General features: G+C 34.0%; 56 protein-coding genes and 1 pseudogene (1 of these 57 running past the window's edge). 27 read left to right on the forward strand and 30 right to left on the reverse strand.

Features of this window, described 5'->3' with window-relative positions; genetic code table 11:
• The first annotated feature begins 74 nt into the window (after positions 1–74).
• Entirely contained in the window at positions 75–1,406 is a 1,332-nt protein-coding gene (dnaA, locus tag DTUR_RS00005; protein WP_012582428.1) for a chromosomal replication initiator protein DnaA, read from the forward strand.
• Between the two features lie 2 nt (positions 1,407–1,408).
• Here dnaA and hflC read toward each other — a convergent pair whose 3' ends face one another.
• The 5 genes from hflC to DTUR_RS00030 form a co-directional block, all read right to left on the reverse strand.
• Entirely contained in the window at positions 1,409–2,254 is an 846-nt protein-coding gene (gene hflC, locus DTUR_RS00010; protein WP_012582429.1) for a protease modulator HflC, read from the reverse strand.
• Positions 2,251–3,240, reverse strand: coding sequence for an FtsH protease activity modulator HflK (hflK, locus tag DTUR_RS00015; protein WP_012582430.1), 990 nt, complete (start codon positions 3,238–3,240; stop codon positions 2,251–2,253). Before hflK ends, hflC begins: the two co-directional genes overlap by 4 nt.
• A gap of 10 nt (positions 3,241–3,250) precedes the next feature.
• Entirely contained in the window at positions 3,251–3,655 is a 405-nt protein-coding gene (locus DTUR_RS00020; RefSeq protein WP_012582431.1) for a TFIIB-type zinc ribbon-containing protein, read from the reverse strand.
• Between the two features lie 176 nt (positions 3,656–3,831).
• Positions 3,832–5,886, reverse strand: coding sequence for a PEGA domain-containing protein (locus DTUR_RS00025; protein WP_012582432.1), 2,055 nt, complete (start codon positions 5,884–5,886; stop codon positions 3,832–3,834).
• A 90-nt stretch (positions 5,887–5,976) separates the two neighbouring features.
• Entirely contained in the window at positions 5,977–7,650 is a 1,674-nt protein-coding gene (locus DTUR_RS00030; RefSeq protein ID WP_012582433.1) for a diguanylate cyclase, read from the reverse strand.
• Positions 7,651–7,816: 166 nt separating this feature from the next.
• On the opposite strand from DTUR_RS00030, the gene DTUR_RS00035 reads away from it, so the two are divergent.
• Positions 7,817–9,076 (forward strand): BPG-independent phosphoglycerate mutase family protein, encoded by a 1,260-nt coding sequence (locus DTUR_RS00035; protein ID WP_012582434.1) that lies wholly within the window; start codon positions 7,817–7,819, stop codon positions 9,074–9,076.
• Positions 9,077–9,103: 27 nt separating this feature from the next.
• Here the strand turns inward: DTUR_RS00035 and DTUR_RS00040 are convergent, their stop codons facing one another.
• The 3 genes from DTUR_RS00040 to DTUR_RS00050 are packed head-to-tail and all read right to left on the reverse strand — an operon-like array spanning position 9,104 to position 11,585.
• On the reverse strand, positions 9,104–9,880 hold the full coding sequence (locus DTUR_RS00040; RefSeq protein WP_012582435.1) for a hypothetical protein: 777 nt from the start codon (positions 9,878–9,880) through the stop codon (positions 9,104–9,106).
• Positions 9,871–10,569, reverse strand: coding sequence for an ABC transporter permease (locus DTUR_RS00045; RefSeq protein ID WP_012582436.1), 699 nt, complete (start codon positions 10,567–10,569; stop codon positions 9,871–9,873). The genes DTUR_RS00040 and DTUR_RS00045 overlap by 10 nt, the downstream gene beginning before the upstream one ends.
• Entirely contained in the window at positions 10,566–11,585 is a 1,020-nt protein-coding gene (locus DTUR_RS00050) for an ABC transporter ATP-binding protein (protein ID WP_012582437.1), read from the reverse strand. Before DTUR_RS00050 ends, DTUR_RS00045 begins: the two co-directional genes overlap by 4 nt.
• 24 nt (positions 11,586–11,609) lie before the next feature.
• Between DTUR_RS00050 and DTUR_RS00055 the strand changes: the two genes are divergently transcribed.
• The gene (locus DTUR_RS00055) at positions 11,610–12,026 is read left to right on the forward strand and encodes a ferritin-like domain-containing protein (RefSeq protein WP_012582438.1); all 417 of its coding nucleotides are present in this window, start codon (positions 11,610–11,612) and stop codon (positions 12,024–12,026) included.
• Positions 12,027–12,033: 7 nt separating this feature from the next.
• On the opposite strand, the gene DTUR_RS00060 is transcribed toward DTUR_RS00055, so the two are convergent.
• The 4 genes from DTUR_RS00060 to recF are packed head-to-tail and all read right to left on the reverse strand — an operon-like array spanning position 12,034 to position 18,486.
• On the reverse strand, positions 12,034–12,789 hold the full coding sequence (locus tag DTUR_RS00060) for a type 1 glutamine amidotransferase (RefSeq protein WP_012582439.1): 756 nt from the start codon (positions 12,787–12,789) through the stop codon (positions 12,034–12,036).
• Positions 12,779–14,113 carry a Mur ligase family protein gene (locus tag DTUR_RS00065; protein WP_012582440.1) on the reverse strand — a complete coding sequence of 445 codons (1,335 nt, stop codon included), beginning with the start codon at positions 14,111–14,113 and terminating at the stop codon, positions 12,779–12,781. Before DTUR_RS00065 ends, DTUR_RS00060 begins: the two co-directional genes overlap by 11 nt.
• Complete coding sequence (gene rgy, locus DTUR_RS00070; RefSeq protein WP_012582441.1) at positions 14,094–17,462, reverse strand: reverse gyrase; 3,369 nt, start codon at positions 17,460–17,462, stop codon at positions 14,094–14,096. The genes DTUR_RS00065 and rgy overlap by 20 nt, the downstream gene beginning before the upstream one ends.
• A 1-nt stretch (position 17,463) precedes the next feature.
• Positions 17,464–18,486, reverse strand: a complete 1,023-nt coding sequence (recF, locus tag DTUR_RS00075; protein WP_012582442.1) for a DNA replication/repair protein RecF — start codon at positions 18,484–18,486, stop codon at positions 17,464–17,466.
• Between the two features lie 196 nt (positions 18,487–18,682).
• On the opposite strand from recF, the gene DTUR_RS00080 reads away from it, so the two are divergent.
• From DTUR_RS00080 to dnaJ, 3 genes are read left to right on the forward strand one after another with little or no spacing between them, the layout of a single operon-like run.
• A complete protein-coding gene (locus DTUR_RS00080; protein ID WP_012582443.1) occupies positions 18,683–19,207 on the forward strand; it encodes a nucleotide exchange factor GrpE in 525 nt (174 codons plus the stop codon).
• Complete coding sequence (gene dnaK, locus DTUR_RS00085; RefSeq protein WP_012582444.1) at positions 19,185–21,008, forward strand: molecular chaperone DnaK; 1,824 nt, start codon at positions 19,185–19,187, stop codon at positions 21,006–21,008. Before DTUR_RS00080 ends, dnaK begins: the two co-directional genes overlap by 23 nt.
• 2 nt (positions 21,009–21,010) lie before the next feature.
• A complete protein-coding gene (dnaJ, locus tag DTUR_RS00090; protein ID WP_012582445.1) occupies positions 21,011–22,177 on the forward strand; it encodes a molecular chaperone DnaJ in 1,167 nt (388 codons plus the stop codon).
• 84 nt (positions 22,178–22,261) lie between these two features.
• Here the strand turns inward: dnaJ and DTUR_RS00095 are convergent, their stop codons facing one another.
• The gene (locus DTUR_RS00095; protein WP_012582446.1) at positions 22,262–23,353 is read right to left on the reverse strand and encodes a hypothetical protein; all 1,092 of its coding nucleotides are present in this window, start codon (positions 23,351–23,353) and stop codon (positions 22,262–22,264) included.
• Between the two features lie 239 nt (positions 23,354–23,592).
• Between DTUR_RS00095 and lexA the strand changes: the two genes are divergently transcribed.
• The 4 genes from lexA to DTUR_RS00115 all read left to right on the forward strand — a co-directional run bounded on the left by lexA (position 23,593) and on the right by DTUR_RS00115 (position 27,404).
• Positions 23,593–24,192: a transcriptional repressor LexA gene (gene lexA, locus DTUR_RS00100; RefSeq protein ID WP_012582447.1), complete on the forward strand. Its 600-nt coding sequence runs from the start codon at positions 23,593–23,595 to the stop codon at positions 24,190–24,192.
• A gap of 116 nt (positions 24,193–24,308) precedes the next feature.
• Positions 24,309–25,763 (forward strand): NAD(P)/FAD-dependent oxidoreductase, encoded by a 1,455-nt coding sequence (locus tag DTUR_RS00105; protein ID WP_012582448.1) that lies wholly within the window; start codon positions 24,309–24,311, stop codon positions 25,761–25,763.
• Positions 25,747–26,994 carry an NAD(P)/FAD-dependent oxidoreductase gene (locus tag DTUR_RS00110; RefSeq protein ID WP_012582449.1) on the forward strand — a complete coding sequence of 416 codons (1,248 nt, stop codon included), beginning with the start codon at positions 25,747–25,749 and terminating at the stop codon, positions 26,992–26,994. Before DTUR_RS00105 ends, DTUR_RS00110 begins: the two co-directional genes overlap by 17 nt.
• Positions 26,995–26,996: 2 nt before the next feature.
• Positions 26,997–27,404, forward strand: a complete 408-nt coding sequence (locus DTUR_RS00115) for a DUF1667 domain-containing protein (protein WP_012582450.1) — start codon at positions 26,997–26,999, stop codon at positions 27,402–27,404.
• Here the strand turns inward: DTUR_RS00115 and DTUR_RS00120 are convergent.
• Positions 27,308–28,528 carry an MFS transporter gene (locus tag DTUR_RS00120; protein ID WP_012582451.1) on the reverse strand — a complete coding sequence of 407 codons (1,221 nt, stop codon included), beginning with the start codon at positions 28,526–28,528 and terminating at the stop codon, positions 27,308–27,310. The genes DTUR_RS00115 and DTUR_RS00120 overlap by 97 nt on opposite strands.
• Positions 28,529–28,743: 215 nt before the next feature.
• Between DTUR_RS00120 and DTUR_RS00125 the strand changes: the two genes are divergently transcribed.
• The 6 genes and pseudogenes from DTUR_RS00125 (at position 28,744) to cysK (ending at position 33,566) form a co-directional block, all read left to right on the forward strand.
• Positions 28,744–29,841 carry a class II glutamine amidotransferase gene (locus DTUR_RS00125; RefSeq protein WP_012582452.1) on the forward strand — a complete coding sequence of 366 codons (1,098 nt, stop codon included), beginning with the start codon at positions 28,744–28,746 and terminating at the stop codon, positions 29,839–29,841.
• Positions 29,838–31,345 (forward strand): annotated as a pseudogene (locus tag DTUR_RS09465) (glutamate synthase-related protein). The gene DTUR_RS00125 and the pseudogene DTUR_RS09465 overlap by 4 nt, the downstream one beginning before the upstream one ends.
• The gene (locus DTUR_RS00135) at positions 31,346–31,564 is read left to right on the forward strand and encodes a 4Fe-4S dicluster domain-containing protein (RefSeq protein WP_207285064.1); all 219 of its coding nucleotides are present in this window, start codon (positions 31,346–31,348) and stop codon (positions 31,562–31,564) included.
• A 3-nt stretch (positions 31,565–31,567) separates the two neighbouring features.
• Entirely contained in the window at positions 31,568–31,786 is a 219-nt protein-coding gene (locus DTUR_RS00140) for a hypothetical protein (RefSeq protein WP_207285066.1), read from the forward strand.
• Positions 31,787–31,788: 2 nt separating this feature from the next.
• On the forward strand, positions 31,789–32,547 hold the full coding sequence (locus DTUR_RS00145; protein WP_012582453.1) for a GltB/FmdC/FwdC-like GXGXG domain-containing protein: 759 nt from the start codon (positions 31,789–31,791) through the stop codon (positions 32,545–32,547).
• Positions 32,548–32,630: 83 nt separating this feature from the next.
• Positions 32,631–33,566: a cysteine synthase A gene (gene cysK, locus DTUR_RS00150; RefSeq protein WP_012582454.1), complete on the forward strand. Its 936-nt coding sequence runs from the start codon at positions 32,631–32,633 to the stop codon at positions 33,564–33,566.
• Here cysK and DTUR_RS00155 read toward each other — a convergent pair.
• Positions 33,563–35,230 carry a nucleoside kinase gene (locus DTUR_RS00155; RefSeq protein WP_012582455.1) on the reverse strand — a complete coding sequence of 556 codons (1,668 nt, stop codon included), beginning with the start codon at positions 35,228–35,230 and terminating at the stop codon, positions 33,563–33,565. The genes cysK and DTUR_RS00155 overlap by 4 nt on opposite strands.
• Positions 35,231–35,318: 88 nt before the next feature.
• On the opposite strand from DTUR_RS00155, the gene DTUR_RS00160 reads away from it, so the two are divergent.
• Entirely contained in the window at positions 35,319–36,158 is an 840-nt protein-coding gene (locus tag DTUR_RS00160; RefSeq protein WP_012582456.1) for a DUF6941 family protein, read from the forward strand.
• A 43-nt stretch (positions 36,159–36,201) separates the two neighbouring features.
• On the opposite strand, the gene DTUR_RS00165 is transcribed toward DTUR_RS00160, so the two are convergent.
• Together DTUR_RS00165 and DTUR_RS00170 are read right to left on the reverse strand one after the other, a co-directional pair.
• Positions 36,202–36,471 (reverse strand): co-chaperone GroES, encoded by a 270-nt coding sequence (locus DTUR_RS00165; RefSeq protein ID WP_012582457.1) that lies wholly within the window; start codon positions 36,469–36,471, stop codon positions 36,202–36,204.
• A 23-nt stretch (positions 36,472–36,494) separates the two neighbouring features.
• A complete protein-coding gene (locus DTUR_RS00170; RefSeq protein ID WP_012582458.1) occupies positions 36,495–36,740 on the reverse strand; it encodes a glutaredoxin family protein in 246 nt (81 codons plus the stop codon).
• Between the two features lie 148 nt (positions 36,741–36,888).
• Here DTUR_RS00170 and fba point away from each other — a divergent pair, with 148 nt between their 5' ends.
• Positions 36,889–37,818 carry a class II fructose-1,6-bisphosphate aldolase gene (gene fba / locus DTUR_RS00175; RefSeq protein WP_012582459.1) on the forward strand — a complete coding sequence of 310 codons (930 nt, stop codon included), beginning with the start codon at positions 36,889–36,891 and terminating at the stop codon, positions 37,816–37,818.
• A gap of 16 nt (positions 37,819–37,834) precedes the next feature.
• Here the strand turns inward: fba and DTUR_RS00180 are convergent, their stop codons facing one another.
• Positions 37,835–38,629, reverse strand: coding sequence for a sugar phosphate isomerase/epimerase family protein (locus tag DTUR_RS00180; protein ID WP_012582460.1), 795 nt, complete (start codon positions 38,627–38,629; stop codon positions 37,835–37,837).
• 32 nt (positions 38,630–38,661) lie between these two features.
• Here DTUR_RS00180 and DTUR_RS00185 point away from each other — a divergent pair, with 32 nt between their 5' ends.
• Positions 38,662–39,522 (forward strand): hypothetical protein, encoded by an 861-nt coding sequence (locus DTUR_RS00185; RefSeq protein ID WP_012582461.1) that lies wholly within the window; start codon positions 38,662–38,664, stop codon positions 39,520–39,522.
• On the opposite strand, the gene DTUR_RS00190 is transcribed toward DTUR_RS00185, so the two are convergent.
• The 6 genes from DTUR_RS00190 to DTUR_RS00215 all read right to left on the reverse strand — a co-directional run bounded on the left by DTUR_RS00190 (position 39,519) and on the right by DTUR_RS00215 (position 44,830).
• Positions 39,519–40,106: a cob(I)yrinic acid a,c-diamide adenosyltransferase gene (locus DTUR_RS00190; RefSeq protein WP_012582462.1), complete on the reverse strand. Its 588-nt coding sequence runs from the start codon at positions 40,104–40,106 to the stop codon at positions 39,519–39,521. The genes DTUR_RS00185 and DTUR_RS00190 overlap by 4 nt on opposite strands.
• The gene (serA, locus tag DTUR_RS00195) at positions 40,097–41,674 is read right to left on the reverse strand and encodes a phosphoglycerate dehydrogenase (RefSeq protein WP_012582463.1); all 1,578 of its coding nucleotides are present in this window, start codon (positions 41,672–41,674) and stop codon (positions 40,097–40,099) included. Before serA ends, DTUR_RS00190 begins: the two co-directional genes overlap by 10 nt.
• Before the next feature lie 23 nt (positions 41,675–41,697).
• Positions 41,698–42,855, reverse strand: coding sequence for a pyridoxal-phosphate-dependent aminotransferase family protein (locus tag DTUR_RS00200; protein WP_012582464.1), 1,158 nt, complete (start codon positions 42,853–42,855; stop codon positions 41,698–41,700).
• A gap of 7 nt (positions 42,856–42,862) precedes the next feature.
• Entirely contained in the window at positions 42,863–43,366 is a 504-nt protein-coding gene (locus tag DTUR_RS00205) for a gamma carbonic anhydrase family protein (RefSeq protein ID WP_012582465.1), read from the reverse strand.
• A 141-nt stretch (positions 43,367–43,507) separates the two neighbouring features.
• Entirely contained in the window at positions 43,508–43,894 is a 387-nt protein-coding gene (locus DTUR_RS00210) for a bactofilin family protein (protein ID WP_012582466.1), read from the reverse strand.
• Positions 43,895–43,912: 18 nt separating this feature from the next.
• A complete protein-coding gene (locus DTUR_RS00215; protein ID WP_012582467.1) occupies positions 43,913–44,830 on the reverse strand; it encodes a M23 family metallopeptidase in 918 nt (305 codons plus the stop codon).
• Positions 44,831–45,022: 192 nt separating this feature from the next.
• Between DTUR_RS00215 and DTUR_RS00220 the strand changes: the two genes are divergently transcribed.
• Genes DTUR_RS00220 through DTUR_RS00230 form a run of 3 tightly spaced genes read left to right on the forward strand, consistent with a single transcriptional unit; the run spans position 45,023 to position 46,532 of the window.
• Positions 45,023–45,547 (forward strand): CDP-alcohol phosphatidyltransferase family protein, encoded by a 525-nt coding sequence (locus tag DTUR_RS00220; RefSeq protein WP_012582468.1) that lies wholly within the window; start codon positions 45,023–45,025, stop codon positions 45,545–45,547.
• Positions 45,544–46,143: a DUF6062 family protein gene (locus DTUR_RS00225; protein ID WP_012582469.1), complete on the forward strand. Its 600-nt coding sequence runs from the start codon at positions 45,544–45,546 to the stop codon at positions 46,141–46,143. The genes DTUR_RS00220 and DTUR_RS00225 overlap by 4 nt, the downstream gene beginning before the upstream one ends.
• Positions 46,140–46,532, forward strand: a complete 393-nt coding sequence (locus tag DTUR_RS00230; RefSeq protein WP_012582470.1) for a hypothetical protein — start codon at positions 46,140–46,142, stop codon at positions 46,530–46,532. The genes DTUR_RS00225 and DTUR_RS00230 overlap by 4 nt, the downstream gene beginning before the upstream one ends.
• Here the strand turns inward: DTUR_RS00230 and DTUR_RS00235 are convergent.
• Genes DTUR_RS00235 through DTUR_RS00255 form a run of 5 tightly spaced genes read right to left on the reverse strand, consistent with a single transcriptional unit; the run spans position 46,485 to position 51,300 of the window.
• Positions 46,485–48,530, reverse strand: a complete 2,046-nt coding sequence (locus DTUR_RS00235; RefSeq protein ID WP_012582471.1) for a transglutaminase TgpA family protein — start codon at positions 48,528–48,530, stop codon at positions 46,485–46,487. The two genes, DTUR_RS00230 and DTUR_RS00235, sit on opposite strands and share 48 nt — an antisense overlap.
• 36 nt (positions 48,531–48,566) lie before the next feature.
• Positions 48,567–49,658 (reverse strand): DUF58 domain-containing protein, encoded by a 1,092-nt coding sequence (locus DTUR_RS00240; RefSeq protein WP_012582472.1) that lies wholly within the window; start codon positions 49,656–49,658, stop codon positions 48,567–48,569.
• Positions 49,655–50,614 (reverse strand): AAA family ATPase, encoded by a 960-nt coding sequence (locus DTUR_RS00245; RefSeq protein ID WP_012582473.1) that lies wholly within the window; start codon positions 50,612–50,614, stop codon positions 49,655–49,657. The genes DTUR_RS00240 and DTUR_RS00245 overlap by 4 nt, the downstream gene beginning before the upstream one ends.
• Before the next feature lie 8 nt (positions 50,615–50,622).
• The gene (locus tag DTUR_RS00250; RefSeq protein ID WP_012582474.1) at positions 50,623–50,814 is read right to left on the reverse strand and encodes a hypothetical protein; all 192 of its coding nucleotides are present in this window, start codon (positions 50,812–50,814) and stop codon (positions 50,623–50,625) included.
• Between the two features lie 39 nt (positions 50,815–50,853).
• On the reverse strand, positions 50,854–51,300 hold the full coding sequence (locus DTUR_RS00255; protein ID WP_012582475.1) for a sigma-70 family RNA polymerase sigma factor: 447 nt from the start codon (positions 51,298–51,300) through the stop codon (positions 50,854–50,856).
• A gap of 155 nt (positions 51,301–51,455) precedes the next feature.
• On the opposite strand from DTUR_RS00255, the gene dcd reads away from it, so the two are divergent.
• Genes dcd through DTUR_RS00280 form a run of 5 tightly spaced genes read left to right on the forward strand, consistent with a single transcriptional unit; the run spans position 51,456 to position 56,768 of the window.
• Positions 51,456–52,040 (forward strand): dCTP deaminase, encoded by a 585-nt coding sequence (gene dcd, locus DTUR_RS00260; RefSeq protein WP_012582476.1) that lies wholly within the window; start codon positions 51,456–51,458, stop codon positions 52,038–52,040.
• A gap of 1 nt (position 52,041) precedes the next feature.
• A complete protein-coding gene (locus DTUR_RS00265) occupies positions 52,042–52,908 on the forward strand; it encodes a hypothetical protein (RefSeq protein WP_012582477.1) in 867 nt (288 codons plus the stop codon).
• Positions 52,905–54,293 (forward strand): glucose-6-phosphate dehydrogenase, encoded by a 1,389-nt coding sequence (gene zwf / locus DTUR_RS00270; protein ID WP_012582478.1) that lies wholly within the window; start codon positions 52,905–52,907, stop codon positions 54,291–54,293. Before DTUR_RS00265 ends, zwf begins: the two co-directional genes overlap by 4 nt.
• Positions 54,286–55,317 carry an L-Ala-D/L-Glu epimerase gene (locus DTUR_RS00275; RefSeq protein WP_012582479.1) on the forward strand — a complete coding sequence of 344 codons (1,032 nt, stop codon included), beginning with the start codon at positions 54,286–54,288 and terminating at the stop codon, positions 55,315–55,317. The genes zwf and DTUR_RS00275 overlap by 8 nt, the downstream gene beginning before the upstream one ends.
• 47 nt (positions 55,318–55,364) lie before the next feature.
• A complete protein-coding gene (locus DTUR_RS00280) occupies positions 55,365–56,768 on the forward strand; it encodes a mannose-1-phosphate guanylyltransferase/mannose-6-phosphate isomerase (RefSeq protein WP_012582480.1) in 1,404 nt (467 codons plus the stop codon).
• An 11-nt stretch (positions 56,769–56,779) separates the two neighbouring features.
• On the opposite strand, the gene DTUR_RS00285 is transcribed toward DTUR_RS00280, so the two are convergent.
• Positions 56,780–57,671, reverse strand: partial view of a Na/Pi cotransporter family protein gene (locus DTUR_RS00285; protein WP_012582481.1) — the 3' portion only. It continues 758 nt past the right edge of the window; 892 of the gene's 1,650 nt are visible here — the last part of the coding sequence; its start codon lies off the right edge, out of view; the stop codon is at positions 56,780–56,782.

Consider the following 57,671-nt stretch of genomic DNA (forward strand, 5'->3'; position numbering starts at 1 on the left):
TTTAATTGTAATAAAAAATCTCATTTGATAAAATTATTTTTGTCTCAAATTAAAAACTTTTGGAGATTTGTATTATGGATGACATAAAAAGCATTTGGGAAGAGGCTCTTTCTTATCTTTCCTTAGAGATTAGCAGACCTGGGTTTGAAACATGGATAAAAACCCTCAAACCTCTCACCCTTGAGGGTAGCAAAATAGTTCTACAAACTCCAAATAAATTTTCAAAAGACTGGTTAGAAGAATATTACCTTCCTCTTATAGAAGAGGTAATAAGAAAGGTAACCCAGAAGGATTTTAAAGTAGAGATCCTTGCCGAAGAAAAAGAAGAGAATATTCCTGAGGATAAGAAAGTAGAATATCTTTCTACCTCTTATAACAATTTAAATCCTAAATATACCTTTGATACTTTTGTAGTAGGAGATAGCAATAGATTCGCTCACGCAGCTGCATTAGCGGTGAGCCAAAACCCTGGTAAAGCCTACAATCCCCTCCTTATATATGGAGGAGTAGGATTAGGTAAAACCCACCTTATTCATGCTATTGGTCACTCTATTCAAGAAAAATACCCGAAGGCAAGAGTAGTTTACGCCTCTATGGAAAAATTTACTGTGGAACTTATTGACGCCATAAAAGAAGATGGTATGACAAAATTTAGAAATAGATATAGAAATATTGATGTACTCTTAATAGATGATATCCAATTTTTGGCAGGAAAAGAAAGAACACAAGAAGAATTCTTCTATACTTTTAATGCTCTCTATGAAGCTGGAAAACAAATTGTACTCACCAGTGATAGGGTTCCAAAGGAAATTCCAACCTTAGAAGATAGATTAAGATCTCGCTTTGAGTGGGGATTAATTGCAGATATTCAACCTCCAGATCTTGAAACCCGAATAGCCATACTAAAGAAGAAAGCCGAAGCTGAAAAAGCAAAAGTACCTGATGAGGTTATTGAGTTTATAGCCTCTCAAATCCAATCTAATATTCGTGAATTAGAGGGAGCTTTAATAAGAACCATAGCCTTTGCCTCTTTAAACAATATGCCTATAAATCTTGAACTTGCAAAAACCGTTCTTAAAGATATAATTCAACCTCAGATAAAGAATATAACTATCCAAAATATACTTCAAGCTGTGGCTGAATACTTTAATATTACTGTTGAACAGTTAAAAGGTAAGGGAAGATCTCAAGAAATAGCTGTTCCAAGACAAATAGCCATGTACCTTGCAAGAACTTTAACTGACCTCTCCCTCCCTAAAATTGGAGAAGAATTAGGAGGAAGAGATCACACCACAGTACTTCACGCCTATGAGAAGATCCAGGAACTTTATCAAACAGATCTTTCCATTAAAAAGGCTATACAAGATATACAAAATCGATTAAGAAACTCTAACTCTAATTCTTAAGTTTATTTTTTCCTTAAATATTTGAAAAGCTCAGAGTCAGGAGTAATTATCAACACATTACCAGGAAGAGTGCTCTTGTAAAGCTCTAAGGTTTTAAGAAACTGATAAAATTCGGGATCTGAAGATAGAGCAGTTTGAAGTATTTTGCTTGCTTCTGCTTCACCCTTCCCCTTTAACTCCTGAGCCTTTCTATATGCCTCTGAAAGAATAATTACTCTCTTCTTTTCTGCCTCCGACTTTATTCTCTGAGCCTCCCTTTGCCCCTCTGCTCTATAAAGAGCAGCCTGTCTTTGTCTTTCTGCTGTCATGGAATCATATATCTTTTTGAGATTTTCCGCAGGAACACTCACCCTTTTCATTCTAACGGTACTTATTTCAATACCAAGTTCCTTTGCTTTTTCCCTTGATGATATTGTTATCTCTTCAAATACCTCTTCCCTTTTCTTAGAAACTATATCATCAAAGTCATACTGCCCTACCACTCTTCTCATCTCACTATAGATAATATCATCAAGCCTCGCCTGAGCTCCCAGTTCATTTCTTACTGTCTTTAAAAACAATATGGGATCATAAATTTTAAAAAGAGCAAAAGAATCCAAAATCATAGACTTTTTATCCTTCGTAACCACTATGGTAGGCTCTGAATCATATTGCAGAATTCTTTTCTCAAAAAATATTACTTCCTGTACAAAGGGCTTTTTAAAATAAAGACCAGGCTCTTTTACCACCCTTACTGGCTTTCCAAATTCAAGGACCACAGCCTGATTTGTTATATCAACTATAAAGATGGAAAAAATCAAGATAAATAAAATAATAAAGAGAATTACACCTAAATAAACATACTTCATTTTTTATCCCCCTCTTGAAGAGTTATGGTACTTGTGAAAAGCTCTGATGGAAAACTATATATTTTCATAGATCCCTTGGGATCATCAATTATAATAATCTTAGTTTTTGGAAGCACCATCTCCATAGCCTCTAAATAAAGCTTTGTCCTTATAAGAGATGGAGAGTTTTTATATCTTTCAAGTAGTGCTTTAAATCTTTGAGCATCGCCTTTTGCTCTCTCTATTTGTTGGTCCATATAAGCCTCTGCTTCGGCAATAATTTTTGCCGCTTGACCTTCTGCTTCGGGAACAATCTGGTTGTAATATGCCTGAGCTTCAAGAATAAGTTTATCCTTTTCTGATTTTGCATTTATTACATCTTGAAATGCTGGTTGGACAGGCTCTGGGGGAACTACGTCTTGAAGTTGAACATTCACAATCTTAACACCAAAATTGTTATTATTCAATAAATTTTGCAAAAGAGTTTTTACATTATTCTGAATTTCTTCCTTAGAAACTGTTAAAATCTCGTCAAATTCATACCCTCCAACGATTTGCCTCATAGAAGCCTGAGCAAGGTCACGAAGAAGTTTCTCTTCTCCCTTCACATTACTAAGATAAGATACAGCATCAGTTATCTGGTATTGAACCACAAAATCTAAATCCACAATTTTACCATCCTTGGTCAAAAGAAGAGATTCCTCTTTCACATCTCTATATTGAGGAGGAGGTCCCAAGGTTATAGTGCGAAAACCAATTTCAAGTCTCCTTATTGCTGAAACATCTATTTTAATAACCTGATCTATCAAGGGAATCTTCCAATGAATACCGGGATCATACATACCAATAATCTTCCCAAATCTCTTTACTATTCCTACCTCCGCAGGTCCCACAAAATAAAAGCTTGAAAAAACCAAAACCAATAAGATAACTACAATAATGATAGTAAAAATTGTTTTTATGGATAAATTATTTTTGGGAAATTGGAAATCAGGAAAATTTTGCATAAAATCCCTCCTATCTTTTAATGAAATAGGATAAAATCTTTAAAATCAAAAGTACTACAGAAACAAACTGAGACATTTTATAATCAAGCTCAAATTCATTTTGTTTCTTTAAATCTTCTTCTCCCTTTTTTAAAAGAAGATCAATCTTTTCTTCAAGCTCCTTAGGAAGATTTTCTCTACTTTCTTTGTTAAAACTCTCTTTTCTACTCCTTTGATATGCCTTATACTTTCTCAAGGAATCTAAGGGAAGCCACATCCCAAAACATTGCTCACAGTAATAAATAACTATATCCTTAGGTATAAGAGGATCTTTTAATAACATTAGTGGACTTTTGTCGTTAGGGCATATAGAGGGTTGGCATAAAGACTTTATACTTTTTTCAATGGAAAATTTTTCCACCTCTTCAGGTTTCATAGAATAGAGTTCATACTTATCAAACCATATTCTACCACAATGTTCGCATTGATCTACTTCTATGTATCTTACATAGTGGGCAAGAACTTTTTTTAGGAATTAATATGTTTCCGCAACAAGGACAAATCTTCATTTTTAATTTATAAAGGGGAGAGAAAATTCTCTCCCCTAATTTTCTATTTTCCTTCCACAACTATTTCCTTTAATCTAACATTATTTAATGCATCTTGCAATATTCTGAGAGTAATGATGTTTTCTTTACTTGGGTCAAAATAATCTTTTATATTCCATTTAACAATAACATAATCCTTATCTTCAAATCCCATAGGAAGGGTTATAGGTTTTCCATTTACAAGCACTATAAGAATGGGATCTAAAATGGATTTTTTCTTTTCATCTTTTTCAAAGAATAGGTTTATACTCAGTATTATATCCTTAAAATTGAAAGGAGCAGGAACTTTCACTTCAAAAACTCCAGAAGGTCTCATTACAAGGGCATATTCTTTGCCTTCTTTGTCCATAAATACATTTTCAGCTCTTAAAACTATTAAATTACCATCATATCCACCCTTTGTAAAGTTGAGGTAATAAGTCTTAGTCACCACAACGGGAACAAGAGTAAACATATAACTTACCTTGTCCCTTGGTTTTACTACAATTTCCGTATTAAGATCATTATACCCCTCTAAGGAGAGAGTTAATGTATATCTACCTTCTCTTAAATATAAAGTGATGGGAGTTGTACCTTGATATTTTCCATCAACATAAACTCTTGCTCCCCTTGGCTGAGAGTCTACATTGACTTCAGAAGATATAGGCTTAAGGGTAACATTTAATTGTTTTACATCTCCAGGATTAAGATAAACCGTCTCTGAGTAATCTTCATAGCCCGAAAGAGTAACCCTTACAGAGTAGGAGCCAGAAGAAAGATCCGTTATGGATAAGGGAGTTTTACCTTTATATACTCCATTAATATATACATCCGCGAAGGATGGTGTTGAGAAGATATTTAAGGTAGCAGAAAGAGGTACTAAAGTAAAATTATAGTTTGAAACTTGCCCAGAATAGACATCTACAAATCCTATATAATCTTTATACCCACTTAGTCTTAGCTGTAGTTGATATCTACCTGGATTAAGGTTATTGATTACAATAGGGGTTTTCCCTCTATAGACTCCATTAAGATAGACATCAGCACCTTGAGGCACTGAATTCACACTTAAAGAGCCATAGAGCGGAACTAAAGAGTAGGAGAGATATGTAGTTCTATTTGGCTCTACTTTTATAGTTTCTATTCTCTCTTGATAACCTGAATATACAATTCTCAGCTGATAGGTCTTTGCAGGAATATTATATAAAATTAAAGGAGTTAATCCTCTATAAGTTCCATCAAGATATACCGATGCACCTCTTGGTTCTGTCTCTATTCTCAAATTTCCATAAGCAGGTTGCAAATTAAAAGTATATTCTCTATCTCTTCCCTCTTGAACTACTATATTGGTGGAATAATCTAAATATCCTTCTTTCTTTAAAGTTACCCTGTAATTCCCTGGAAGTAACATTAAGGTTAACGGAGTTGTACCTTGATACTCATCATTTAAGTATACCTGTGCTCCCGAAGGATTAGAGTAAATATTAATCTTTGATCTTACTTGAGCTTCCTGAACATAAAAATAGGTTACACTCTGGGCCCAGGTTTTACCCTCTTCTTTCCTCAAGGTTTTCTGCAAATTTTCAAGGGCCGTTTCTACTTTTTTTTCTATAACACTTCCTGGAGCCATACTTTCAAATCTTTTACCAGGAAATATTTCAAGTGGTTTCTTAGTAATTATCCCTACTACATACTCTTTTCCAAAAGGTGGAGTTACTTTAAAGCTGTAAGTGGGTTTATCTGGAAAAGTATAAGTTTTATCCTTTTTGATGAAATTATCCTTAGAATAAGAATTTGGGAATATTAACTTAAATTGACCATCAGGAGTTATGTCAAATAGATATAAATAAACATCATCGTTTGCCTTTACATAAATTATTAAATTCTCTCCCACTTTATATACGCTTCCCTCGGGTTTATTCAACCAAAGATCTAAATTTAAAACAGGTTGAGGATTAGGAACTATAATTATTTTCTCCCATTCTCTCTCGGGTTGAATCTGTATCTTTTCTTGTGCAGCCCCCCCACTTAACATTATTAAAACAAAAACAAGGACAAACAAAGAAAGCAATCTTCTCATAAAAAATCCCTCCCTTAATATGTTCTCACTACAGGAAATTATAGCAGTAAAAGGAATATAAAAAAGTGATAAAAGTTACATAAATAAAGACTAATAATTATTTATCCCTGCCTCTTTTTTTCTCTTTTTCTCTTCATACATCATTTTATCTGCCATCTGCAAGAGCTCCTCTATACTACAAGGAGACTCAGGATTATAAAAAACTGTACCAATGCTCAAAGAAAGTTTATAAGCTTTATCCTTCCTTTGATTCGATATTTCAACCTTATGTCTTAACCTATTTAAAATCTCATCTTTATCCTCTTCCTTCTCTACGACTCCAAGAATAACAAATTCATCTCCTCCAATTCTTGCTATCAAATCATTCTCTCTAAAAGTTTTTTTCAGTATATCTGCAGTCTCTTTCAGAGCCAAATCCCCAATATTATGACCTAAATTATCATTTATCCATTTCATGTTATCAAGATCTATAAAGATTAGAATTAAGTTCTTTTTTAATCTTCTTGCAAGGCCCATGGTATGTTCAGCAAGAGTAATAAAACCACGCCTATTATAGAGTCCTGTTAAAGGATCAGTATTAGAGATCTTCTTCAATTCTTCTTCTAACTGCTTTCTATAAGTAATATCTAAAACGGTACCAAGAATAGCAGGCTTTCCTCTATAAGTAGTATTCACAGCACAAAGTTCAAAATATACTGTATTACCATCTATCTTTCTTATGCCTTTAAACTCATCAATCACATAATCAAGTTTTCTCTCTCTAAGTACACGTATTCGGTGTAAAAACTTTCCTTTATCCTCTTCTGCAATGATCTTTAAAAAGTCCGTAATGTCATTTAACTCAAAGGGATATCCAAGAATTTCTACAAGTTGAGGGTTTATATAGACCATCTTGTTTTCTTGAGAAATAAAAACTCCTATTAAAGATTGCTCAGCAAGTAATCTATAGCGGTCTTCTAATTCTTTATAATTTTCCCATAATATGTTCTCAAAAATTATTCCCGATAGATAACTGGAAAATCCCTCAAGATAAGATATTAGTCTATCGTCAAGAGGATCTCTTTCCTTAAATTCCAAAAGCAGTACTCCAAATAAGGAATTACTTTTCTTAAGAGGAATAGCAATAGCAGAAAGAGTCCTAAGGGTTACACTTCTTACTGTAGTTTTACGCATATCTGGGTAATATAGGATCTTTCCCTTATTTATCACATGATAAAAGGGATATCTTTCATCGTCCTTTTTTAATTCTGCTTCTATAGGTTCTGAATAGTGTCTTATTTTTAGATCTCCATTATCCACAAGAGCAATACATCCAAATTTTGCCTTAAAAACCTTTAAAATAGTATTAAATATTTCCTTTTCTAATTCCTTAGTATCCTTTTTATTAAAACCCTTTATTAAATTAAAGATATCTTGAAAAACAACCTCTTCTGTTTTATCAAGAATCTCTGTTATTATTCCTACTACTTTATCATTCATTTTTATAGGAGTAATTTTTACTTCCTCAAAATTCTCATCAAGGACAATCCTCTCTCCGCTCAAAGCTCTTGAATAATAAATAGCCTTATCGTTGAATTGTGGAAGTACCTCAAGTAATGGCTTATTCATAATTTTTTGATCTTTGATTTCAAAAAACTTTTCAAAGCTTTTGTTGTAAAAGATCAACCTTAATTTATCATCAGTGAAAAACACAGGATAATTTACTTCGTTAGAAAACCAAGATAAAAATAAATCCTTTGATTTAATCCATTGAAAAACTTCCATCCCTTCTTTCCCCCTACTACTTTTGCTCTTAAAGCATTAACTTTAATTTACCACAAATATGAAATAAATTTCAAGAACTCTTTTAACTTATTTTTAATATGTTTCCATGATAAAATTTACTTATAATGATAAAAATATGGATGCTTAAAAAGAAAGGAGGATTTTGATGAAGAAAATTTTATACGTGGTGCTTGACGGCTTAGGAGGAACTTCTGATCCGAAGCTCAATGGTAAAACCGAATTAGAAGTCGCAAAAACTCCTAACATGGACCGTTTAGCCCAAAAAGCAAAACTCGGTCTCATGTATCCTATAGGTCCCAATATTGCTCCTGAGTCTGACGCAGCAGTTTTAAGCATTCTTGGTTATGATGTGGATAAATATTACACTGGAAGAGGTCCCTTAGAAGCCCATGGAGCAGATATTGAAGTTAGAGATGGAGATCTTGCTTGGAGGGCCAATTTTGCAACAGTAGACGAAGAAACCTTAAAGATCCTTGATCGAAGAGCAGGAAGAAATTTATCTACAGAAGAGGCAAAAGCCCTTGCAGAGGAGGTAAATCAAAAAGTAAAGCTGGAAGATGCAGAATTTATCTTTAAAGCCACCGTAGGACATAGAGGAGTTCTGGTTATAAGGAGCAAAAAAGGAAAACTTTCTGCCAATGTGGAAAATATAGATCCCGGGTATAAGAGACATGGACCTTATAGTATTGCCATTTCCAATCCTCCATCAGAAGTACAAAAATGTATCCCCCTTGATGATTCTGAAGAAGCAAAAGAGGCTGCAAAACTTACCAATGAGTTCGTAATTAAAGCCTTTGAAGTACTAAAAAATTCTGAAATTAACAAAAAGAGAAAGGCAGAGGGTAAAAAACCTGCAAATATAATTCTATTAAGAGATGCAGGAGATTCTCTTCCTAAGGTCCCAACTCTACAAGAGCTTTATGGGCTTACCTTTGGAAGTATTGTAGAGATGCCTGTAGAAAGAGGAATTGCACTCCTTACTGGAATGAAAGAAGTACCTATAGAAGACGCTACCAATTACAAGCTTTGGGCAGATAAGGTAATCTATGCTTTAGAGCACTATGATGGAGTATATGCCCATTTAAAAGGTCCTGATGTACCTGGACATGATGGGGATTATGATAAAAAGATCAAAAGTATAGAAGATATTGATTCTATTTTCTTTGAAAGTCTCTTACCTAAGCTTGACTTTTCAAAAGTGGTTATAGCTGTAACTGCAGATCATGCTACCCCTTGTATGTTAAAGTCCCACTCCGAAGATCCAGTACCACTAATGATTATTACCAATGGAATTACTCCTGATGGTCTTACCTACTTTGGAGAAAGTGCTTGTAGTAAAGGTAGCATTGGGAAAATTAAAGGAACAGAACTTTTGCCTCTTCTTGTAAAAATAGCAAAAGAATAGATCTAGGGAGGACACTGTCCTCCCTTTTTAATAATTGACCTTCCTTGTCAAGGTTCCTCTTCTTTTTGAAATTTTTTCTGCTAAATTAAAAGAACCTATCCCCAGAATTAAACTCAAAAAAGTAGTGAGCAGGCTATAAACTAGAAGTTGTTGAGAAGAGATATGATTCAAAAAGAGAGATTTTAGTCCCATAGATCTTCTTCCCCCCTCTATAAGGTAGAGAAAAGGGTTTATAAAGGAGAGAAATCTTAAGAGAAGTTGAAGAGCAGAAACTGTTCCCTCTATCAAATAATTAGCACCCTCTCCCATAAAAAGAGAAAAAGATGCTAAAAATAGACCAAAACCTATGCCTGCTAATAGGAACAAAAAGACATACAAGAAAAAGCTGTGAGATAACTGATAAGATGAACCTAATAATATGAAGAGAAAAAGAATCACAAAAGCACTAAACATCTCAGAAAAACCTACCCCAAAAGACCTAGCGATTATCTTAAACAAAAAACTTCCTGGCGCAATATAGATAGGAATTAAAGTCTCATAGAAATTTCTATCATCAAAAATTGTCCAAACCATTCCCGAACTGGTACCACTTAAAATGTAAAACAAAAGATTCCCTGCAAGAATAAAATAAAAGTAATCCATAGCCTCTTTGCCCCTTGCGAAATAAACCACTAAGAATAAAATCTCCACCATAAAAAGAGGTCTTACAAAACTATATAGTAAAAACCAGTACCACTCAGTCCAATTAGTCCATATCTTCCACCCAAGAACCAAAAGAGAATAAAACCTTCTTACTATTGCCATCTTACGATTAATCTTCCCTCTCTTCTCGCTATGGTCTCAATTCTTTTAGCAAGGTAAAAGGAACCTCCTATGTAAATGCCAGATAAGAAAAGAAGTATAACTGTTTCTAACTCCACTGTTAAAAAAGCAAAAGGTTTACTTCCTAAAATCAAAGTTTGTCTTAAAGCATCAAGTCCTAAAGTGGTGGGAAGCAAAGAAGATAAAAAGGATATAATAAAAGGAAAAACTTTTACAGGAAAGAAAAACCCAGAAAAAAGATAGATAGGCTCTTGGAGAAGACTTGCAAGATGCCAAGCCTCTCTTCCCGAAAGAAGAAAAACACTAGAAAGCATCATACCAAGACCATAAAGAGCTATCAATGTTATTGAAAAGATAAAAAGAGCTGAAGAAAGATTACTAAAATCTACAGGAATTTTAAAAATCAAAATACCAAGGATGAGAATAGAAATAGCTCTTACTGAAGCGGCTACCATACCGCCAAGGGCCATGCCTATAAGGATACTATTTATGGAACAAGGTGCAATAAAAAAGATAGGAAGATTTCCTGTCATCCTTTCCCAATAAAGTTGAGATGCCATAGACCACAAAATATTAAGCCAATAAGCAATCATGGCTCCACCAAGAATAACAAAGGCATAAGCAAAATCAGGCACATTAAGAGATTTATATATAAATACAAAGGTGCTCACTCCAAGAAGGGGAAGAAGGACATCAAAAGGGATCCAGAAAAGATCCCTTTTGATGTCCTTCTTCCTACAATCTTTATAAAAGCCTCCTCTAAGGATGGTTCTTTCCTCCTCAAAAATAGAATTTTTTCTCCTTTTTCATTAATATAAGAAAGAACATTGCTTATTAAATTTTCCTCCCTCAAAGAAAACTTTATATAAATTTTTCCATCGAGAAATCTTTTCTCAATAAGTCTAACTCCTCTTATCTCATTAAGATCTAAATCACCGCTATATGAGACTTCAATCTCATAAACTATATCCTCTTGTACCATAGCCTTTAATCCCATGGGCGTATCTAAGGCAAGGATTTTACCCTTATCAATAATAGCTATGTATTTACAAAGCTCTTCTACTTCTGAAAGGTAATGGGTCGTAAGAATTACTGTCCTATTCCCTTCTTTCACCCATTCTTTCACGTAGTTTCTTATAAATCTTGCGGATTCCACATCAAGCCCTACTGTAGGTTCATCAAGGAAAAGTACCTCAGGATCATTTATTAATCCTCTCATAAGTTGCAATCTCTGTTTCTCGCCTGTAGAAAGAGTATTAAGAAGGCTCTCTGCTCTTTCTTTAAGTCCAAATTCCTTTATATAAAAATCAATTTTTCTTTTTGCTTCCCTTAGATTAAGCCCATAAAGTTGAGAAAAGAAAAAAAGATTCTCTCTTACGGTGAGTATTCCATACCCTGGATTTTCGCCTCCTGAGACGAGATTTATCTTAGACCTTATCTTATTAAATTCCTTTTCTACATCAAAACCAAGAACAAAAGCCTTTCCACTTGTAGGAAGTAAAAGAGTAGTAAGAATCCTTATCAAAGTGGTTTTTCCTGCACCATTCCTACCTAAAATGCCCAATATTTGTCCCTTTGTTATCTGTAAGTTTACATCCTTTAAAGCTTCTATTATCTTTTTCTCTCTCTTATTAAAAAAGCTTCTTGAAAGATCAATAGTTTGTGATATATTATTAAAAGTTGTAATTTATCCTTAGGGAGGTGAAATAAAATGGCTTCTAAAGAACTCTTAGATCTTTTAAATGATGCCATTGCAAGAGAGCTTCAAGTTTCCATTCAATACATGTGGCAACATGTTCAATGGAAAGGGGCTGAACATTTCGCAGTAAAAGATGAGCTTAAAAAAATTGCTATTCAAGAAATGAAACATGCAGAAAGTATTGCTGAAAGATTATTTTACCTCGGTGGTATACCTACTACAAAACCCTCTCCTATATTTATAGGAGAAACCTTAAAAGAAATGTTAGAACAAGATGTAAAGGATGAGCAAAATGCTATTGAGCTTTATAAGAAGATTATTCAAAAGGCAAGAGAAGAAGGAGATATTACTACAGCAAAGCTCTTTGAAGATATATTAAAGGACGAAGAGGAGCATCACGACACCTTTACAAGCCTTCTTGAAAAGTAGTCCCTAATTAGAGGGAAAGCCTAAAATAAAGCTTTCCCTCTCTTAAAATTTTTTTCTTTACCCTTTCATGAGCAAGCATTTCTTCACAATCGTTTAATTCAGGTAAATTAATCTCTTTTTTATATTTTCTTTCAAGGGCTTTTTTAATGATATAATCCGCAAGGTGAGGATTTTTTGAAAGAATGGGACCATGTAGATAAGTTCCAATAAGGTTTTTATAAACTAATCCCTCTTTTTCATCTTTTCCATTATTTCCAAATCCTTTCATAACCCTTCCTAAGGGCTCATAATCATGATAAGTTCTTCCCCCATGATTTTCAAAACCCACAATAGTCTTTGTTTTCAAAGGCAAATTGCTCTCTATTAAAATATTGCCTATTAATCTTCCTTTTTCTGCCCTCGTATAAAAATCTAATATGGAAAGCCCCTCAATCTTATTTCCATAGGCATCAAGATAATATCTACCCAAAAGCTGATATCCTCCGCATACTGCAAGGATACAAGCTCCATCTTCAACCATATCTTTTAAAAGACTTCTAAATTTAAAAAGATGAGAATAAAGTATTTCTTGCTCCCTATCGGATCCTCCTCCAAGAAAAATTATATCTGCATCCTCTAAATCTTTCTCATCATCCCTAGTAAAATTTACAATATCTGCTTTTATACCTCTCCACTTTAATCTCCTTTCAAAAACAATAATATTCCCCCTATCCCCATATAAATTCAAAAGATCAGGATACATATGGTATATTTTAAGCTCCATCTTTAACCTTTCCTATTAGAATTTTTCTACTTTTAAAAAGAGCAGTATAAGTAGGAAGTATATAAGTTTTACAAGGAAAAGAGATAGAATAATCTATAGCCTTTTTCAAATTTTCTTCAAGTTGAAGTTTCTCACGAGGAATCTCCGCATACTTTAATCTCACCAGAAGATCCTCTCCTCTAGTACCCGAAACAATAATCTTTTGTATTCCCTTTAGATCATTTATCTTCTCAAAATCCACATCCCATATCCAAGAAACATCTCTTCCATCGGCAATATTATCATTCAGAATAAGAAGAAGAACTTTTTCCTCTTTATCGTCCTTAATAGTATCTAAAACCTGATTATATCCAGCAGGATTTTTAACAAGAACTATTATTCTATCAAATCCCCTATAAATAAATCTTTCAAGCCTTCCCAATTTAAATTCGAATTTAGAAATTATATTAGAAGTCTCTAAAGGATCAAAATTAAGAAATCTCAAGATAGAATAAGCAGACAAGACATTATAAAGGTTATATACTCCGGGATACTTAAAGGTAAGATCATATTTTTTACTTTTTTCCGATATCTCTATAGTCCATATTCCATTTAAATGGGCAGAAGAGATATAAAAATCATATTCAGGATTTTTAAAACCACACTCGCAACTATACTTTCCCAATTGAGAATAGTTAAAAAACTCATAATTTAACTTCCTACCACAAAAGGGACAATATATACTCTCCTTTATTCCTTCTACCCCTTCCCTTATCTTTACTCCAATCCCATAAAAAATCTTTCTATTAGAAAGCCTTGAAAACCTTGCTACAAAAGGATCATCCGCATTTAGAATAAGGGTGGTATTTTCTTTTATGGAATTTAATATTTTATTTACTGTAATATCAATCTCTCCATAACGATCGAGTTGATCTCTGAAAAAATTAGTTATTACCACATATTGGGGCAACAAATCCTTATATACATAAGGGAAAACACCTTCGTCTACTTCAAAGGTTCCAAAATCAAAAACCCCTGAATTCTTAATATAGGATGTAGCAATACCACTTTTTAAATTTGCTCCTTCCAAATTCCCTATTACTTTGTATCCTTTGCTTCTTATCACATAATTTAAAAGATTATTCGTAGTAGTCTTCCCATTGGTCCCAGTGATTAGAATTCTTATTCCTATTCTTTTTGAAATTTCTTTTAAAAAATCAGGATATATCTTTAAGGCAACCTTTCCAGGAAAGGTAGTAGCATCCAGGTTAAGAATTTTCATAGAATAGTATATTAACTTACCTACAAATAAAGCAAAATAAAATCTAAACTTTTTCAAGCTCATTTCTTAAACTTTTAAGAATTTCTTGATAATCCCTCTCTCCATTTTCAACCTTATCCATCAGCTCTTCTAATTCTCGAGTAAAATCCTCCCTCACAAAACGAAACTTCTCTTGGTCCGAATTAAGATATTGATAGACCTTCTCCCCTAAGGGTGTAGGTATGAGATATCCATTTTTCTCTATTACATATCCTCTCTCAAGGAGCCTACTTACAATAGTAGCATAAGTAGACGGTCTTCCAAGACCACGCTTTTTCATCTCTTCTACAAGAGAGCCTTGGGTAAACAATGGCACCTTAGGAATACTATAGAAGAACTTGTTATTAACTACATCTATCTCTCCCTCAGGTATTTTAGCAAGTTTAATAGGGAAGATTTTATCAAAACCATTTTGAACAACTTCTTCATAAACATCCAACTTTTGCTCTTTATCAATGGCTTTCACTAAAACCTCATATCCCCTTAATATCACATTTCTCATCTGAGAGGCAATAAACCGCTTAAAGACAAGATCATAAATCTTTAAGTGATCAGGAGTAAATCCTTCAAGCTCTCCCGAATATATCATGGCTTTAATATCTTCCACATCAAGAACCCTGGTAGGTCTAATACACTCATGGGCTCCACCTTCTCCCCAAGTTCTTCCCCTAAAATATTCCTCTCCAAATTGCTCATTTATATATTCTCTTGCCACATTTATTCCTGTATCCGATACCCTTGTAGAATCAGTACGATGATAAGTAATAAACCCTCTTTCAAAAAGTTCTTGAAGCACCTCCATAGTTCTTGAGACCGAAAGCTTAAACCTATCAGAAGCATCTTTTAATACGGCATCAGTAGTGTAGGGGGGAAGAGGACTCTTTTCTTCAACTTTCTCAGTCTCTTTTGTCACCTCTATATACTTAAGCTCATTGTAAAATTTTTGAGCTTCATCCTTATTTTCAAATTCAAATCTCAAATCAAGTCCATCTTTCTTTATTAATACTAAATATACTCTCTTCTTATTTTCCTTTGCCCTCTCAATTACCCATCCTAAAACAGGAGTTTGCACCCTTCCAGCAGAAAGATAGTTTTTGTAGAATATCCTCTGAATAAGTTGAGATAATTCAAAACCCACCCATCTATCAGATATCCTTCTTACCACTTGTGCCTTAACAAGATTTTCATCCACATCTCTATATTCTTTTAAAGAGTTAAGTATTGCCTTCTTAGTTACCTCATGAAATTCCATTCTTCTTATCTCTTTTGTAAAGGGAGAACATAAATTTTTAAGATCCCATGAGATCTTTTCTCCCTCTGTATCGGGATCAGTTGCCACAAGAATCATTTCAAATTCCTTGCTGGCATCCCTAATGCCAGAGATAATTTTTTCTTTTCCCTCTATAGGTTCGTAAACAGGTATAAATTTACCATTTTCAATAACCCCATAATAACCAATTTCTTTATTTAAATCCAAAATATGCCCAAAAGAAGCAGTAATAACTAAATATTTATCCTCAGTGATTACCTCAAAGAGTTCTTGTCCATTTACATTTCTTGAAATGGGTCTTCCAAAGAAATTTGCAATAGTCCATGCTTTATGAGGAGACTCCACAATAACCAATACAGGCTTCAGAAAGTCATCTCTTCTTCCTTCTTTTTTTCTAATTTTTTCTCTGTCTTCATCAATCTGTTTTAAAATTTCGTCAAGATTAACAGTATTTGACTCTTTAAAAATAATATCTGTGCTAAACCACCATCTACTCTTTCTTACTAAGTTATTAAAGACCTTTTTATCCTCTACAAGAATATAACTTAAACCCTTAGATATTCCTCCCACGTAGAGCCTTGAGGTCCTACCCGACGCCTGAAGATATCCAGTAATATCAGAAACCACAAGGACCCACTTCCCATTTTCCTCTCTTATGGCAATATCATCGGCACTTTTTATCTTTTCATAAACCTCAGGAGAAAGGATAAAAGCTTTTATAATATTTCTTAATTCCTCAACTTTATCCCTCGGAGGATTTAGCATAGATGAATATCTTTTTAAAGTCTTCATCCATCGGTCCAAATTAGCTACATGTTTTTCTAAATTCTTATCCCTAGCAACCAGAGGTCTTATAGAGGCAAGGGCTATAAGTAGATGCCTTACATTTCCTTCAAGATCAAGATTTACTACAATTTTGGGAACTCCATAAAAAATAGCATATCTTATAACCTCTGGAAGATCTAAGCCCCTAGCAAGAGGATTTCTATAAGAGGATATACCTATGAGAACAAAAATCTCACCTTTTTGATATTTTTCAAGAACCTCAGGAGTTAAATTGTCATAACTTTCTGCACTTATTCCTTCATTTATTAGTAAATTTTTAACTTCGTCTACATATTCCTTTCCGAAATCTGAAGAAAGGAACACAAGTCCACCTTTTCCTAATCTTTTTACCCTTTCCACAAGGGTTTTATTAAGATCTTCTACTTCCTCATATATATCTTCCACATTTCTTAAATAAAATACTGGCCTTCCCACATCAAAGGCAAGAAGTTCTTTAAATAACCTTATCCTCTCCGATTTTGGATTACTAGTGGCGGAGGAAACCACCATAACTCCTTTTGCCTTCTTAGCTATTTTTCTTACCTCTTCTTGCATTCTTTTAACTTCTTCTTCTCCATTTTTCCTCATACGTATATAACTCATGGTAAGGTTTATATCTTCTTCGCTAAAGCCAAGAAGATATAAAGCTTTATCAATATTCTTTGCAGTTTTTAAGAAAGAGTCCACATCATCCACAAATACAAAGCCAAAATCTTTAGGAATAATATCCACGTTTTTATAGAGAAACATAGAGGAGGTAATTAAAACTTTAAAATCACCCTTTTCTAATCTTTCTCTTTTTTCTTCCTTTTCTTTTTTAGTATCATCAAGACCAAATACAAGAAGATCTTCTTCCCTTATTTTGTCTTTTAACTTTTCATAGCTTTGAAGGATAAGAAGTTTTGTGGGAAGTATTATGTAAGATTTTTTATTTTTCTTAGCAAAATATAATGAAGTAGCAAGACCCCATGAAGTTTTACCTATTCCTGTAGGAGCAAGGAGAGCAAAAGATCTTCCAAGAAGAAGTTTTTTAGCCCAAAATTTTTGAAGTTCCCAAGGTTCAAAACCAACAAAGCTCTTAAATACTCTTTCCCATTCACCATATTTTTTCTTTAAAGAGCAAAGATCATAATCCTCTTCTTTAATATGATTACATAAGACTTCTTGCGGAACTTCTTTAGGAAGACATTTTTCACAGAGAAGCCCCGCAAGAAGTCTCTCTGAAGCTATATCTCCACCACAGTTAGGACAAAGATTCTTAAAAATCGCTTCTATCAAGCTATCCCTCCAAAGTTAGACCTATATTATAGGCACCAAGAAGTGGAGATAAACTTGCAATTATAACTTGCCCAGACAAATGGGATATAAATTTCTCAAGTAAGTGTGGATCTAACACATTAACGGGATCATCAAAGAGAAATACAGGCTCATATAATTTTGTTTCCTCTATAAGCTTCCTAAAGGCAAGGACCAAGGAGAGATAAAGTAATCTTTTTTGCCCTTCGGAGGCAAAGTACTTGGCAGGATTTCCTTTGTAATAGAAGGTATAGTCATCGTGTACATGAGGACCTACTGTAGTTATACCTCTTGCTATATCCTCCTCAATATAATCCACTATATTTTTACCCTTGAATTCAGAGATATATTCCACTTTAAACATGGGATCAAGATATTTAGATAACTCTTTTATCATAGTCTCTCTTTTCTCAACTATTTTTTCAGCCAAGGGCTGCATCTCTTTTGCTAAGTATATCACATAATCTCTATCTATGTTCTCTTCTTTTAAAAGATCATTTCTCTCATCAAGAAGTTTCTCATAGTTTCTCAATATCTCATAATACTCAAGATCTAAAAGGGAGAAAATATCATCAAAGAAGTCTCTTCTTTGAGTTGCATAGCCATCTATCATAGCATAATCTTTAAAACTAAAAGGAATAGCTATAAATATCTCTTGTATATCCCTAAATCTCTTTACTTTAAATCCATCAAGATATGCTATCTTTTCCTTTTTTATTTCATCATGATGATAGCTAATAGTAATCTCATGAGACTCATTTCCACTTAAAATTTTACCATTTATTTCAAAAAACTTTTCTCCAAGTTTTATAAGTTGATGATCTCTTGCCCCCCTAAAAGATCTTGGATTAGATAAATAAGCAACTGCCTCAAGAATAGAAGTCTTTCCTGAACCATTAGGACCATATATTACATTAATTCCATCCTTAAAATTAGTTTTAAAATCGGAGAAATTTCTAAAATTCCTCAAATAGATACTCTCTATGACCATTCTCTTTTTCTCCATTTTTTCACCCCCTAATAGTAATTTTAAGATATATATATTTTGTCTATATATATTTTATAAAAATGAGTAAAAAAGTCAATGAGAACTATTATAAAACAACTTAACTTGACATTTTAAATATAAATTATAAACTTATAAATGGTTTAGCACTCTTATTGTTAGACTGCTAAATATAACTTGAAGAGGTGAAATAAAAATGGAAGAAAAGGATCTAATAGAGAATGAAGAAAAGGAAAAAACCGAAGAATATGTCCCTAATGAATGGGAGATAAAGTATGTAAGGCTTCAAGCAGAATTTGAAAACTTTCGTCAAAGACTAAGAAGGGAAAAAGAAGAATGGCAAGAAATTGCTAATGCAAGACTTTTGAAAGAGATTGTAGAAATAATGGACAACTTTCAACTTGCTTTAGAATCTATAAAGCATACAAGAAAGAAAGATGCCATAATAGAAGGTGTACAGATGATATATAAACAATTTGAGAATCTTCTGGAAAAAGAGGGTGTAGTAAAAATGGAAACAATAGGTAAAAATTTTGATCCTAATTTGCATGAGGCAGTAGGAATAGAAGAAGTTTCTGATGGAGAGGACAATGTCATTTTAAAAGAAATCTCTCCTGGTTATTTATTCAAAAACAGATTACTAAGACCTGCAAGGGTTATAGTCTCAAAAAAGATACAAAAAAAGGAGGTAGATGAACATGGCGAAGATAGTAGGAATTGATTTAGGAACTACAAACTCTCTAATTGCATATCTTGAAGGTGGAAGGCCTGTGATAATACCAAACGCAGAGGGAAGTAGACTAACCCCCTCCATTGTTGCCTTTACCAAAGATGGACAACTTCTTGTAGGAGAGCCTGCCAAAAGACAAGCAATTGTTAATGCAGAAAGAACTATAAGATCTATTAAAAGACATATGGGAACAAACTATAAGGTAAAAATTGATGATAAAGAATATACTCCTCAGGAAATCTCTGCAATGATTTTAAGAAAACTTAAGAGAGATGCGGAAGCATATTTAGGAGAGAAGATTGAAAAGGCAGTAATAACTGTACCTGCATACTTCTCTGATGCTCAGAGGCAAGCTACAAAGGATGCAGGAGCTATCGCAGGGCTTGAGGTAGTAAGAATAATTAATGAACCTACAGCTGCAGCTCTTGCTTATGGGCTTGATAAAGAGGGACATCAAAAGATTTTGGTCTTTGACCTTGGTGGCGGTACCTTTGATGTATCCATCTTAGAAATTGGAGAAGGAGTATTTGAAGTAATAGCTACTGCAGGAAATAATAGACTTGGCGGAGATGACTTTGATGAAAGGATTGTAAACTGGCTGATTGAAAACTTCATGGAAGAACATGGAATTAATTTAAGAGAGGATAAAACTGCCCTACAGAGACTATATGAGGCAGCTGAAAAAGCAAAGATTGAGCTTTCCTCAAAATTACAAACAGAAATCAATCTTCCTTTCATTGCAATGAAAGGAAATACTCCATTACATCTTTCCTATACACTCACAAGAGCAAAATTTGAAGAATTAACCTATGACTTGGTAGAAAAAACCAAAGAGCCTACCGAAAGAGCCTTGAAAGATGCAGGTCTTTCTCCATCTCAAATTGACAAGATAATCCTTGTGGGTGGAGCAACAAGAATGCCATGTATACAGGAATGGATAAAGAAACACTTTGGAAAAGAACCTCAAAGAAATGTTAACCCTGATGAGGCAGTAGCTCTTGGTGCAGCTATTCAGGCAGGAGTAATTGGTGGAGAAATAAGAGATATTGTGCTTGTGGATGTAACTCCTCTTTCCCTCGGTATTGAAACCCTTGGTGGTGTGTTTACAAAAATAATTGAAAGAAATACTCCTATTCCCGTTTCCAAGAGCCAGATCTTTACTACTGCAGCAGATTATCAAACCAGTGTAGAAATCCATGTATTACAAGGTGAAAGAGCCCTCGCAAAAGATAATATCAGCCTTGGAAGATTTATCTTAGATGGAATTCCACCTGCTCCTCGTGGAGTGCCCCAAATTGAAGTAACCTTTGATATTGATGTAAACGGGATTGTTCATGTCTCTGCAAAGGATAAAGCAACAGGAAGAGAGCAAAGAATAACCATTTCTAACGCCATAAGACTTTCTGAAGCTGAAATTAAGAGAATGACAGAAGAAGCAAAGAGATTTGAAGAGGAAGATAGAAAGAGAAGAGAAGAGATTGAAACCAAAAACCAAGCAGAACATCTTATATATACTGCAAGAAAAACTCTAAAAGATTACGGAGATAAGGTGAGTAAAGACATAGTACAGAAGGTAGAAGATAAAATAAAGAACTTAGAAGAATTAATTAAACCCGAAAGAATAAACGTAGAACAGGTTAGAAAAGGCATGGAAGAACTTACTCAAACCCTTGGAGAGATAGGACAATTTATGTATCAATCAGCAGGAAGTACTGCAGGAAATCCGGGACAAGGACAAAGCACTGAAAATCCCGGAGGAAAAACCATAGACGGAGACTATAAGGTGAACTAATTATGCCTGGAAAAAAAGATTATTATGAAATCCTGGGTGTGCCAAGAAATGCCACCCAGGATGAAATAAAACAGGCATATAGAAGATTAGTAAGACAATACCACCCAGATCTAAATAAAGATCCGGGTGCCCAGGAAAAATTCAAAGAAATTAACGAAGCTTATGAGGTACTCTCTGACCCTCAAAAAAGAGCTCAATATGACCAATTTGGAAGTGTAGGGGATTTTTCAGGATATGGAGATTTCCAAGGAAATTGGCAACCGGGAGGTTTTGATTTTGAAGATTTAGGAAGAAATTTTGAAGATATCTTTGAAAGCTTCTTTGGAGACAGTATATTTGGAGATCTATTTGGAAGAAGAAGAGAAAGAGAGAAAGCCCCGAGAAAAGGGCAAGATCTAAGGTATGATATAAACATTACCTTGGAAGAAGCAGCCTTTGGAGGAAATAAAGAAATATATATAACAAGGCTTGAAACCTGTCCTACCTGTAAAGGAACAGGGGTAGAACCAGGAACAAGCCCCATAAAATGTGATATGTGTAATGGAACAGGACAGGTAAGAAATATGAGACAAACCCCCTTTGGCCAATTTGTTCAAATAACCACATGCCCTAAATGCCATGGTACAGGACAAATAATAACCAACCCATGCCATGAATGCCATGGTACAGGAAAAGTAAGGAAAAAAAGAAAAATTGAATTTAAGATACCAGCAGGAGTTGATGAAGGATACGTGATAAGGCTTCCAGGAGAGGGAGAGCCAGGTGAAAATGGAGGCCCAAATGGAGATATATACATTCATGTCCATATAATTCCCCACAAAATATTTAAAAGAGAGAATGAAAATATTTGGATGGAACTTCCTTTAGATTACCTTATTGCCCTCCTTGGAGGAGAGGTAGAAGTACCCACCTTGGAAGGTAAGGAGAAAATCTACATAAAGCCTGGAACTCAAACAGGCGAAATAATCACCCTAAAGGGCAAAGGAATACCATATCTTAGGAACAAAAATCAAAGAGGGGATCAAAAAATTGTTGTAAAAATTACTGTACCCCAAAGCTTATCCCAAAAGGAAAAGGAACTCCTTCTCGAGATAGCAAAAATCAGAGGAATAAATGTGGAAAATAATAAAGGGTTTTTTGAGCAAATAAAGGAATCTTTCAAGAAGTGATCTGTTTCATTTTCCAATATAAAGGAAAAAGTAGTAAAAAATAAAAAGCCCTCCCCACATGGGGAGGGCTTACGGTTTCAGTAATTAGAATCCAATCATTAACTTGCTCTCTGCGTAGAATTTACCTCTTACATCTACGCCCCAGAGATTATCTGCACCTGTGAGATTTCCTCTATTGAAGCCGTTAGCGCTATAATCATCATAATCAAAGCCATAGCCTAAGAGTAAGTCATGGGATACTCCACCACCAAGACTTACAGACCATTTTGCAAATCCACCGACGAGAGTATCTGGACCATTTGCTAAGGCTGCACCAAGAGATAAGGATCCAACTGGTACAGGAGCAGAAGCAGAAACATAACCAAATATTGTATAAGTTTCAGCTGTATTGTATTCTGCATATACGGTTGTATTGGGTACTACTTTGTCAGCAGTAACAGAAACCTTGAAAGTCTTTGCCTGAAGTTTATAATTTCCATTTACAGTCACTTTTCCTTCAACAGCTTTAACTGTTACTCCGATAAGTTGCTCAGGATTACTTGCAGCCTCACCACATACTGTTAAGGATACAGGAGCTGTAACTGGAGTTACAGATCCACCTACTGCCCAAGCACTTATTGTAGTATATGTAGCAGCCTTATTAATTAAGCCGTAGAGGGATACGCTTACTGGTGTAGATAAAGAGGCCTCAGCTTTTACAGCAAGAGCCGCATCAGCCCATAAATTAGATTTCCACCAGGTATCCGCTGGAGCGTATGCTACAGTCACTTTAACAGGTGCCATATCGGCAACCACACTTATAGCAGTGGAAGATACAACATTACCAACCAACCTTGTAGAAAGGCCACCAAAGGTTCCTTTATAGAAGCTCAAAGTTAATGGATTATTGAATAATTTTGCAAAAGTGATTGTTCCAGTTGGAGATGCACTCCCACTAAGATCATAAGGTAGATTTACCTTAAAGGTTGCATTCACGCTACCAAGATTAGAGCTTCCAGAAAGGGAGAAAGTTAAGTTTCCAGAACCCCAAGTACCCCATGCAAACCCATAACCATCAGAGAAAGGTAGAAATCTTGTATGAAAACCTACACCTATCCAGCTTGATGTACTAACATTAGCAGCAAATGCAGGAACCACTAAAAGAGCTAAAACTAACAACCATACAAATCTCTTCATTTTTCCTTGACCCCCTTAGGATTTTTTTTATAATTTTTTATAACTCACTGGTAAGTTTCGAAACCTTACCTTACCAGCCTACTTTTTTGAGTGGCACCTAAAGGTCTTCTCTTCACCTCCTTTCTTGCCACCCAAAAAAGCTTTAACTGATTGTTATTTTACTAAAAATCTTTTTTATGTCAAGTACTCAATAATCACCTTACTCCATGAATAAGTAAAATGATATAATCAAAACAGAAATGTCCAAAAGTATTTTAAGTAAAAAACAAAAAGAAGTATTAGACTTTATAACCTCTTTTTGGAAAAAGGAGGGAAGAATTCCCACAGTAAGAGAGGTTTCAAAGGCTCTTGGCTTAAATTCCTCAGGTTCAGGATACTTCCATATGAAAGCCCTTGTAGAAAAAGGATATCTATCTCAGGATAAAAAGGGCAGATTTTATTTAAGAAATCTAATAAATGAAGAAATAATTTATCTTCCCCTTGTAGGGACCATTAAAGCAGGAATTCCCGTAGAATCCCCTGAATATGTAGATGAATATATTCCTGTTCCTAAAAGCTTTGTAAAAATTCCTGAAAAATCCTTTTTATTAAAGGTTAAAGGGGATAGTATGGAAGGAGCACACATCCTTGACGGAGATCTTATTATCGTACAAAAGCAAGATATCGCTCAAAAAGGAGAAATTGTGGTAGCACTAAAAGATGGGGAATCTACGGTAAAATTCTTATCAGAAAACTATGGCATCCCTTGTTTAAAACCCGCAAACCCAAGATATTCTGAAATATATCCTCCATTTAAGATAATTGGAAAAGTAATTGGAGTAATAAGACTTTTCAAATAAAAAGCAAAATGTTATAATTTAAACAAAGATTTTGGGCGAGGAGAAAAAGGAGAACCGCCCTGACTCTTTTAGGGTTAGGGCGGTTTTTTATTTGTATAAAAAGGGGAGGAATATCTATGTATGACGTAATAATAATAGGAGGCGGTATTATAGGAGCATTAATTGTAAGGGAATTTTCCTTTTACAATCTTTCTCTCCTTCTTATTGAAAAAGAATCCGACGTGTCTATGGGAGCAACAAAGGCAAATAGTGCCATAGTTCATGCAGGCTATGATCCGATCCCTGGTACTTTAAAGGCAAAAACCAATGTAGAAGGAAATAAATTATATCAAGAACTCTGCGAAGAATTAAGTGTGCCTTTCAAAAGAATAGGAGCCCTTGTCCTTGCCTTTAATGATGAAGAATTAAAGACCCTAATGGAGCTTAAAGATAGAGGAATTAAAAATGGTGTTCCAGAGCTTTACATATTAAAGAGAGAAGAAGTTCTAAAAAGAGAACCCAATATTAGTAAAGATGTAAAATATGCCCTCTTTGCCCCTACATCGGGTATCACTAATCCTTTTCTACTTACCGTCCACGCCATAGAAAATGCCATAGGAAATGGACTTGTTGTAAAACTAAATGAAGAAGTAGTAAGTATTAAAAAGGAAGAAAAATTTTATCAGGTAATCACAAACAAAGATATATACTTAACAAAGTATATTATAAATTGCGCTGGAATAAACTCAGACAAAATAATTAAAATGCTTGATCCTGATTATCCTTTTGAGATCATTCCAAGAAAAGGAGAATACTTGGTATTAGACAAAAAAGTAAAAGATTTTGTAAAAAGCACCATCTTTCATGTGCCCACAGAAAAAGGAAAAGGCGTCCTTATAACACCAACGGTAGAAGGAAATATTTTAATAGGTCCTAATGCTGAAGAAATTCCCAACAAAGAGGACAAAAGTACCACCTTAAACGGGCTTTTAGAAGTTAAAGAAAAAGCAAAAAATTACTGTGAAAACATACCTTTTCCCTTAGTAATAAACACCTTTGCAGGTATAAGAGCATCAAGCACTTATAAAGATTTCTTCATAAAAGAACTTCCTGAGTTTAGAAATATTCTCCATATAGCAGGCATTGATTCTCCAGGTATAACTTCTGCTCCATCCATTTCAAAAATAGCATTGGAATGGCTTATGGAAAAGGAAAAAATTACTCCTAATAAGAACGCAAAAAGAACTCTTAATAAAATATTTTTTAGAGATCTTCCCGATGAAGAAAAAGAAAGACTAATTAAAGAAGATCCAAGATGGGGACATATAATTTGTAGGTGTGAGCATGTAAGTGAGATGGAGGTAATCCTTGCCATCCATTCAAAACTTCCAGCTATCACCCTTGAGGCTATAAGAAAGAGAACCCGAGCTGGAATGGGAAGATGTCAAGGTGCCTTTTGCGGATACCACATAATGAAGATCCTCTCAGAAGAGCTAAACTTACCCTTGCCCCAAATTACTTTTAAAGGTAGTGGATCCTACATGGTTAAGATGGAAAATAAAGCGAGGTGGAAGTATGTTAAAAGAAGTTGATATAGTAATCATTGGGGGAGGACCAGCAGGGCTTTCCGCAGGAATTTCCTCAGGAAAAAAGGGGAAAAAAGTACTAATCCTTGAAAGAAACGATGAGCTTGGAGGAGTGCTTAATCAATGTATCCATCCAGGTTTTGGACTCGTATACTATAAAGAGGAACTGACAGGTCCTGAATACGCCCAAAGATTGATACAAGAGATCAAAAATCTTAAAAACGTAGAATACTTTCTTAATACCATGGTGCTTCAAGTAAAGGAAGATAAAGAAGTAATTGCTGTAAATAGTGATGGACTTTGGAAAATTAAGGCAAAAGCAGTAATATTTTCCACAGGATGTAGGGAAAGGACCAGAGGAAACTTACAAATTCCAGGAGATAGACCTTCAGGTATATATACTGCTGGAACTGCCCAAAGATTAGTAAACATAGAAGGGTACCTTCCCGGAGAAAAAATTCTTATCCTTGGATCAGGAGATATAGGACTTATCATGGCAAGAAGACTTTTATGGGAAGGGGCAGAAGTAATTGGAGTTGTAGAAAAACTTCCGTATCCCGGAGGACTTACAAGAAACTTAGTCCAATGTCTTGAAGACTATAACATACCTCTTTTTCTTAAACATACTGTAGTGGAGATAAAAGGTAAAGACAGGCTTGAAGGAGTTTATATCGCACCGGTAGATGATCAGGGAAACCCTATCTGGGAAGATAAAAAATTTATTGAATGTGATACATTACTTCTTTCTGCAGGATTAATTCCTGAAAATGAACTTTTAGAAAATTTAAATATACCCATTGATATTGCAACAGGAGGCCCTTTTGTGGATCAAAATCTATCTACTTTAAAAGATGGATTTTTCTCTTGTGGAAATTCTCTCCTTGTAAATGACTTGGTAGATTATGTTACCATTCAAGGACTTCTTGCTGGAGAATCTGCTGTAAATTTTATAGAAGATGCTTTAAAAATAGAAAAAAGGATAAAATTAAAAATATCAGGAAACTTGCGATTTGTAGTACCCCAATACCTATCCTATCCTATAAATTTAAAGGATATAACCTTCTATATGAGGGTAAAAGAACCACAAAAAAAGGCAAAACTCTCATTAAAAGATAAAGAGAAAAAACTAAAAGAATGGAGATATCCATTGGTAAAACCTGCTGAAATGATTGTAGTCAGAATAAGATCAGAAGATCTTTATGAAGTAGAAAGTTTAGAATTTTCTATGGAGGGGTAAATATGAAAAAGAATTTAACTTGTATTGTCTGCCCCTTGGGATGTCACCTTGAAATAGAGGTTATCCATGGAGAGATAATTGTTAAGGGAAACAAATGCGAAAGAGGAAAAAGTTATGCCGAAGAAGAGATAAAAAGCCCCAAAAGAGTTCTTACCACTACTGTAAAGATTAAAAATGGAAAATATAATGTAGTACCTGTTAAAACTACAGGACCCATTCCTAAGGATTATCTTTTTGAACTTCTTAAAAAACTTGCTGATATAGAAATAGAAGCACCTGTCCCTCAGGGATTTAAGGTGTTAGAAAAGGTATATCAAGAGGTGGATGTGGTTACTACTCGTTCCATGGAGAAAAGAGAGATTACCAAAAATATCAAAGATATCAAGAATAAAGCCTCAAATCCTACATAGTTTATAATAAAACCATTAGCAATGTGCATTAGAGAGGATATGGACATAGTCAAAGTATTGCTCAAAGCAAGATATACAGGAAGATCCTCCTTAGGAGAAATAGAGGTTATTAAAAATCCAGTGGTCAAAATATTAGATACAAAAGTTAGATTCAACAGAGCGAATCCAGAAAGCAGAAAGTAAATATCTTTAAATATCAAAGCCAAAAATAATCCTAAAATGCCCAAAAGTATACCCAAAGATAGAACTTTTTTATATCCCAAAATCTTTGTTAATTCTCCAAGAATATAATTCCCTAAAATACTTACAATTATTGCTACCAAATTAAAAATTGTAACAAAATTATAACCCTTAAAACTTTTGGTAGCATAAACGATAAAATAGGGAAGAGAAGTCAAAGAAAGACCAAGAAAGATAAAGGAAAAAACAAGTCTTTTAAAATTCAAATCCCTTTTGAGAAAAGAAAAAGCTCTTAAGAGAAAGACACCTAAAGGAAGAGCTTCTTCCTGAGTTTCTTCTTCTGGTTCATCAATAATATAAAAAAGTACTGCATCAATAAAGAGGATTATCATTCCTGTGAAAAAGATAAGTACAAAATTATAGGGAAAAGAAAATCTATTTAAATAAAAGTTCAATAGATAAGTTGTAAGAATAGCCACTAAGTTGCCTACTGCACTACCTCTTCCTATAATTTTTCCCCTTTCCCCATAAGGAAGTATCTTATTAATGATGCTGAAATAAAAGGGTCCGTAGGTTCCTACAAACATATTAAAAATTCCATAGAAAAGTAAAAACATGTATATAGTAAAAGTATTTCCAAGGCTTTTAATTAAAAAGGGCAAAAAGAAAGAGAAAAGAAGAAAAGAAAGTCTTTGGATAAAAAGAAGTTTTGCAAAAACTTTAGTTTTTACTCTTAATTTTTGAACAAATCTTGCCACAAAAAGAGAAGGCAAAAAACTCCCTAAGGTGACAAGAAAATTAGCAAAACTTATATGAAAACTTGAAGCAGAAAGGGATAAGAGAAAATAAGGTATTACAGTATTTATATTCAAAAAAATCATACCGTTTATAAAAAGAGCAGGATCAATAAAAGCTATAAATCTGTTCTTGTTAAACCTTTCCAAAAGTAAACCTCCTTAATTTTTTTAGAAAAATTATATCATAACTCTTTAAAATGGTTTTTTATAGATAAAGTCAATTTAAATAAATATCGGAAATATATTACCGTAAGCCTTTTTAAAAATTAATAATTGACAAATTTACATATGTAAAATATAATTTTCTACCACACTCTTAAAACAACGGGGTTTGAGGGAAACAAAAGAAAGGAGGAAATCTCATGCTTAGAGAAGGTGAAATAAGAATTCCATCTGCTTGTGGTTTAATAGGCTATATTAATAGAAAGTGGAAAACCTCCTCAGGAGATCATATTATTAGTGCCATGACCGTTATGAGAGAAAGGGGAAATGGCTTAGGAGCAGGTTTTGCAGGCTATGGAATATATCCCGATAGAAAGGACTATTATGCTTTTCATCTTTTCTATGAAAACATAAAGGCAAAAGAGGAAACCTCAGAATTCCTATACAAATATTTCGATGTGGTTCGAGAAGAAAAAATCCCTACAAGGAAAGTAAAAACTATTAAAAATCCTCCCCTTACCTATAGATATTTTTTGAAACCAAAAGAAGAGTATTTAGAAGAAGAGGAAATTTCAGAAGAGGATTTCGTTGCAGAAAAGGTTATGGAGATAAATAGCAAAATTGACGGAGCATATGTTTTTTCAAGCGGAAAAAACATGGGAGTATTTAAAGGAGTAGGATATCCTGAAGAGATAGGAGAATTTTACAGGTTAGAAGAATATAAAGGATATATCTGGACTGCTCATACTCGTTTTCCTACAAATACCCCTGGATGGTGGGGCGGAGCTCATCCTTTTGCTCTTTTAGACTGGAGTGTGGTTCATAATGGAGAAATTTCTTCCTACGGAGCAAATGTAAGATATATAGAGATGTTTGGATACAAATGTACCTTAAAGACTGATACAGAGGTTATCACATATATAGTAGATCTTTTAGTAAGAAAACACAAATTATCCTGGGATATCACTGCAAAGATTCTTTCCGCTCCCTTTTATAGTGTTATTGAAGGAATGGAAGAGGAAGAGAAAAATAAATTAAAAGCTTTAAGAGCTGTATATCAAAGCTGTCTCCTTAATGGCCCTTTTGCCATTATTGTGGGATTTTCCAATGGAATAGTTGCCCTTAATGATCGTATTAAGTTAAGACCCTTAGTAGCAGCAGAAAAGGGAGAAACTTTGTATGTAGCCTCTGAAGAGGCTGCCGTAAAAGAAATATGTCAAAATCCTGATAGAGTCTGGATGCCTAAAGGAGGAGAACCAGTAATAGGACTTCTTGAGGAAGTGGAGGTTTTAGTATGAAGAGTTTGTACGAAGCTGATTTTATTGTTATAAGGGATGAAACTAAATGTATAAGATGTAAAGTTTGAGTAAGACAATGCGCCAATGGAGTTCATGAATACGATGAGGAAGAAGATAGAATAATCTCGGATAATTCCAAATGCGTAGGTTGTCATAGATGCGTAGCCTTATGTCCTACAAAAGCATTAACCATAATGAAGAATCCATTGGAGTTTAGGGAAAACTATCAATGGACTACAAGAGCTATAAAGGATATATATAAACAGGCAGAAACAGGCGGAATTCTTCTTACTGGAATGGGAAACGATAAACCATACCCCATATATTGGGACAGACTTTTAATAAATGCAAGCCAAGTAACAAATCCCTCTATCGATCCTTTAAGAGAGCCTATGGAAATGAAGACCTTTATTGGGAGGAAACCCGAAAAATTAGAATTTGATGAGAATGGAAGATTATTAACTAAAATGCCTCCCCAATTAGAACTTGAAGTTCCTGTTATGTTTTCTGCCATGTCCTTTGGATCAATTAGTCTAAATGCTTGTGAATCCTTAGCAAGAGCAGCGGTAGAGGTAGGAACTTATTGGAACACTGGAGAGGGTGGTCTTCATAAAAAACTTTATCCTTATAAACATAGAGCTATAGTTCAATGTGCATCAGGAAGATTTGGGATGGATATTGACTATCTATATGCAGGAGCCGCTATTGAAATAAAAATCGGACAAGGAGCAAAACCTGGAATAGGAGGACACCTACCCGGGGAAAAGTAGGTGAAGAGGTATCTGCCACCAGGATGATACCTGTTGGAACTGACGCATTGTCTCCTGCACCTCATCATGATATCTATTCCATTGAAGATTTAAGACAACTTATCTTTGCCTTAAAAGAAGCAGTAAATTATGAAAAACCTGTAGGAGTAAAGATTGCTGCAGTACACAACGTGGCAGCAATAGCTTCTGGAATCGTAAGAGCAGGAGCAGACTTTATAGTAATAGATGGTTTTAGAGGAGGAACCGGTGCAGCTCCTACAAGAATCCGAGACAATGTAGGCATTCCCATAGAACTCGCCTTAGCCTCGGTAGATTCCCGCTTAAGGGAAGAGGGAATAAGGAATCAAGTATCCATTATAGCAGCAGGTTCTATAAGAAATAGCGCTGATGTAATTAAGGCTATAGCCTTAGGAGCTGATGCGTTATACATAGCCACAGCAGCTCTTATTTCCTTAGGTTGTCATCTTTGTCAAAACTGCCATACAGGAAAATGTAATTGGGGTATTGCCACCCAAGACTCCAATTTAGTAAAGAGACTAAATCCAGAAATAGGAGCAAGAAGAGCAGCAAATCTTTTAAAAGCATGGGCTCATGAGATAAAGGAGATGTTGGGAGGTATGGGAATTAATGCTATAGAAAGTTTAAGAGGCAACAGATTAATGCTCAGAGGAGTGGGTTTAACTGAAAAAGAGCTTTCTATTCTAGGAGTAAAACATGCCGGGGAGGGTATGTAAATGATAAGTAAAACTAAGAAAAGAATATATCCTAAAGAAGAAGTATGTATTGGGTGTCATCTATGTGAAATATACTGTGTCCTTGCCCATTCCGGGACTCGGGATCTAATTAAGGCTTTTAAAAAGAAAGACAGACCTTCTCCCAGGGTTATTGTAGAAGAAAAAGAGGGATTTTATATAACCTTTGCACTGCAATGTCGTCATTGTGATGATCCTTAAAGGTTGGAGAGAAATAGAAAAGTATATAGGAAGGTATATTTAAGAGACGGAAGAATTTTAGGATTTATGTTTATAAACTCCTTTGATAGAACAGGAATGATCGTAGACCTAATGAAAAATAAAGTAGATGTTTCAGAATTTAAAGAAAGACTCCTTTGGGATAATTTTGGATTTTTAGATTTCCCAAAGGAAATGAGGAGGGAGAAAATATGGAGGGTATAGAAATGAAAATAATAGAAGATGCCATAACTATAAATGGGAAGGGCTTACACTATAAAGATCTCAATGAAAAGATAGAAGAGAAGTTAAAAGAGGGATATAGAAAAATAAAACTCATTAATATAAATGGACAAAGATATATTGGGGCAGGACTTACTTTCCCAGAAAGAGAAATAGAGATATATGGAACTCCCGGAAATGATTTAGGAGTTTTTATGAATGGACTTAAAATAAAAGTATACGGAAATAGCCAAGATGGTGTTGGAAATACTATGAATGATGGAGAGATAGTAATCTACGGATCTGCTGGGGATATTATGGGTTATGGAATGAGAGGGGGGAAGATATTTGTAAAGGGAGATGTAGGATATAGGGTAGGAATCCATATGAAGGAATACAAGGATAAAATTCCTGTGATTGTTATTGGAGGAACTGCTGGAGATTTCTTAGGAGAATATATGGCAGGTGGAAGGGTTATTGTATTAGGACTAAATACAGAAAAGGAAGAAAATCTTTGCGGATATTTTTGTAGCACAGGAATTCATGGAGGACTAATTTATTTTAGGGGAATAATTCCTGAATACAAGTTAGGAAAAGAAGGGAAAATAGTAGAAATAGAAGAGGAGGACAAAAAATTCATAGAAGAACATGTTAAAAAATTTTCTGAATATTTCGAAGTAGATTTTGACTTTATAATGGAAAAACCTTTTGTAAAAGTTATCCCATATAATAAGAGACCTTATGGAAAACTTTATGCATATTAATATACTCTTGAACGAAGGAGGGTTGACAAAAAACTTATTACCTATTATCCTCTACCTAAAAGGTATAAAATGGGAGGATAGAAATGAGAGTAGCAAACAGTGTGATAGAACTTATAGGAAATACTCCTCTTGTAAAGTTAAACAAAATTACGGAAGGCTGTTTTGCAGAAGTATTAGCAAAACTTGAATCTTTTAACCCAGGAGGAAGTGTGAAAGATAGAATTGCTCTCTCTATGATTGAAGAAGCAGAAAAGATGGGAAAATTAAATAAAGATAAGATAATAATTGAACCCACCTCAGGAAATACAGGTATAGGGCTTGCCATGATAGGTGCTATAAAAGGATACAAAGTAATTTTAGTAATGCCAGAAAGCATGAGCATGGAAAGGAGAGCCCTTCTTCGCGCCTTTGGTGCAGAGCTCATACTTACCCCAAAAGAAGAAGGCATGAAAGGAGCAATAAAAAAAGTTGAAGAAATAATTAGTTTAGACCCAGATAAGTATTTTGTACCTATGCAATTTGAAAATTCCGCCAACCCTCTAATTCATAAAAAAACTACGGCAGAAGAAATATGGCAAGATACCGAAGGAAAAGTAGACATTGTGGTGTGTGGAGTAGGTACTGGAGGAACTATAACAGGAATAGGGGAAGTTTTAAAACAAAGAAAAAAAGAAATAAAAATTGTTGCAGTGGAGCCTGAAAAATCTGCAGTCCTCTCAGGAAAAACTCCATCTCCCCACAAAATTCAAGGAATTGGAGCTGGATTCATTCCAAAAGTTCTAAATACTAGTATCATTGATGAGATAGTTACAGTTAGTGAAGAGGATGCAATGAATACCGCTAAAAAACTTATGAAAGAAGAAGGAATACTTTGTGGAATATCCTCAGGAGCAGCATGCTTTGCAGCTTTAAAAGTAGCAAAAAGGGAAGAAAACAAAGGAAAAACTGTTGTTGTAATTCTTCCAGATACGGGAGAAAGATATATTTCTACAGAACTTTTCGACGAATATAGATATTAATAAGTAAAAGAACTTCCTCCTATAAATTCCCTCAGTATGGAAGTCATAGGAACCTCAGTGGGAGACAAAGGTAAAAAGTGGGAAAGAATATCAAGAATCCTTTTTGCTTCAGGATATTCAGGATAATATGGGGGAATTGCTTTCAGCATTGGTTCCGCAAAGGTCTTAAGAATAGGAAACTCGTAAACTAAAGCGGAATTAAACATAACATCTGCCCTCTCTTGGGTTGGAAATATATAAAGATCCTCTGCCCTTCTCACCGAGGGCCATTGCCTTATAGAATCTATAACCCCATAGCCTCTAAAAATGCTATCTCTTACCATTCTCCTTATTAATCTTGAATCAGTGGTAGGGACCCTATTTTGATTATCTATATTTAAATGAGTTAGCGCACTCACAAAAACATGATATTTCATATATCCAGGAACCAGATTAGTCATATCAGGATTTAATGCATGAATCCCTTCCATAACAATAATACTCCTATCTTCAAGTTTTACAAACCTTCCTGACTTTTCTCTTCTCTTTTTTTGAAAGTTATACTTAGGAAGCTCCACTTCTCCGCCATTCATAATAGTATTTAAATGTTCATTTAAAAGAGCAATATCTACAGCATTAGGATTATCAAAGTCATAATTCCCAAACTCATCTCTGGAAATACGCTCAGGAGGTAAGAAGTAGTCATCCATCTCAATAACAATAGGCTTTAAACCATTTACTTTAAGCTGAATCTGAAGTCTCTTACTAAAAGTAGTCTTACCTGCAGAGGATGGACCAGCAATCAATACAAGCTTCAAATCAGGAAGTTTTGAACAGATTTCGTCAGCTATTTGAGCTATTTTCTTTTCGTGAAGAGCCTCTGCAACCTTTATCACCTCAGAGATTTCACCCTTTTCAATAGCCTCATTAAGAGAAGATACATCTACGAGTCCTAAGATCTCAAGCCAGTTTTTATATTCATAAAAGGCTTGAAAGAGTTTTACTATCTCTCTAAACTCACTTAATTTCTGAATATCTTTATCATCAGGAAGGATTAATATAAAACCTGGTTGATAAAGTTTTAAGTCAAAGGTTTTTAAAAAGGAGGTTGAGGGAACAAGAGGCAAAAAGGAATATTCATAGTGATCATCAATATAATAGAGAGGAATCTCCTTAAAAGGTATGTATTTAATTAATCTAATTTTATCCTCTTCATTTCTTTCTTCAAATATCTTTAATGCTTCCTCTTTACTTACCAACTTCTTCTGTATAGGTATATTCTGCTCCACAATTTCCATCATTCTTTCCTTTATTCTCTCTATATCTTCCGCCTTTGGTGCATAATTTCTAAATCTACCATATAGACTTTTGTGATAGGAGTGCTCTACTAAAACTCTCTGATCTGGCATCACAAGAGAAACAGCAAAGTTAAGAAGAAATATATAACTCCTTTCCAATATTCTCCTTCCAATATTAGACCTACTTCCAATAATATCAAGTTTTGTATCGTCCTCCACTATATAATTTAAAGTTTCAATATTCCCATCTACTTTTACTGCCACAGGAATTTCCCCGGGATTTAAAAGTTTATCCACAATTTCAGAATAGGCATTTAATACTTCTATCAGAGACTTTGGTTTTTCTATTTCTGTTCTTATGGCACCTCTAAACTCAATATTTATCATTTTTGAAGCCCTCCAAATTGCGTTTGTGAATATTTGATTTTAATTTTATAATAAGTTATCATTAATTTAAAGAAAGGAGTTGAAAATTATGAAAAAACTCTTAATTCTCCTAATTTCTCTAATTGTAATACTTAGCCTTTCTTATGCCAAAAGTTCAGAACTCAAACTAATAGGAATAGCAATAGCAGAAAACATTGGGGAAGATGAGTATGGATTAACTACTATTGACGGATTATTTAGCATAATACACTTTGAGGATCTTCCTGCCACTGACACTTTCCCTGTATATTCAAGATGGATGGGATATGGAAAACATCATATTGAAATAAGTATAGTAACACCCACAAAAGACAAAGTTTTGGCATCTACTGAAGACAATTTTGAACTTAAAAATAACAATGAAGTAATATATTCCTTTGGATATCTAAAAGATGTAGCTTTTGAAGATTCTGGTGTTTACTGGATACAAGCAAGGGCGAACGGAAAGGTTATAAAAGAAATACCAGTTTTCATCTTAAAAGGAGAGGAAGATTTAAATCCTGAGGATTTTGATGCAAATCCTATTCCTATTTTTTCACTACCTTGTATAGAAGTTTATGAAAATGATCATGGGCTAACCTCTCTTTCTGGAGTTTTTGAGTACTACACTACTTCTGAACTTCCTTTTGAGGATACTTTTATCATCGCCAACGGATTTTTATCAGGTGAGGGTAATTTTACTCAAAGATTTGAGATCCTTTCTCCAAGTGGCAAATTAATATACTCCTCAGAGCCTCAAGAGTTTGAAACCAACATAGGCTCCATAGTTACAGTAACAGATAATGTGGAAAAATTAAAATTTGAAGAAGAAGGAGATTATATAGTAAAAGTTTATCTTAATGATAAAGAAGTTTTGTCCCACGTCATAAAAGTTGTTTTAGAAAAATAAATTAAAGATTTAACAAATAGAGGAGCAAGGGGCAACTTTCCCCTTACTCCTCTATTTTTGCTAAAATATCTGCCTTACTTAGAATTAAATAGTCTTCTCCATCTATTTTTATCTCTGTTCCAGAATATTTTGCAAAAATTATCTTATCACCCTTTTTTACTTTAATAGTCTCATCATCACCCACTTCTATTACCTCTGCAATTTGAGGTTTCTCCTTTGCTACATCAGGGAGAATTATACCCGATGGGGTTTTTTCTTCCTCCTTAACAATCTTAACAAGAACTCTATCCTCTAATGGCAAAACTTTTTTCATAACTTTTCACCTCCCAATTTAAATTATCTTAAACCTAACAAACGATCAATCTTATTCCTATCAAAACCTATTACAATATGCCCATTTATATCAATAACAGGAACTCCCATTTGCCCTGACTTCCTCACCATTTCTTCTGCTGCTTTTCTATCCTTAGATACGTCTACATCGTAAAATCTTATACCCCTTTCCCTAAAATATCTTTTTGCTGCATTACACCAAGGACAACTTGGAGTAGAGTATACAATAATCCTTAAGTTGCTACTCATATTTTCACCTCCTTTTCTATAATATACCCTAAAGGGTATATTATAAGAATACAGGAAAAAAGTCAATTTAAAAATATTTTAAAAATTTGCTAATGAAACTTATGCTATACTAAAAACAATAAATTCCTTTTAAGGAGGTATTGAAGAAATGCCCTTAGTAAACCCAAAGGAGTTATTCCAAAAATGCTATGGTAAATATGCTATAGGCGCATTTAATGTAAACAATATGGAAATACTTCAAGGAGTAATTGAGGCGGCAAAAGAAGAAAGGTCTCCCCTTATTCTTCAAATCTCAAAAGGTGCAAGAAACTATGCAAAACTTATTTATCTCATGAAGCTGATTGAGGCAGCTGTTCAAGATGCTCCAGATATTCCTATCGTAGTACACTTAGATCATGGAGATAGCGTAGAACTTTGTAAAGAGGTCATAGATGCAGGCTTTACTTCGGTAATGATTGATGGCTCTCATCTTCCCTTTGAGGAGAATGTAAGAATAACTAAAGAGGTTGTAGACTATGCTCATCCCCGTGGCGTAGCTGTTGAGGGAGAGTTAGGAAGATTAGTAGGAGTAGAAGAACATGTAGTGGTATCTGAAAGAGAGGCATCCTTTACTGATCCAGATAAAGCGGTAGAGTTTGTAGAAAGAACTGGAGTAGATTCTCTTGCTATTGCTATTGGTACAAGTCACGGAGCCTATAAGTTTAAAGGAGAACCAAAGCTTGACTTTGATAGATTAAGAGAGATTGCAAAAAGACTTCCTGGTTTCCCATTAGTGCTCCATGGAGCATCTTCTGTTCTTCCAGAATATGTAGAAAAAGCCAACCAATATGGCGCAAAACTTGGGGGAGCAAAAGGGGTACCAGAAGAAATGATAAGAGAAGCTACAAAAATGGGTATATGCAAAGTAAATATTGATACCGACTTAAGGTTAGCAGTAACCGCCACTATAAGAGAAGTCTTTGCTCTCCATCCGGAGGAATTTGATCCAAGAAAATATCTTGGCCCAGCAAGAGAAGAAGTTAAAAAGTTAGTAAAACATAAGTTAAGAAATGTTCTTGGATCCAGCGGAACAGTATAATTAAAAAGGGGGAAGCTTAAACTTCCCCCTTTATGATCTCTACACTTCTTTTTAAATCTTCTCTCTTATCTTTTAAGGAGTTAATCTCTAAAATTATTGTTCCATCAAAGTTTCTTAAGAAATCTAAATACTTTTTAAAATCAATACTACCTTTTCCAAGAGATAAATGTTCGTCCTTTTCTCCATGATTGTCATGAATGTGAACATGGGTTATAAAAGGCTTTAACAAATTTAAACTATAGTCAATACCTTTTTTGGAGATGTGAGCATGTCCAAAATCAAAACAAACTTTTAATTTTCCCCCAAAACCTTTTATAAACTTATAAAATTGGTCCACATTGCTAAAAATATCATTCTCTTCAAAATATGGATTTTCAATACATACCTCTACATCATATTTTTCAGCCTTTTCAAGAATAAATTCTAAAGCTTTTCTTAATCTTCTTTGAGCAAGAAATATTAAGACCAAGTGGCTTAAAGGAACACCCCCAGGATGAAGCACTGCTCTCTTAATCCCCGCCTTCTCCCCATATTCAATAGCTTTTAATATGGACTCTATACTTTTTTCCCATATTTCATCATTAAAGGATGCTAAATTTATATCAATATAGGGAAGGTGCATGGTAAGGAAAATATCATTTTTTACTGCAAATTCTTTAATAGATTCTGGCTTTTCGCAAAACTTTCCTCTATAGAAAAGAACTAGATCTCCAAAAAGTTCAAGAGTATTACCCCCAAGTTTTTTAGTAATACTTATAGCCCTTTTTACTGAGAGGGTTTTTAGTGATAAAAACGAAAAACCTATTTTCATACTAAAAGTATTATATTATACTATAATTGAGTATGAAGAAAATTCTTATAGTTTTTGCTTTATTAATAACTTTATTACTTCTAAATTCAACCTTTGCCACAGAGGTTGATGAAAGTATTTATTTTGATGCAAAATCCTCTTCCTTGGGTTTTACTTTCGTTACCTTGGATAGCGAAGGAGAAACCTACTTTTTTAATCCCGCTACGTTATCCTTAAAGAAATTTTCCTATTTTTCTCTTACCTTTGACAACTTAACCGATAACCCAAATCTAAAACTTTCCTACTTTTATCCCTCTACTACAATTTATTCTATAACTGCAGACTTAATTTTGGATAAGAATACTAAGGAATACTCATTAAAAAATATAAGAGGTGCTATAGCTTTTCCCCTTACTTCATATATATATTTAGGAACCAGTGCCATGTATTTAGAAGAAGAGAATCTAATAAAAGGTGATATTGGACTGATGATAAAAATCGGAGACTTCTTACGTACAGGAATTGTTGGAGAGGGCTTTACCATAGAAAAAATATCTGATCAAGTTTATAAAATTACCTTAGCATTAAGATATAACATAGGGCTTAGTTTTTCCCTTTTTAATAATTCTACAAACATCTACTTAGATCTTATAGATGTGGAGAACTTTAGTAATACTAAAGATTGGAGCCTAATAAGATTTGGAATTGAACAAAAATTAGGAAATATATTGGTAATAAGAATAGGCTCAAAGGGGGATATTACAAACTTAGCTAATTACACTTTTGGATTAGGAATAAATTTGAACAGATTTAGTTTAAGCATTAGTGCTTTTTCAGAAAATATAGAAAATAGTGATACATCCCTTGAAAATATTAAACTAAAATACAAATTAACAGGAACTTTAAGATTTTAATAATCAATTCCCCACCTTGCGGAAATTCCTTTACTATAAGGATGTCTAACCTCTTTCATCTCAGTAATAAGATCTGCTAAATCCATGATTGCCTCAGGCATATACCTGCCTGTAAGTATAATTTCTAACTTTTCTGGCTTATTTTTTAGAAATTCTATAATCTCTTCCGCAGATATGATCTTATAAAAAATAGCAAGACTTATCTCATCAAGCACTATCAAATCATAATCCTCAATTACACTTTTAACCCTTTCCCAACCTCCTCTCACCACTTTAATGTCCATTTCAGAGGGGCCCTCTTTTCCAATAAAACATTCATAACAATTATTACATTCAACAATATTTTCCCTTATCCCTGAGGAATAAACACAATCTCTTCCAAACTGCCAAAAAGTGATATTCTGTGAATTTTTTAAGAAAAGAAATTCTCCTGTAAAACTATTGCCTTTTATAAACTGGACAAAAAGTACTTTAAGTCCATGTCCCGCCGCCCTTATACTCTGTCCGAGGGCGGCGGTAGTTTTACCTTTTCCGTCTCCTGTATAAACCTGTATTAAACCTCTACTAAGCTTGTTTATAGACATACGTAATAGACTTCTTTGATATTCTCTATATTTTTAAGTTCTCTAAGAACTTTATCATCTACAGGATTATCAATAACAAGAACCATGACCGCATCTTTGCCAATTTCCTTCCTTCCAACCTGCATTGCAGCGATGTTTATATTATTTTTTCCGAGTACAGTACCTACCTGCCCTATTATGCCTGGTCTATCTATATGAAATGCAATAAGCATATACTGAGAAAGAGCAAGATCAAGATGATAATCCTGTATTGCTAAAATTCTTTCTTGATTTCTGCTTACTGTACCTGAAACTTCTATAAATCCTTTCTCAGTCTTTAACCTTAATCTAATTGAAGATCTATAAGTATTAATCTCTTCAGTTCTTACCTCTACTATTCGCAATCTCCTATCCTTTGCCATAGCCATGGCATTTATCAGATTCACTTCTTCTCCTAATATAGGCTCCAAAAAGCCTTTTACTACTGCAGAGGCAAGAGAGGTTTCAATTCTTTGGGCTAAATCTCCACATATTTGTATTTCTAATTCTTCAGGATTAGCATTGGTTATCTGCGCTAAAAGTTTTCCAAGTTTTTCGCCCAATTTTGCAAAAGGCATTATTTCAGGAGATATTTGTATAGGCAAGTTAACTGCATGACTTACCATCTCTCCTTTGAAAAATCTGATTATCTCCTCAGCAACTATAAGAGCCACTTTTTCTTGAGCCTCTTGAGTTGATGCACCAAGATGAGGAGTCAAGACCACATTATCTAAAGTTAACAGCGGATTATCAGGATTTATAGGCTCGTTTTTAAAGACATCAAGGGCAGCACCCGCAATTTTCTTTTCCTTCAATATTTCATATAAAGCATCTTCATCTACCAATCCTCCACGAGCACAATTTATTAAATATGCGGTAGGCTTCATCATTTCTAATTCCTTTTTCCCTATAAGATTCTTCGTATCTTGAGTCAAAGGAAGATGTAGGGATACGTAGTCTGCCTCCTTAAGTAGAGCTGGTAAATCACTATATAACTCCACATCCAACTCTTTTGCTTTTTCAGGTGAGATAAAAGGATCATAAGCAATAACTCTCATCTTAAAGGATTTAGCCCTTTTTGCAACCTCTGAACCTATTCTACCGAGTCCTACAAGTCCTAATGTCTTTCCATACAACTCATTACCTATAAAGCTTTTCCTCTCCCATTTGCCTTGCCTTAAAAGAGAAAAAGCTTGGGGAATTTTTCTTGAAATAGCAAGCATCAATCCAATAGTATGTTCACATGCAGCTATAGTATTTCCCTCAGGGGCATTTATTACAAGTATTCCCTTTCTGGTAGCCTCCTCCACATCTATATTATCAACTCCAACTCCTGCCCTTCCTATAACCTTTAAATTCTTAGCCCTTTCAATCACATCCTTAGTTACCTTTGTTTCTGATCTCACTACAAGGGCCACATAATCTTGTATTATGTTTAAAAGCTCATCCTTGGGAAGACCTGGTTTATAATTTACCTCAAAGAATTCTTTTAGTTTATTTAATCCAACTTCTGCTATAGGATCTGAAACAAGAAGTTTATATTTTTCCACTTTTTAAACCCCCTCCAATCTTTCTAATTTTTATAATATTCAGCGAAAACCTCCTCTGCTACCTGTACCCCTTTACCCTTTAGACCTTTATATCCTAAATTTTCCAAAGCAACTTCTATAGCTGAAATTGCCACTAATATATCGGTAGGCTCCACATAACCCAAATGTCCAATTCTAAATATCTTTCCTTTGAGACTTCCTTGACCTCCAGCCAAAACAACTCCAAATTTATTTCTTATGTATTTTCTCAGCTCATCAGGATTAACATTTTCTGGTGGAACCACAGGAGTTACTGTATCCGATGCCCATCTCTCATCGGCAAGAAGTCTTGTAACTCCAAGAGCTTTTATTGCTTCACGCACTGCTCTTCCCAAAAATTTATGTCTCTTAAAGTTTTCCTCTAAACCTCTAGTCAGGATATTTTCAAGGGCTTTCTTAAGGGCAAAAACCACGGAAACTGCAGGAGTAAAAGGTGTAGCTCCCTCTTCAAGGAATTTCTTTGCTTGCTTTAGATCAAAATAGAAGCGAGGAAGATTCGCCTTTTCATTATATTTCCATGCTAATTCACTCACCGAGACCATAGCAAGTCCAGGGGGAGTCTCAAGAGCTTTTTGGGAAGCTGTAACTACTATATCAATTTTTAATTCATCGGTGGGCAGATCAATAGCACCTAAAGAACTTACCGCATCCACCACAAGAAGTCTCTCAGGATTTTGCTTTACAATAGGAGCAAGCTCTTTTAAGTCATTAGTCACCCCCGTAGAAGTCTCATTATGAGTTAAAAATACTCCTTTAATATCAGGATTTTCCTTTAAAGTTTTTTCCAGAACTTCAGGCTCTACCCCCTTACCAGGTTCGCATTCAATGGTCTTTATATTTAATCCATATGTCTTACATATCTTCGCAAATCTTTCACCAAAAACCCCACAAATTCCTACTAAAACAGGATCTCCTTGAGAGAAAAAGTTTGCCACTGCAGCCTCCATTCCACCCGTTCCAGAGGCTGTTAATATAAGTACATCATTTTGGGTTTTAAATACTTTTTTCAAAAGTTCAGTGGAAGTTTTAAGTACGCTGGCAAATTCTGCTCCACGATGATTTACCATTTCCCTTGCCATCTCAAGAAGTACATCCTGGGGTACAGGAGTGGGACCTGGAATCAATAAATAATTCTTAGGCATAAGAACTTCACCTCCAATACTTTTTACTCAACTGATAATATAACTCCGCATTCCTTTTAATATGTAAAATCTCTTCTTCCCTCACACTTCTTACTATCTTTCCAGGAACACCAATAACTACAGAACCTTCTGGAATCTCTTTACCTTGAGGAATAAGGGTTCCTGCACCAATAATAGAGTTCCTACCTATGACTGCACCATCAAGAATAATTGCTCCCATTCCAATAAGAGTATTATCTTCTATTTTACAACCATGAATAATTGCAGAATGCCCAATAGTTACATACTTACCTATATATACTGGTTTACCTTCATCTACATGAATCACTACATTCTCCTGAATATTAGTATATTCATCAATAAAAATGGAGTCCAAATCACCCCTTATTACTGCAAAATCCCAAATATTTACCCCTCTCTTAAGTGTTACCTTACCTATGATGACAGCCCTATCCGAAATATAAACTTCCCTATCAACTTGGGGCAAGTTTTCATCAAAAGATTTCAACATTTTTATAACTCCTTAACAAAAAGGGGAATCTCTTAAAATTAAGAAACTCCCCTTTCTCCATTGAAAGCTAATTTTCTTTTATTCTATTAAAGGAGTAAAATTATATCAAGATATATGAGGTTAAAATTTATTTAAAAGAGTTTATGAGGACAAATCTATTTTAAAAATGTCATTTATTTTTTCTTCCTCAAGAATCTCAGTAGTTCCCAAAAGAATTCCTCCCTCTTCCACCGATATCTTCCCTCCCAGCTTTAAGTCCCCCTTAAGCTTTCCCGTAGAAAGAATCTCTATAGATTCTTTACAAATAACATTGCCTACAATCTCTCCTATTACAACCACCCTATTAGCCTTTATATTTCCTTCTACATATCCTGTCTTACCCACTATCACAGTATCTTTAGCCTCAATATCTCCTTTAAACTTCCCATCAATCCTCAACGAAGCCTTTGAGATAATCGTTCCCTCCATTTCAGTTTGAGATCCAACAATAGTCTCCATAACTTCTGATTTTTCCCTTTTGCCCAACATAACTCCTCCTCCCTAAATTTAATATAATTTTCCAATCTTAATAAGGTCTACGGACAAATATGCCGAAGGATTGACAGGAGACCCTCCCCTTCTCACCTCATAGTGAAGATGAGGACCTATACTGGTTCCCGTACTTCCCACTCTTCCAATAAATTGTCCTTTCTTTACAAACTGTCCAACCCTCACAGCATATGATGATAAATGAGCATAATATGTAATGATGCCTCTCCCATGATTGATCTTTATCACTTTTCCATACCCACTTTCCCATCCCACAAACGACACTATACCATCAGCAGTAGCATAAACAGGAGCTCCCCAAAAAGTAACTATATCAATTCCTGTATGAAATGCCATTCTTCTAAATATGGGATGAAATCTCCAACCAAATCCCGAAGATATAAATCCAAAGGTGGGCCAACGAGAAGGAGTTACTGCAAGAAGGGTCTTTCGCCTATCTATCTCTTTTTCTATCTGAAGGAGTACTTTTTGTTTTTCCTCAATTAGGGTTTTAACTTCTACGATTTTCCTTTGAATATCATAAGTCTCATTATCAGGAATTGAATTGGTTCCAAGACTTACCATCTTTATATCTTTGGGAGGAGGAATCATTCCTTTTATTCCTAATAAATTTTTAATTTTCTTCTCCATCTCCTCAAGTTCCTTTAACTTTTGCCTCAATACTTCAATCTCTTTTAACTGAGCCCTTTGCTGTTCTGTTACTTCTTCTAACACCTCCAAATGTTTCACTTTATTAAATCTGTTATTGGCAATTCTATAAAGAGTTAGAGAAGTACTTATAATTCCTATAATAGCAAAGATTATAATCAATATTAAACTTATATGGATCCTACGAGACTTTGCATTGGAAGCATCGTGGGGAATTATCATTATGGTAAAAAACTTCCTTTTCCACCACTTACGCTTTTTAGCCATAATAAATTTACCTCAAGTTAAATAATATATAAAATTAATCTATTTAATTAAGAAACCATACTTTAAAATTTTGTAAAAATTATAGCAGAGAAAAATCAAAGTGTCAAGAAATTAGTAATTTACTTATTTTTAAGGCATAAAGGGGAAATTAGAGTTTTATGTTATAATAAACAAAAAGTGAGGTGATGGTTAATGCCTATATTAAAAACCATAGCTAATACCCTCACTATCTCCAGGTTCATCATAGGCTTTATTATAGCCTCTATTGGAAATATCCAAAGAAAATTAGGTTTAAAAAATGCTATATTATGGCTTATCCTTGCTTGGATCACCGATGTACTTGATGGATACTTGGCAAGAACTTCAAAAATGCCAGAAGATTTTATTGGAAAACATGACATCTATGCAGACATGACCGTATCTGCTGGTGTTCTATACTTCCTCACAATCTCTAACTTTATCTCCTGGAAATTTACTTTAATTTTTGTGATCACTGCTGTTTTTCTTATATGGTATCTTAAAGAAAAAGCAGTAACAGACGGAATCCAAGCTGTACCATACGCTTTAATAATTTATACCTCTTTAAAATATGACCCAAGCTATGGATATTTGATAATTGCTTATCTTTTATTCCTTATTTTTATAACCTGGCCCAGATTCCCGAAAGAGAAGGTTCCAGAGTTTATTAATGGAATAAGAAATATATTTAAAAAATGAAAGGTAAAAGTTTAATCCATAAAAACTGGGAAGAAGCCTTTCACTGGGAGGGATGTCCTCTTTGTTATTTAGTACAAAAAGCCTTAAGAAGTTATATGGAAAACTTTTTATATGAAAATGTAAATGATGTCTTATTAAGAAAGAGCATAAGAGAAAAAGGAGGATTCTGTGAGAACCATCACTTACAACTTCTCACCTTTAGAGATTTTTTAGGAATAAGCATTATCTATGAGGATATAATAAAAAATTGTATTATTCCATCACTTAAAAATAAAGAAATTCCAGAAACGAAGAGTTGCATATTTTGTGAAAAGGAAGAGGAATACGAAAAATTATATATTCAAAGCCTCTCTGAAGTTTTAAAAAATCAGGAAACTTTCAATCTATGGAAGGAAATAGCTTATGATTTTTGTCAACCCCACAAAGAAAAGATAAAAACTATTTCTCCAGATACCTATAAAAGAATTGAGCCCTATTTATATCATAAAAAGAGAAAATATCCTGAATATTTTTACGAATCTTTTTCCTGGGATAAAGATTATTCAGAACTTTTCTTAAAGAAACTAAGAATATTAGAACTTAAGAAGCCAAAATGAAGATTAAGAAATGTCCTATTTGTGAAAAGATAAGAGAAGAAAAAGAAAAAAGATTAAAAAATTTAGGTAAAAAAGTCCATCTCTGCAAAAATCATTTGAAAGAAGCCTTTACTGTAAACCCTAATATATTAGAACTCTTGGAATTTGAAGATAATAAAGAGTGTCCTATTTGTACCCTTGAAAAGGAGATTACCTATGCTTTCCAAGGAGAAGTAAAAGACTTATGTCTTTATCATTTAAGAATGTTAAGAGATAGAATAAAAGATGAGGATTACGAAGAAATAGTAGAAAGATGGAAAGAATATGAAAAACACTTGAAGGAAATGGATGAGCAAGTAGAATTAATCCTTGACCTTCTCACGGGATGTGGAAGGATTATAAGAAAGTAATTTCTTAGCTTGCTCTTTGAAATTCTCTTTATATTTTCTTTTTTCTTCCTCATTTAAAGGCGCAAATTTCAAGGCATAATATAAGCCTGCAAAATTTCTTCCTAAATCCCCCAAAGGCTCCAGCATATTGTATAGACTAACATCCTCTTTAATAAATCCTTTTCTTTTCAATCTTTTAATTACCCTCCTAAAGATTCTATCCTCCTCTGTAAGTCTAAGAAAATTCACAAAATTTCTCATCAGTAAAAAGGAGAATAAAACAAAAACAGGAATAACTATATACTGATACTTATTTAAAACTTTATAAGCTCCAACAAATACATTTTGTACAATTATCCCAATGGAGTTAAAGATTATCCCTAAAAAGTTTGCCGACTCTTTCCTTTCTCTTTCTTCTGAGCCCAAAGCAAAAGGAGTAGGATCTATTGTAATCCAGCCTAAAGGCTCAAGATATATTTCAACCCAGGCATGGGCATTCTTCACTTTTACCTCATACATTCCAGTCCAAGGATTAAGATCTCCAGGACCGTATCCTGTAACAAGTCTACTGGGAACTCCAATAATTCTTGCCATAACCGCAAAGGCTGTTGCAAACTGTTCACAATATCCCTTTTTAACTTCAAAAAGAAAATTGTCCACTGCATCCTCATTATCAGGGAGAGGTGGTATATCGAGGGAGTATTCATAATTGTCTTCAAGATAATTTTTAATTGCCATCAATTTTTCCCATGGAGTTTGGTATCCTTTTGTTATTTCAAAGGTAAGATCTTTTACCCTTTTAGGAATATTAGGTAATTGCAAATAATTTAAAAACTGATTTTGAGGAGGAATTTTAGTCTCCAATAATTCCTTAGTAGAATAATATTGCTCTTGATAAAAACCAGTATATATAAGTCCCTTAGGAAGTTCGAAGGGAGACCTATATCCGTCCTCACTATCCTTAAAGATAATTGGAGAGGGATAATAAAGCCTTTCTGTACCCTTAGGAAGGAAGATTATGTTATTTTGAAAATCTCTTTCAATAAAATAAGTGGCTCTTTGAAGGTATTCTTCTTGCCTTGTATTTTCTTTTAGAAGAAAGGGTTGACTTATGGTATCTATGGTTTTTACTTCTTCTTTACTTTGATACCATCCAAAACCATTATAGGTATCAAAGGCAATTCCCCTGTGATAAATACCCCAAGGTGTTAAAACTCTAAATATAATAGAGGAAGAAAGTTCTCCCCTCTGCCTTAAATCAAGAAATGGTGCAAAACCATAGTATTCTTCAGGATTAAATTTTAAGGGTGGAATTTTCCTTCCTTCAGGAAGTTTATAGAGGTTGCTGGCTTCGGCATAGGGAGATTTTAACTCTCCCTGAAAATTAGTAAGCCTCGTTATTAGCTGAGACATTATGTCTTGCCTAAAGCCTATTCTTATATCCTTAGGAAGAAGAGGGAAAATTAAAAAGCCTACGAAAAGTACGAAAAGAGTAATGGAAAAAATATATCCTGGAACAATTCTATAATCATTAACTAACATAAGGAATATAATCATCCCCAAAAGGAAGAAAAGAAAGAACACAATAAAAATTGCTTCCCTTGCAAATATTCCAGCAATAATCATAAGAATAATACTTATAAAGAAGGAAAAGCCAAGATCAAGTCTTGTAGGAAGATCAAAACTATGAATAGTATTAAGATTAATCAAGAAAGTAGCAAGGGGAATACGAGGATCAAAAGGATTTTTAATTAATTCCACAAAAAATTGCCTCAAAAAGTACATCATACCTATGGTCATTAAGATCTTTAAGAGGATATTTCTTTCTTTTCTTCTATAGTAACTAAATACAAAACCAATCAAAGTTAAAAGAATTATACTAGAGATATAGATAGAAGAAAGATTCAAAAAATACCATACTGAAAAAAGAGAAACCACAATAAGATAAAGGGTTATCCCTCTCAAAAGTATGGAATCTTCAACTACATTTTTTATAAGTCTGATTCTTTTCCTTTCCATAACCTTAAAGATTTTACTGCAAAGTTCCTCGTCTTTTCAACTTTGATTTAAAACAAGAAATCGAGAAAGAAATTCCTGAGGATCGTCTCCTAAACTAAAGATAAAACCTTTGTTTAATACAATCTCTTTCTTATGGTATTCCACACCTATAATTTTGTTTATTTTAACCTTTTCGTCCCAGAACCTATAATTGAGAGTAAAAATTATATCATAATCATAATTCTTAAAACTTATATTTCTTCTCTCTATAAGCTGAATTTCAGCTAAGTACTTCTTTAGTTCATCTGAAGTCTTAGGATTAAATTCTTCTTCACCCCTCAAGTCTCTTATGGAAAGCGGTATATTTAGAGAAAAAGAAGGAATAAGAAGGGAATGGACAAATCTCAAAAGTTGATCAAACTCCTCCTCAGCTATAGAGTCTTTTTTATCCACAGAATTATCAATTAAAATCATTAGAGACCCTTTTTTTAACTTTTCAAAATTTTTTGATAAAAGTTTTCCCTTTTTAGCTGAAGCCTTCCAAGCTACAATCTTTAAAGGATCTTGAGGTTGATAATCTCTAAGAGAATGAAACTCTTCTCCTATCACCGATAGAAAAGAAGAAGAGGTTTTATTTCCCTCCCCATCTGTAAGATAAATATCCTGAGACAAGGGATAAAATGAAGGATAGATATAAGTTACCCCATCCACCTTGTAGTTTTTACTGAGATAAAGAAGTCCCAAAGTACCAGTAAATCTTAAATTTAAAGTCTTTAAATAGAATATTCCCCTTTTTTTAAAGTGAAAATATATGGAAATCTCTTTTTTCTCTTTTCCCCTTAAACCCCCAAGAGGGGTTTTCCCTTGAAGATTTATAAATACCTGTCCCTTAGGAATTTTAGAATTATTTTCAAAGTAAATATTTATAAACTCATATTCATTCTCTTTCACAAGAAGAGGCATTTGAACTTTTACTCTAAGATTTAATGGCTGAAGTATTATTTCAAAGAAATTTATCATGTAAAGACCCATGATAAACGTGGATACTAAAAGTACAGGAGTTGATGAAACATTCAAACCTATAAGGTAAAGAACAATATCAAAGAAAATTAATAAGTATCCTATGGATGTAAGACTAAAGTATGTCACCACAACCTTACCTTTGGTATTTTTACTCTTTTTAAAACATCTCTTATTATATCTTCTCTAAAAGATCTTCCCATATTACTTCCTTCCTTAGGAATGACCCTATGCACCAATATAGGTACTGCCATTTTTATAACATCCTCAGGTATCACATAATCTCTGCCAGAAAGGAGCGCATACCCTTGAGCTCCTCTCATAAGAGATATGGAAGCTCTGGGCCCTGCCCCAAGGGAAAACAAAGAATCATCCCGAGTTATATTAACAATATTTACAATATATCTCAAAATATCCTTATCAATATAAATCTCCTTAACTAAATCTTGAGCCTTAATTAAATCTTCTTTCTTCCAAACAGGCTCAATTCTCTCCAGAGGATGAATCATCTTTTGATTTTCAAGCATTTTAACTTCCTCCTCCATAGGAAGATAACCCATGGAGAGGGAGATAAAGAACCTATCCAATTGGGACTCTGGCAAAGGATAGGTTCCAAAATGTTCTCTGGGATTTTGTGTGGCTATCACCATAAAGGGCTTAGGAAGTTCATAAGTAGTACCATCTATGGTCACTTTGCCCTCATCCATTGCCTCAAGAAGACCTGCTTGAGTCCTGGGGGACGTTCTATTTATCTCATCAGCAAGAAGAATATTTGTAAAAATAGGGCCTGGTTTAAACTCAAACTCTAAGGTCTTAGGATTAAACACATTCACTCCAAGTACATCCGACGGCATAGTATCAGGAGTAAATTGAATCCTTCTAAAATCAAGTTCAATACTCTCTGCAAGAGATTTTGCAAGGACTGTTTTACCTACACCAGGAACATCTTCAAGCAAAATATTGCCTCTGCTTAGTAAAGCCACAATTACATAGTCAATTACCTCATCCTTTCCTACAATAACCTTTTTGATGTTCTCTCTTAAAAGCTGTAATCTTTCTACTATTTCATTTAAAAAAGTCTTCATATTGTACTTTAACCCTTTCTTATGGTCTTTATCATATGCCTAATAACTGCATAAATTCCACCAACAGTCATAAAAAAGTCAAATAAATTAAGATAAAATTCAAAAGGGAAAAACCATTTAGAAAGGTAGTGAATAAAAACAATTATCTCAAGAATTAGCCCCATAAATAAAATTACTAATACTCCTCTATAAAATTCCATTTTTTCAAACCTCCATTAATTTCTAAAAAATATTTTACATCAATTTTTCAACTTATTTAATGCCCTTTTCTTATAGATCTTAACACTACTTCTTGATATTCCTAAATACTTTGCAACCTCCCTTTCACTATGTCTTGAATAGAAAATTAAAATAATTATTTGTTTCTCTCTTTTAGACAGTTTTGAAAAATCTATGAATTTTATCATAATCTCCTCTTCAAAGGCCTCATAAGAGACATTATTTCCTTCCAAGTAAAGATCTTTTCCCTTTAATTTTTCCCTTATTCTCAAAAGTCTATAATAGAGAGCCTTCTTCACATATCCTGAAAGGTTTCCCTTTTGAGAATCATATCTTCTTAGCACCTCTAAAAGGGCTATTTCTCCCTCTTGTTTAAAATCCTCAAAATCAATTTCAGGAATATACAGCATCTTTAAATACTTAAAAAGAAGCGGTTTATAAGCCAAAAATAAAATTTCTTCTCTCATAATCCCTTCCTCCCAATTTTTATAACCGTATTATATTTACTTATAGTAAAATTTTCAAGAGATATTTTTAAATATTAGCAAAAAAACGAGCAAAAGACCAAACAATTTATCAAAGTGATATAATTATTGAAAAGAATTGGAAGGGAGGTAAAAAATTGATACTAAGCGATAAGGACATTAAAAAATACCTTGAGGAAAGAAAATTAGTAATTCATCCCATAGATGACCCCCAAAAACAAATTCAGCCATCCTCAGTAGATTTAAGGCTTGGAAACAGTTTTCTTCATTTTAAAGTTGAAGGAAGAGCATATATTGATCCTACAAAAGATAATCCCCAGGATCTCATGGAAATCATAGAAATAGAAGAGGGTAAACCCTTCTTCTTAAGGCCAGGAGAATTTGTCTTGGGAACCACTATTGAAACCGTAAAACTTCCTGATGATCTTGTAGCGAGAGTTGATGGAAGATCCAGCTTGGGAAGACTTGGCATAATAGTACATGCTACAGCGGGATATGTAGATCCAGGTTTTTGTGGACAAATCACCTTAGAGCTTTCAAATATCAATAGGGTTCCTGTAGCCCTTTATCCTGGCATGAGAATATGTCAGATATCTTTTTATAAATTAACCTCCCCAGCAGAGACTCCCTATTATAAAAAAGCTGGAAGTAAGTATCATAACCAAAAGGGTCCTACAGCAAGCAAGCTTAATATAGACTTTTGTGTAAAGGAGGATAAATAAAATGGAGTGGAAAAAAATATCCTTTGGCAAAAGAGAGCTCTGTTATGAAATTACTCTAAATGATGTTAAAATGGTAATCACCGCCGATGTGGGGCCAAGAATAATCTTTTTTGGATTCAAAAATGGAGAAAATGTATTATTCCATGATACCGAAGAAAGGTTATCCATAGGAGAAATGAAAATCTATGGAGGACATAGATTCTGGATATCTCCTGAAACCAAGTTTACTTATTCTCCGGACAATAATCCTTGTAGGGTAATAGAGGATAAAGATAAAATTAGTTTTGTGTCCTATGATCCCATAACCGAAATAGAGAAAAACTTAACCATATTAGAAAGGAATGGAAGATTCGTAGTAAGGCATATCCTTGAAAATAAAGGAAAACTATTATATCAGGGCGCTATATGGGCTTTGACTTGTATTCCTCCAAAAAAAGGAATTATCTTCTTTCCATGGGGAACTTTAGGAGAATGGAAGCTTAAAAAAGTAATTTATTGGCAGAAGTGGGCAGGAGAAGCCACAACTAATGTAAAGAGTTCCCAATTTGTTCCAGAAGATGATCTCTTTCTCATTTATCCATCGGGAGAGACAGGAAAAGTAGGAACTACAGGATACGAGGGTTTTGTAGGAGTAACCACAGAAAATTATACCTTTATTAAAAAATTCAATTTTGTAGAAGGAGCTATATATCCCGATGATAATTGTGCTATACAGGTCTATACTTCAGAAAATTTCTGTGAGTTAGAAACCTTAAGTCCATTATATACTTTTAATCCAGGTATATCTTATATCCATGATGAAGAATGGATTCTTCTACCCTATAAAGTAGATCCAAAGAAAGGAGATGAAATTAGAAAACATCTATGAACAATAAATTCATAATTGTAATCTTTGGTGGATTAGGAGACTTAGCTCAAAATAAATTATATCCTGTAATTTACAGTCTATATAAAAAATATAGACTTCTAAACTGTACAAAAATTATTTCTACAGGAAGAAGACCTAATGTGGATAAAGAAGAATTCCTAAAAATTTTAGAAAAATCTATAAAAACTCATGATGATTCTTTCTTTTCTTTGTTTGATTTTGTAAAGTTTGATTTAGAAAAAGAGGAAGAATATAACCATCTCAAAAACATGCTCTCCAACTTTAAAGAAGAAGAGTTTATATTCTACTTGGCCACTCCTCCTACCACCTTTGAAACCATTATCAAAAACTTAGGAGAATTCTTAAAAAGCTTTCCTAATAAAAGAAAAATCGTCATCGAGAAACCCTTTGGTTATAACCTCTATTCAGCGCAAAAACTCAATCAACTTATAAAAATTTACTTTAAAGAAGAGGAAGTATACAGAATTGATCACTTCTTAGGAAAAGAGACCGTACAAAACATTTTTGGTCTCAGATTTTCCAATATCATTTTTGAAGGAATATGGAATAGGAATTTTATTGATCATATTCAAATTTCAGCCTTAGAAGATATAGGAGTAGAAGGAAGATTAGGATATTACGACAAAGTGGGTGCCCTCAGAGATATGATCCAAAATCATTTAATCCAGATATTGTCAATTGTAGCTATGGAACCTCCTTGTTGTATTAACGAAAAGGAGATAAGAGATGAAAAAATAAAAGTACTAAAAAGCATAAGAGAAATAAAAAGAGAAGATGTACCTTTGTATGCTGTAAGAGGTCAATATGAAGGATATTTGATAGATGAAAACCTCTCCCAATCAAATACAGAAACCTATGCAGCAGTAAAACTCTTTATAGAAAACTTAAGATGGGACGGTGTACCTTTTTACCTGAGAACGGGAAAAAAACTAAAAAGAAAAGAGACCTCGATAATAATTGTATTTAAGAAGATACCAGGACTTTTCTCTAAAATTCTTGATTGTATGCCCCAAGAAGACATAATAGGATTTAAAATCGCCCCTGAAAATAAGATTATCCTAAGCTTCCAACTAAGACCCTTAGGAGGAAGTATGCTCTCTTGCCCTGTTTCTACCTCTATGGAGTGGACAGGTCCTAATATAGAAGCTTATGAGACTTTGTTTATGGATATTATAGAGGGAGATCAAAGCCTTTTTATAAGAAAAGACGAGATTGAGAAATCCTGGGAGATTGTACAACCTATTTTAGATTTTTGGAAAGACGACCCCAATATTCCCATATATCCCCAAGGTTCTTGGGGTCCAAAGGAAGCTGAGGAACTAATTAGAAGAGATGGGAGAGAATGGAGATATATAGATGGCTAAAATAAAAAGGATTTCCTTTGAGTTAAAGACCTATGAGTATATAAAACCTTTCCGCATAGCTCCTGGAACTGCTTCCCATACCCATAATTTGGAGGTAAAAATAGAAACCGAAGAAGGTTATATAGGCTTAGGAGAAGCATCCCCTTCTTTTAGGGTTACTGGGGAGAGGATAGAATCTCTGATACCTTTAGAAAGTTTTGTTAATGAACTCTTAAAAGGAAAGGATACTAAAAATTTTAGAAAAATATTTGAAATAACAGATAAATTTTTTGCTTTTCCAAGTCTAAAAACAGCCTTACAATATGCAATTCTTGATGCTTTAAGTGAAGAACTAAGCTTACCAGTATACCAAATATTAGGGGGAGCAAAAGAAAAAATAGAAACGGATAAAACAGTGAGCATAGGAAGTGTGGAAGAAAGAGTTAGAGAAGCAGAAGAAATCTTTAAAGAGGGCTTTAAGGTGATAAAGGTAAAGATAGGATTGGACTTACGTGAAGATATAGAAACCATGGAAGAGCTGGTAAAAAGAATAAAAGGAGTAAAGTACATTGTAGATGCTAATACTGCTTACAACCCAAAACAAGCAGTAATTTTTACTAAAGAACTCTACAAAAAAGGTATTGATATAGAGTTATTAGAACAACCAGTACCTGCTCATGACTTGGAAGGGTTAAAATATGTGAGATTTAATTCTCCTTTCCCTATTGCTGGAGATGAGAGCATTAAGAATAAATATGAGGCTTTAGAAGTTATAAAAATGGAAGCTGTAGACTATATAAACATAAAACTTATGAAATGCGGTATATCCGATGCCTTAGCTATAGTAGAAATGGCCAATACAGCTAACATAAAACTTATGATAGGATGCATGGGAGAATCAAGCCTTGGAATAAATCAAAGTGTTCACCTTTCAGCAGGCCTTGGTGTCTTTGAATTTCATGATCTTGACAGCGCACTAATGATAAAAGAGGACAAATTTAGGGGAAAGTATAAGATAAGAATTCCCTATTATTATCTTGTATAATATATTATGGTTTCCTCAAAACAAAATTCACAGAAGGGGGTGAAACAATGAAAGCCATAGTACTTGCGGGAGGAAAAGGAACAAGACTTTGGCCTCTTTCAAGAGAAAAATTTTCAAAACAGTTTATAAAACTATTACCGGATAAATCTCTCTTAGAAGATACTTATGAAAGGCTCATAAAGTTCTTTAAGCCAGAAGACATTCTAACCATAACCAATAAAGAGTATTTCTATTTTGTAAAAAGCATAACTGATAAATTTGACAAAAGTATGAGCCATAACACTCTCCTTGAGCCAGTAGGGAAAAACACTGCTCCTGCTATAGCTCTTGCTTTAAAATACATATTAGAGAAGATAAATGGAAACCCTGAAGAAGAGGTATTTATCTTTCCCTCTGATCATCTTATAGAACCTCAAGAAAAATTCATAGAGTACCTTAATAAAAGCCTTTCTGCCGTTAACTCAGGATTTATTACTACTTTTGGAATAAAACCTACAAAACCTGAGACAGGATATGGATACATTAAAGCAGGAGAAAATATGGGAGATTTCTTTAAAGTTGAAAAATTCATAGAAAAGCCATCCTTAGAATTGGCAGAAAAATTCCTAAAAGAAGGAAACTATTTCTGGAATGCAGGAATTTTTGCCTTCAAGATCTCAGTAATGTTGGAAGAGTTTGAAAAATATCAAGAAGAAATTTATACCTTGATAACTAAAGGAAGTTATAGAGAAGTACTTGAGAATTTCCATAAAATGCCATCCATATCCATAGACTATGCCATTGCAGAAAAATCTGATAGAGTTGCAGTTATACCCATGGAGCTTATCTGGAGCGATTTAGGTTCTTGGGATTCTTTCTATGAAGTGAAAGAAAAGGATCCTAATGGAAATGTATTATTAGGAGATGTATATGCAATAAATACAAGAAACTCCCTTGTATTCAGCAACAAAAGGCTTGTAGGAACTATTGGAATTGAGGATGCTATTATTGTAGAAACCGATGATGCCATACTCATAAGTAAGAGAGGGAGCGGACAAGAAGTCAAAAAACTTCTTGAAATCCTCGAAAATGAAGGAAGGAATGAAATAATCTATCATACTGAGGTTTATAGACCATGGGGTATGTATAAACTTTTGGAAAAAAATGGAGATTATATAATAAGAAAACTCATAATAAAAGAAGGTGCTTCTCTAACTTGTCATCTCCATAAAAAAAGGACAGAACATTGGATAGTGCTCAAGGGTATTGCTGAAGCAGATATTGAGAATCGTAAATATTATGTATACGAAGGAGAAAGTATTTTTGTGCCTAAAGGAAAACCCCATCAGTTAAAGAACGCAGGAGAAAACCCTTTAGAGATTATTGAAATCCAAAGTGGCGAAATCTTAAGCGAAGACGACATTGAAATCTTTACAAAAGATGAAGAAGAATTAGAAGAAAAATTAAGGTAGGGGTGACACCCCTACCTTAAAAGAGTTTTTTCCCTCTTTGAATTATTAACCTCATAAAACTCTTGAGCTATATTTACACAGTGATCCCCTATTCTTTCAAGGTCTATAAGAAGATCACTAAAAATTACTCCTGCTATAGGATTACATATACCCTTTTTCATTCTTTCTATGTGAGATTCCTTTGACTCTTTCACTTTATAATCAATCCTTTCTTCCCTTTGAAGGACTTCATCAAGATAATTTGCAGTACTCTCCTTTATCATTGCAAAAGAATCTCTGATGTTATCATAAATAATCTTTCTCAGCTCCTCCAAATCTTTCCAAGCATATTCGGTAAATTCAATTCTCTCGGAATTTTTAGCCTCAACCTTTTCCATAACATTGGTAAGGTGATCAGCAATCCTCTCCACATCATCCACAGCCCTTAATATGGCATTAAGTTCTTTTGCTTCACCCTCGGACAAAGAGTCAATAGAAAGTTGGGTAAGATAATTTATTAACGAAGCCTTTAAACCATCGGTTATATCTTCAATAGTCAATATATCTTTATAATGCTGAGTATTATTCTGAAACAAAGAATCCATAGTAAGATTATACATCTCATCCACAATATCACACATCCTAATAAGCTCATTCTTAGCAGCCTCAAGAGCAGCAGAAGGGGTATTTAAAAGTTGAGGCTTAAGAAAGGACGCCTCTCTTCTATAAATTCTTTCTTCTCCAGGGAGAACTTTCTTTATAAGCTCTGCATATTGCTTGGTAAAGAAGATCCATATAGATGCCCAGAGCACATTAAAGAAAGTATGAGCATTAGCAACTTGTCTTGCTACCTCAGCAGAAGTAAGAGAAACAAACCTTTCAAAAATTCCTAAAAAGGGAAAGATAAGTACTACTCCAATGACA

This window comes from Dictyoglomus turgidum DSM 6724 (genome assembly GCF_000021645.1).
Lineage (GTDB): Bacteria > Dictyoglomota > Dictyoglomia > Dictyoglomales > Dictyoglomaceae > Dictyoglomus > Dictyoglomus turgidum.

Bases quoted from the DNA above. Each gene is read 5' to 3' on its own strand.
- DTUR_RS00205 (WP_012582465.1), bottom strand. From the start codon at position 43,366: ATGTTGAAATCTTTTGATGAAAACTTGCCCCAAGTTGATAGGGAAGTT.
- DTUR_RS00095 (WP_012582446.1), bottom strand. From the start codon at position 23,353: ATGAAGAGATTTGTATGGTTGTTAGTTTTAGCTCTTTTAGTGGTTCCT.
- DTUR_RS00115 (WP_012582450.1), top strand. From the start codon at position 26,997: ATGAAAAAGAATTTAACTTGTATTGTCTGCCCCTTGGGATGTCACCTT.
- DTUR_RS00170 (WP_012582458.1), bottom strand. From the start codon at position 36,740: ATGAGTAGCAACTTAAGGATTATTGTATACTCTACTCCAAGTTGTCCT.
- DTUR_RS00215 (WP_012582467.1), bottom strand. From the start codon at position 44,830: ATGGCTAAAAAGCGTAAGTGGTGGAAAAGGAAGTTTTTTACCATAATG.
- DTUR_RS00180 (WP_012582460.1), bottom strand. From the start codon at position 38,629: ATGAAAATAGGTTTTTCGTTTTTATCACTAAAAACCCTCTCAGTAAAA.
- DTUR_RS00190 (WP_012582462.1), bottom strand. From the start codon at position 40,106: ATGTCTATAAACAAGCTTAGTAGAGGTTTAATACAGGTTTATACAGGA.
- dnaA (WP_012582428.1), top strand. From the start codon at position 75: ATGGATGACATAAAAAGCATTTGGGAAGAGGCTCTTTCTTATCTTTCC.
- DTUR_RS00145 (WP_012582453.1), top strand. From the start codon at position 31,789: ATGAAAATAATAGAAGATGCCATAACTATAAATGGGAAGGGCTTACAC.
- DTUR_RS00060 (WP_012582439.1), bottom strand. From the start codon at position 12,789: ATGGAGCTTAAAATATACCATATGTATCCTGATCTTTTGAATTTATAT.
- recF (WP_012582442.1), bottom strand. From the start codon at position 18,486: ATGGAGAAAAAGAGAATGGTCATAGAGAGTATCTATTTGAGGAATTTT.
- dnaK (WP_012582444.1), top strand. From the start codon at position 19,185: ATGGCGAAGATAGTAGGAATTGATTTAGGAACTACAAACTCTCTAATT.
- dnaJ (WP_012582445.1), top strand. From the start codon at position 21,011: ATGCCTGGAAAAAAAGATTATTATGAAATCCTGGGTGTGCCAAGAAAT.
- cysK (WP_012582454.1), top strand. From the start codon at position 32,631: ATGAGAGTAGCAAACAGTGTGATAGAACTTATAGGAAATACTCCTCTT.
- DTUR_RS00200 (WP_012582464.1), bottom strand. From the start codon at position 42,855: ATGCCTAAGAATTATTTATTGATTCCAGGTCCCACTCCTGTACCCCAG.
- DTUR_RS00250 (WP_012582474.1), bottom strand. From the start codon at position 50,814: ATGGAATTTTATAGAGGAGTATTAGTAATTTTATTTATGGGGCTAATT.
- DTUR_RS00135 (WP_207285064.1), top strand. From the start codon at position 31,346: ATGATAAGTAAAACTAAGAAAAGAATATATCCTAAAGAAGAAGTATGT.
- DTUR_RS00165 (WP_012582457.1), bottom strand. From the start codon at position 36,471: ATGAAAAAAGTTTTGCCATTAGAGGATAGAGTTCTTGTTAAGATTGTT.
- DTUR_RS00210 (WP_012582466.1), bottom strand. From the start codon at position 43,894: ATGTTGGGCAAAAGGGAAAAATCAGAAGTTATGGAGACTATTGTTGGA.
- zwf (WP_012582478.1), top strand. From the start codon at position 52,905: ATGAACAATAAATTCATAATTGTAATCTTTGGTGGATTAGGAGACTTA.
- DTUR_RS00020 (WP_012582431.1), bottom strand. From the start codon at position 3,655: ATGAAACCTGAAGAGGTGGAAAAATTTTCCATTGAAAAAAGTATAAAG.
- DTUR_RS00235 (WP_012582471.1), bottom strand. From the start codon at position 48,530: ATGGAAAGGAAAAGAATCAGACTTATAAAAAATGTAGTTGAAGATTCC.
- DTUR_RS00160 (WP_012582456.1), top strand. From the start codon at position 35,319: ATGAAAAAACTCTTAATTCTCCTAATTTCTCTAATTGTAATACTTAGC.
- DTUR_RS00025 (WP_012582432.1), bottom strand. From the start codon at position 5,886: ATGAGAAGATTGCTTTCTTTGTTTGTCCTTGTTTTTGTTTTAATAATG.
- DTUR_RS00230 (WP_012582470.1), top strand. From the start codon at position 46,140: ATGAAGATTAAGAAATGTCCTATTTGTGAAAAGATAAGAGAAGAAAAA.
- DTUR_RS00065 (WP_012582440.1), bottom strand. From the start codon at position 14,113: ATGAGCTTGAAAAAGTTTAGATTTTATTTTGCTTTATTTGTAGGTAAG.
- DTUR_RS00155 (WP_012582455.1), bottom strand. From the start codon at position 35,230: ATGATAAATATTGAGTTTAGAGGTGCCATAAGAACAGAAATAGAAAAA.
- DTUR_RS00280 (WP_012582480.1), top strand. From the start codon at position 55,365: ATGAAAGCCATAGTACTTGCGGGAGGAAAAGGAACAAGACTTTGGCCT.
- fba (WP_012582459.1), top strand. From the start codon at position 36,889: ATGCCCTTAGTAAACCCAAAGGAGTTATTCCAAAAATGCTATGGTAAA.
- lexA (WP_012582447.1), top strand. From the start codon at position 23,593: ATGTCCAAAAGTATTTTAAGTAAAAAACAAAAAGAAGTATTAGACTTT.
- hflC (WP_012582429.1), bottom strand. From the start codon at position 2,254: ATGAAGTATGTTTATTTAGGTGTAATTCTCTTTATTATTTTATTTATC.
- DTUR_RS00265 (WP_012582477.1), top strand. From the start codon at position 52,042: ATGGAGTGGAAAAAAATATCCTTTGGCAAAAGAGAGCTCTGTTATGAA.
- DTUR_RS00225 (WP_012582469.1), top strand. From the start codon at position 45,544: ATGAAAGGTAAAAGTTTAATCCATAAAAACTGGGAAGAAGCCTTTCAC.
- DTUR_RS00185 (WP_012582461.1), top strand. From the start codon at position 38,662: ATGAAGAAAATTCTTATAGTTTTTGCTTTATTAATAACTTTATTACTT.
- DTUR_RS00255 (WP_012582475.1), bottom strand. From the start codon at position 51,300: ATGAGAGAAGAAATTTTATTTTTGGCTTATAAACCGCTTCTTTTTAAG.
- DTUR_RS00245 (WP_012582473.1), bottom strand. From the start codon at position 50,614: ATGAAGACTTTTTTAAATGAAATAGTAGAAAGATTACAGCTTTTAAGA.
- DTUR_RS00040 (WP_012582435.1), bottom strand. From the start codon at position 9,880: ATGGCAATAGTAAGAAGGTTTTATTCTCTTTTGGTTCTTGGGTGGAAG.
- DTUR_RS00220 (WP_012582468.1), top strand. From the start codon at position 45,023: ATGCCTATATTAAAAACCATAGCTAATACCCTCACTATCTCCAGGTTC.
- DTUR_RS00055 (WP_012582438.1), top strand. From the start codon at position 11,610: ATGGCTTCTAAAGAACTCTTAGATCTTTTAAATGATGCCATTGCAAGA.
- hflK (WP_012582430.1), bottom strand. From the start codon at position 3,240: ATGCAAAATTTTCCTGATTTCCAATTTCCCAAAAATAATTTATCCATA.
- DTUR_RS00080 (WP_012582443.1), top strand. From the start codon at position 18,683: ATGGAAGAAAAGGATCTAATAGAGAATGAAGAAAAGGAAAAAACCGAA.
- DTUR_RS00030 (WP_012582433.1), bottom strand. From the start codon at position 7,650: ATGGAAGTTTTTCAATGGATTAAATCAAAGGATTTATTTTTATCTTGG.
- DTUR_RS00125 (WP_012582452.1), top strand. From the start codon at position 28,744: ATGCTTAGAGAAGGTGAAATAAGAATTCCATCTGCTTGTGGTTTAATA.
- DTUR_RS00110 (WP_012582449.1), top strand. From the start codon at position 25,747: ATGTTAAAAGAAGTTGATATAGTAATCATTGGGGGAGGACCAGCAGGG.
- DTUR_RS00275 (WP_012582479.1), top strand. From the start codon at position 54,286: ATGGCTAAAATAAAAAGGATTTCCTTTGAGTTAAAGACCTATGAGTAT.
- DTUR_RS00035 (WP_012582434.1), top strand. From the start codon at position 7,817: ATGAAGAAAATTTTATACGTGGTGCTTGACGGCTTAGGAGGAACTTCT.
- DTUR_RS00105 (WP_012582448.1), top strand. From the start codon at position 24,309: ATGTATGACGTAATAATAATAGGAGGCGGTATTATAGGAGCATTAATT.